The sequence below is a fragment of the Vibrio penaeicida genome, assembly GCF_019977755.1.
GTDB classification, from domain to species: Bacteria; Pseudomonadota; Gammaproteobacteria; order Enterobacterales; family Vibrionaceae; genus Vibrio; species Vibrio penaeicida.
Genome location: NZ_AP025145.1, coordinates 2,076,176 through 2,133,846 on the forward strand (window position 1 = coordinate 2,076,176; position 57,671 = coordinate 2,133,846).

The following is a 57,671-nucleotide window of genomic DNA, read 5'->3' on the forward strand; positions in this document are numbered from 1 at the left end:
AACATGCAGCCCTTTGGCGAGAAAAACAGCATCGCTGAGTGATGGGCAAAGCGCTTTCGCCTGCGAGGATAAATATTGAACTGGCGTACAACTTTGTATTTGCGCCATAGCTTTAAGTTCTGTGAAAGCTGGATGCGACTGAATCAAATGATCCATCGCGGCACCTGCAGCAGACTGCCCTGCCTCATTCAGCCACATTCCGGGGATCATCGCAGAAAAATACGGTCCCCAAACGCCTGATACCAAGGTTTTGGTTGTAGACGTGGTCATGGTGCAAGCCGATGTGCCAAAAACATACGCAAGGCTAGCCGTTGGATCAGAAATACCGTGTTCATTAACCGCACCGACCGAACCAACGCCTCCAGCGTGGGCATCAATCAACCCTGCCGCAACGGAAACCCCGACGGGTAACCCCAAGTGCGCAGCAGCATCTTGCGTTAAACCTTGTGCAAGCGAAGTCCCCGGAGCAACAACAGTGGTCCCTATTTTGGCGAAGTTGTCACTGGTCAGTTCATTTAACCCGAATTGGTTGAAATACGTCTCGTCCCAGCGGTTTTCGTGTGCTAGGTAAGTCCATTTGCATACTGTGGTACATATAGAGCGTGAGAGCGACCCGCTAGATTTCCATGTCAGAAAGTCCGTCAGGTCAAAGAAGTGCTTTGCGTTTGAATACGTTTCTGGCAGGTTTTCTTTCAGCCACAACAACTTTGGCGTTTCCATTTCTGGCGAAATTCGATTGCCGACATAGTCAAGAACCGAGTGACCTTTTTCATTGATGCGCTTGGCTTGTGGCGTGGCGCGTTGATCCATCCAAACAATCACGTTTCGGTCTGATTGATTGTGGGCACCGACAGGCAGGGGCTGGTCGTAATCGCCAATCACAACCAAAGAACATGTCGCATCAAATGAAATACCAATCACGTGGTGTTTATCAATGCGCGCCTTACTCACCGCTGCGCGAACGCAATTGCCCACAGCATCCCAAATTTGATCGGATGATTGCTCGTATCTTGCGTTTTCATCGCTGAACATCAGCACATCGCACTTTGCTGTACTGATCTCTTTTCCTTGGAGATCATACACACCTGCACGAGCGCTTCCTGTTCCTACGTCCACGCCAATCACGTATTTATCGGTACTTTGCACTTTGCTTGCTCCCATTTACTACTCTCCGTTTATCACACATCGCTCGGTGCGATCCGCTTAGAGCTCTACGCTATTGGGTAGAATAACCAAATCTCGAACCGTCACCCCTGACGACCGCGTCAGCATAAAGACAATGGAGTCCGCCACCTCCTCAGCTTGCATTAAACTGCCGTTTGCTAACGCTTCTTCCATCTTGTCTTTTGGCCAGTCATCCAGAAGGGCAGTTACAACGGGCCCAGGAGCCACCGCTCCTACGCGTATAGAGTGAGGGATCAGTTGGCGTCGTAGCGAATGCACAAAAGCCTGAATGGCGTGTTTCGACGCGGTGTAAATAGGTTCGTAAACCACAGGAATAAACCCAGCTATCGAACTGGTCACAACAATATCACCACATTTTTGCTCGATTAAATGCGGCAGCACCGCTTTAACAGATCGAAATACTGCGTTGATATTGAGATTCAACATGCGATCCCATTCATCCGGATCCCCTTCGGCAAAGATTCCCCCAACATACGAACCCGCATTGGCATGAAACCCATCGAGCTGTCCATTGGTCAGCGCTAAAATGCCGTCGAGCATGCCCGAAACTTGATGCGAATCCATCAGATCCACCTCCAATGGCAGAGCCAACGTACCCAAATCTTCGCAGGCTTTTTCTAAACCATCTTTGCTTCTATCAATCAGAACAACGGTTGCTCCCTCGTCAATCAACGCTTTTGCGCAAGCTAATCCAATTCCTGATGCCGCACCTGTAATCGCGTAAACCTTTCCTTCAATGTTCATTTTCATAGGTTCTATTCCTTATTCATCGTTACCAGTTTTCATAAGTACCGGTTTGGAGGCGTTACGCTTTACCGTGAGAAACACGGCTTCGGCGGGCAAGGCTATCGATAATCACTGCGATAGCGAGAACGGCACCGGTGATCATGTAGCGATGCGCCGATGAGAGATTAAGCAGCGTTAAACCGCTCGCGATAGATTGAATGACGATAATGCCAAGCAGCGCCGACCACGCCGAACCACGGCCACCAAATAGGCTGGTTCCGCCAATCACAGCCGCAGCAATGGCATTGAGATTCACATCGCCCGTTCCTGCCTGTTGGCTTGAAGAGGCCAAACGTGCTGCCGCAAGTACACCCCCTAACGTCGCCAACGTAGAACAGGTTACAAAGGCGCTAATGTAGATGGCTTTCACGTTGATACCGGCACGGCGAGCGGCTTCTGCGTTTCCGCCAACCGCCAGCATGTATCGCCCCCATTTGGTGCGAGTTAGCGCGTAGTTAAGTGCGACCACGAGAAAAATAAACAAACCAAACATCCATGGAATGCCGCGCCCCTGATTTAAGTAGGCACTCACTGCGAGTAACAATACCGTGACCACCAACGCTTTCACCCAAATGAACTTGGCGCTTTTGGCTGAAAGGTTTGCCGACTTGCGTTTGCGCCTAAGTGTCCATTCAGAAAAAGCAATAACGCCACCAGCGAATACAGACAGTGAGTAGGAAACCCAATCTGGCATCACCATTAATTGCCCAAAATTCACCATTGAAGAACCGTACGGCAAGTTGATAGAGCCAGTGGAACCCAGCAAATAGAGTTGTAAACCAAGCAACGCGAGCAATCCTGCAAGGGTTGAAACAAAACTCGGCATACCGAAACTGTTTCTTAAAGATGCGTATGCAAAGCCCACCATTGCACCAAAACATAAGCTTATTCCGATCGCGATGCCCAAAGGCACACCTTGGTTTACCCAAAGCACACCCAAAATCGCTGATCCGACACCACTCATGGAGCCAACAGATAGGTCGATTTCACCGAGCATCAAAACGCAAACAATACCAAGGGCGATAATTCCGACCGTCGAACTGTCGAAAAGTAAATTAACGAGGTTATTGGGCGATAAAAATATCGGATTGATGAAGGTAAAGATCCCCCAAATAAGGATCAACCCCACCACCACGGGTAACGAGCCTAAATCTCCAGATTTTATCTGGTCGATGAATTTGCGAATGTATCCGCTCAAGCCAGCCGCGTGAGTAACGCGGGTATCACTTCTATCCAGTAATTGGTTTCGAGTCGGCGTAACATTAGAGGAATGATTCATACCTTTTCCTCCACTGCGGTTGACGCGTTATCCATTCGATTCGCGCGCTCCATCGCTGCGTTATCGGTTGCGCCCGTTATTGCTCCTATCAACTCTTCATTGGATGCATCTGCTCTAAATACCCCATTGTTCTGCCCTAACCGTAGCACCACAACTATATCGGCTACGGCACGCACATCCTGCATGTTGTGGGAAATCATGATCACTCCTAGCCCTTTGGCTTTTATTCGCTCGACCAAGTTCAAAACCTCAGCTGTTTGCGCTACTCCCAATGCCGCCGTGGGCTCATCCAACATCACAATTTTAGGGTCGAGAAGTAACGAACGAGCAATCGCCACAGTTTGACGCTGTCCGCCAGACAAAGAGGCAACCACGTCTCTCACGCTGGGTATTCGAGCGGCTAATTCATTGAGTAATTGCCAAGACCTGACTTCCATTTCCGTCTCATCAAGATTCAGGCTGTTTCTCTCTTGTCCCAAAAATATATTGGCAACCACATCGAGGTTTTCACACAAGGCTAAATCTTGGAAAACAGTCGCAATTCCAAGCTCTAGCGCATCGCTTGGTTTCTTGAATTCCACGTCTTTACCTTCAAACGCAATCGCGCCTGAGCTTAGTGCATGCGCACCGGCAAGGATCTTAATCAGGGTCGATTTTCCCGCCCCGTTGTCCCCAACCAGCGCCACCACTTCACCAGGGTAAACATCAAGGTCGATGTTGGTTAATGCGGCGACCGCACCAAAATTCTTGGACACATTACGCAGGCTTAAAATCGGCTGAATGCCTTCTTTGGAATCCAATTCTGTTTGGTTTGATTGCTTTTGGACTTGTTCTTGAGGTGAACCATCCGACGCCATAAAACTCACTCCAGTCAAAGCGTTTTTTATTCAACACTTTTCGTTTAACGTTGTTCGTTTATCGCTTTCCACCGATACGCAGATTCTTATCTCGAGCATTAGGCAGTAAAGCGCTCGCCATTAACGCTTTGAGTTCAGACCTTAAAACATAATGAAAAGTCTGATAAAAGAGTGCCACGCCACCAAAAGGCTGGTGGCACTCATGCTCAAACTGGTTCAAGAGACCAGTTTGAGGGCAAAGCGTTACTTAATTCCCAATTCTTTACAGCCCGCTAGGTAGCGACCAGTACAAACGTCATCAGCAGAGGCAATACCGGAATCAAAAATGATCTTTTTGATGTTGCCGCGTGTGACCACTTCAGGGACAAATAGCTCAGATGGCGTGTTGTAGAGTGTTGTTTTGGCTTTCGGTGTTTCGCCGTTCAACATGGATACCGCGACTTTTGCTGCCGCTGCCGCCACAATTTCAGAAGGTTTGGAGATGGTGTTGTATTGATCGCCAGAAATGATCAATTGAAGCGCTGCCAATGTCGCGTCGTTCCCCGTAACAGGTGGTACAGGATCGACCCCCGCTGCTTTAAACGCGGCTATCGCACCGCCTCCGGTGCCGTCATTCGCCGCAACAACACCAATGATTTTCGAACCAAAACGGTTAATTTGACCACTTGCCCAAGACTGCGCTTTTGGTGGTGCCCAATTTGGTGTCGCGTATTCAGCTAACGTGCTGTATTCACTGCCGTCTAGCCCTTGATCGATCCCATCTCGGATAAGACCCGCTGCAGCATCCGTCGGTGAGCCATTAATTTGCAATATACCGCCTGAATCTTTCGACACTTTATTGATTCGTAAATGCTCAACCAAGCTATCGGCAATGGCTTTACCTATGCCTTGATTGTCGAACGAAACATAGTAGTCCGCGGCTCTATCTGGGATTGGTCTATCATACGCAATGACCTTTATTCCTTGGCTTTGCGCCAACCCAACTAATGATGCAGCGGCGCTTGAGTCCACCGGATCCAATACAATCACTTTTGCATCTTGGGTAATCACAGAGTTGAACTGCTGCTGTTGCAACGCAACATCCGCATTCGCATTTTGGTAGATCACTTTACAATCTGAACAGAGCTCGCTCATCGCCGCCTTAAAGCCGGGATAATCATGCTCTTCATAGCGAGTTGAGGCTTGGTCGGGCATAAGAAATGCAACCAGAGGGGCAGCAATACTTTGCGCAGATACCGCACCTAAAGAGACAAACAACGCGGCTGAAACACTCAGTTTGCTTGCCGATTTCAGCTTGCTCGCTAACAGTTTCGTGGCTAAGGATTTCATAGTTAATACTCCATTTAAGATATGTCAGGTACAGCTGTACCCTCAGCAGCCGTCCGACAGCCGCTGTTCCTTTATCCCTCCACCGTATTGCTTTTAAAACTTGGGTATACTAAAGTGCAAAAGTCTTCTGTTTGCTGCAACAAACAAAGACTTTAGAACTGTCCTAAGTTCTAACAACCAGCGAAAGTGTAGGGTCGATTTTCTTTGGTAAAGTCTATTTCCATGTAAGTTTGTTCTACATTTTCGTTCCTTCTTTCTGCTTTTATTTGATCATTACTACTCATTTAAATTACTCAGATTCGCTTTAAATACCCGAGATTTGCGTTAAATCACCGAGATTCACTTTAAATACCAGTGTATTTAGGTGGCACATTCGATCATTTTTCTGTCGTAAAATTCAATACCGACGCTCGCTCTATCAATTCAGCTTCTAATACCGTTGATAGCTTCACGTTTTGCTCGGCATCTCCGTTGATTCTCAACATCAACCTATCCCACGCGTGTTTGGCGATTGCTTCAACAGGCTGACGCACCGCCGTTAAACTTACGCTTCTTGCCGACATCCAAGCATAATCATCGAATACCAGTAGCGAAATATCCTCTCCTACCTTGATGTTGCGTTCTGCCAAGGCAGTGAGCGTACTGAGGGTAGTCACGTTGGTGAGAGAAAAAATGGCAGTTGGGTGAGAGTTTGCGTCTAACCACTCCCCGACTTTTACGGCTCCGGCATCAAGGTCGGCGCCAATTTCAATAACATCATGAGTCGCGCTATTTGTATTTTCTAGCAGAGCCGCAACAGCTTGTTTTCCACCTTCAACACGTTCATTTATTGGAGGAAAAGACAGATCGGATGCGATGGTCAGAATTTTCTCATGCCCTGCCTCTAGTAAGTAACGACACGCCATTTCACCAGAGTCTCGATTATTAATGGTGATGGAATCGAGTGCCGATTCATCTACTGCGACACGGTCTACCAGCACAACGGGGCAAGCATCGGCTTTATCGATCAATATTTGTGGAAGGTTTCCCGAGCATGGGACCACAATCATCCCCGCTGGGTGCCAGCTCAACAATGTCCGAATACGCGATTGTTCAATATCCGTTTGGTCATGAGCACTTGCGACAATCACGTCGTAGCCTTGCTCGTAAGCGAAACTTTCCAATAAGGTCACTATGGTGGCAAAAAATGTATCGGTAATGTTCGGAACCAGTACAGTAACCACTTTGTTGTGCTGGGAGCGTAACTGAGATGCCACTCGGTTTACTTGATACCCCAGCGACTCCGCAGCGTTTTGAACACGCTCTTTAAGATCCTTGTTAACGGGTTTCTTTCCAGAAAACACGTTAGAGACTGTCGCTGTAGAGACTCCCGCCAGTTTTGCCACTTCTCGAATTGAAGGTTTCTTCATGCAACTACAGCCCTTATTTACTAATCGAAGCCTTTATTTATCTACTGTAAAACGTTTAACTCAAATTACGTTACTGAATAAATGGTCAATAATCAAGCGCGTTGTTGATAATTTGTTCAGTAAGATTTAAAGGATTGTTAAAAGAGACATGACGTACTCAAGTCTTGAGCTCAAAAGAAAGAAAACACTTACTTTGCCCACCAGCAAATCGATTGCATTCCCGCTTTCAACAGATTTCGTTATCAACATTCCATTTTTGAGAAAATTTAGGATTTTTTGTGACAAAGCTCTCAAGGGATGACTACTCGCAGGGCTAGTATTGCTGTCAAGAAGTAACCCCTGTTCAACAGATTTGGTAATTGTTTTCGCATCAATTCCTGCGAATTACCAAAACTCACTTTGGAGAGTATCACTATGGCAACCCCACACATCAACGCACAAGCAGGCGATTTCGCAGAAACGGTTCTAATGCCGGGCGACCCGTTACGCGCTAAGTTCATTGCTGAAAACTTCCTAGAAGATGCAAAGCAAGTTTGTGATGTACGAAACATGTTTGGTTTTACTGGTACTTATAAAGGTAAAAAAGTATCGGTAATGGGCCATGGAATGGGTATTCCTTCTGCTTGTATCTACACCCACGAGTTGATTTCTGAATACGGTGTGAAAAACATTATCCGTATCGGTAGCTGCGGTGCAGTAAAAGATGATGTGAACCTAATGGACGTGGTTATCGGTATGGGCGCTTCTACCGACTCAAAAGTAAACCGCATTCGTTTTGCAAACCACGACTTTGCAGCCGTTGCTGACTACGGACTATTGGAAGAAGCGGTTAAACAAGCGCGCGCGAACAATGTTCCAGTAAAAGTGGGTAACGTATTTTCTGCCGACCTTTTCTACACACCAGAAGCCGATATTTTCGAAAAAATGGAAAAGCTAGGCATCTTAGGCGTGGATATGGAAGCGGCGGGAATTTATGGTGTCGCGGCGGAGCTTGGTGCTAAAGCGCTGACCATATTAACCGTATCTGACCACATCATTCGCGGTGAGAAGCTTTCAGCAGAAGATCGTCAGAAGTCGTTCAACGACATGATGACCGTTGCGCTAGAAACAGCAATTAACCTGTAATTTATTGCTGCCAGTTTTGCTGGTAGCCCAGTTTATTCCCGAGGGGGCGATCGTGTCAGACGGCAAACTGCCAAAGGATGCAGATGGGTTGCAACTCAACTTTTGTAAAACATTGGCGTGTGACAACTTTGGATTGAGTGATGCAAATCGGTATGTTTTGCAGCATGCAAACCCTAAACGTCCAGCGATGGTGTGCCGTGAGTGTGGTGCTTTCCCCCCCTTACTTAATAATCGCGAGGTTCTTAACGAACTGAGCAGGCTTAGAGCCGTGCATAGTGACGGTTTGCCGGCGTGTCGTAACCCCAATTGTGAAAATGCTGGCAAAACCGTCCATACCCACAAACACCTATACCATGCCTTCGGTTACAGCGGTGATAGGCAACGCTATCGTTGCAAATGTTGTCAATCGACGTTCGTGGATAAATGGTCTGGCAGCAATGCCAAGATTGAATTCCAAGAGCACTTACTCGGGTATTTGTTCACTGGCTATTCGGTACGTGAAATCTGCCGTAAGCTCGAAATCAACCCTAAAACGTTCTACGATCACGTGGATCAAATCGCAAGCCGATGCCGACGTAAGTTAGCGATGTTTGATGCTCGCTGGATGAATCATGCCGAGCAATACCATCTCTCTTCACATTACACAGTACTTCAGCCACACAGCCAAAATGGCGTATTTTGGATAGTCACCACTGATGCTGACTCAGGCTATGTGCTGTCACAACACGTCAACTACTCGTTTGATGAAGAGCCGCAAGGCAATATTGATCACAACCCCTATCAAGTCCCTGCTAGGTTTGTTTCTAAAGAATACCAACCAGAGTCTTTTGAGGCCGTCACTCGCCGCGCAAGCTCACTACGTGAAAAAATCGACAACAAGTACCAAGAAATTTTAGCGCGCGGTAACGTAGAAGACCCGATGGGAAATCTACTGAAATTCAATTATCCGTCGAAAGGCGCATTGATTCGCCCTCCTTACACCTCGTATGCACACTACCTGCACGTTTTAAATATGTGTGAGGATGAAAAACGCGTGTCGATATTTATGCCGCAAGACCCAATTTTGCGCTCAGCAGCGTTGTCGGTTTGTCTACCGAGAATACAGCGCCATAATATTGACTTGATGTACGTAGAAGAAGACAGCAGCGAACAAGAAGGCACGATTGCTCAAAAAATTGACATCGTCCATATGGGATGGTGGCGCGATCGGTGGGCAATTCAAAATAACGACAGTCGCGCAAAAGGCATTTGTTATCTAGCCGGCGATAATGCCGATCACCAACACTGGCTAAACCTTGCTACCACTACGCAAACGCAATATTACCAGCAACGTTTTCAACTATTATTTGAAAGCTTCATTAACGAACCTCGCCGCAAATTACGCCCAGGTGGTTTGCTTCCTTTGTTGGACATTTTCCGTGCTTGGCACAATTTGTGCTACCAAGACAAGAACGGTATGACGCCAGCACAGCTTCTTAGACTGGCAGACAAACCTCTTACATTACGAACTTTGTTGTCCTGATTTGGATAATCAGTGAAAATCTGACACATTTATCAGTGAGATAAACGGTAAACTGCCACAAATGTTGTACTTCATTGAGAAAATGTGGCTATTATCATTGTATTGGTAGTGCCATTCTTATTGAGCGCACAATATAATAACAAAGTTGAAACTAAGACACGTAACTGCTTGGACTAAACATTGGATAAAGCCCAGATATTAATTGAGAATGAGCTAGAGCAACTACGCGCTCGAATTGAAAGTGAACCCGAAGGGGTATTGCTGCAGGCGAAACAATGTTTGGCTCGTGCAGAGCAAATCCTCTATCACGAAGGGGTTATCCAAGCGTACATCGTGATTTCACGTTGCCACTGGAGCTTAATGAGCTACCAGAAAGGCATGAAGGCAATCAAAGAAGCGCTAACGGGTCAAAACCGATTAGACAACGATAACTATCTCCCTGAAATTCTCCACATTCATGCCCTACAATTTTGGGGGCAAGCCAAATATTATTCCGCCCAGCAATATTGGATCAACGCACTAGAGCAGTCAGCCTTAGTTGGTGAATCCACTATTGAAATTGAATCTCTTATCGGATTAGGCAATGTCTGGCGAATTACTGAAGACATTCATCTCGCAAAATCAACCCATGAACTGGCCGTTAAAGTGGCGAACAACGCTCGTATTGACTGGCTGGAAGGAAAAGCGAGAATCTTGCTGGCATGGGATTACTACCTACTGAACAATTACGTTGAAATGCTCTCGGTATTGGATGGCGCAGAAGAGGCTCTAAAATACCACCAAGACCCAACTTGGCGGGCCGAAATATGCGATTTCCGTGGGTTGGCGCTGATTGGTTTAGAACGTTTAGAAGACGCCGAAAGCTCAACAATGGAAGCGCACACGCTTGCCGTAAAGCACGACTTGACTTGGATGAAAGCGCACTCATTTATTAGCCGCGCCAGGTTAGAGCTGATACGTAAAGACTTCAAAATTGCAGGGGAGCTTTTACAGCAAGCTGAAGAAGCCGCGAAACCATTCGATAATGGCGAATTGCTGTCTCAAATATGTTTTCAGCAATCGGTCGTCGCTGAAGAAAGCGCTGATTTTGAGCAAGCCCTTCAAGCATTTAAAAAATACCGTCGCTATTCCATTCATATGCTAAAAGAGCAAACGAATCGACTGGGTATGGACAAAGCGCGAGGCTCGAAAAGGCAGCTCGAACAACGTGCACGTAAATTAATTAATCGCATTCGTGGGCAAATCGAATTTAACCGCGAAAAACGCTTTTCTAATGTCGTGTCTGAAACCTACTGGTGGGAACAAATGGTTCTGTTTAAGTCAGAGCTGAAAAAGTCCAATCACGCGGTCATTATGATTCAGCACGAAGACAGTAATTACTTAGAAATCTGTATTGAGCTTGCCCATTGTTTATGTGGAAGGAGTGACTTGATTTCTCAACTCGATGAATCTCGTGTTGGCATGCTAATTTCTGAGAAAGGTGATGAAGCCAATAAGCTGTTTGATGTCGTCAGCCAGATGATTTCTATGTACCCATGGGATCGTCGGGGCTTAAAAGGCGAATCACCAAAAACGTCACTGCATGATATTTTGACGTTCCCATTCACGCTCGATCAACTGGTCGAAAAATCCACTGAAACGGAGCATGCTAATGGAAGCGTTACTAAGCAAAGTCTCTGAGGCTGGGTTGGATCCGGCTTCCGTTACGGGTGAAGATGCCATCATTTTTTGGGATCACGTTCGTCAGCACATCGCGACAACAAACCTTGAACGCTCGCATTGCTTTTTGATCAGCTCCGAGTATAGAGCGAAGCTAAACCAACCCAAAGCCAGTTTGGATGAACTCCGTGAGGCAGTTGCCTTACTGTCACTTCCTCGAGATGTCGAAGACATTCTTACCATTAAAGCCGCTTTGTCTGATCGCCTTTATGAAAATGGGGACTACGCCCTCTCTTTGAAAGAGTGTGTGGAATTATCGAATATTTCCGTCGAGTTTGGTCATATTGATTACTATGTAATTGCCGTACTCGGCATGGGTAATTTGTGTGACGCCTACGGCGACCATGCTCGGGCGCTCAAGTATTACCAAAAAATCAATGGCATAGACCACGCCATCAGTAGCCGTTCGCTGCGTTTAAGATGCAAGCTGTATACGGTATCTTGCCTAATCTCATTAGGTCGTGTTGCGAATGCCAACGAACTGCTTAAAGAATGTGAAGAACTCAGTATTCTGGTTTCTGACAAGGTACTGGCCGGGCAAATCATTCTTTACCAAGCACGAATTCTTCGGAAACAGAAGCTGTACCACGAAGCGTTAGAAGTTTTGGCCAAGGCGCGTTATTCGTTAAACAACGTTAGTGCTTACTGGCTTTCAAATATGATGCGTCTGGAGCTGGCCAGAAGCTTGAACGCTATCGGAAGAACAGATCTTGCAGAATACACACTCAATTCTGCGGTCAAGCGCATCAAACTGAATAACTCCCCCGTATTGCTGAAAAGCTTGTATGAATCACTCAGCGATGTGTTTGCGTCGCAAAAAGATTTCAAGCAAGCCCTCGCCTTCGAAAAGAAAGCGTTCAGAATTGGGACGGATTTGGTCAAAAATATCCCAATCAGTGACTTGGCAGGTTTCCAGCTTCGTCGCTTATCTCGCTTTGAACTCCAGCTTAAATTGATTCTTTCAGAGCAAGAAAACAAAGAATTAAAAGAGACCACTGAAACTCAGAAAGACAAAGTGGCGCAATTGCAGCAAGACGTCTTTACCGATCCATTAACCAGCTTGCACAACCGACGCTGGCTCGATGTGAAGCTCAAAGATCTCCTGCTGCATGAAACCCCATTCACTTTGATGGTCATCGATATTGATCACTTTAAATCGATCAATGATGAACTTAGCCACTTAGTCGGCGACAAAGCCATTGTGAATGTATCTCATGAATTGGCTGCGCACTTCCGATTCCGCGGCGCGTCTTGTGTACGATTTGGGGGTGAAGAATTCTTGGTGATCCTTGAAAATACCAATGTCGACCAAGCCGTGTTGCATGCCGAGCACTATCGAGAGCGTATTTTCCAGTTCGGCTGGCACGATATATTGGGTGAACGTGGGCTAACAGTGAGCGTAGGCGTCACCAACCACAGAGAAGGTGAAAACACACAACGTACCTTCTACCGCGCGGATAAAGCGCTGTATCGAGCCAAAGCGAAAGGTCGAAACCAAGTCTGCTACGAGGTTTAATTTCCCAATCAATCTCAGTCACTGAAAAGCCATCCTCTATTGATTAGGATGGCTTTTTTACATGACCCTATCAGCGCAACGTTGTTTACCCCGATTCATTGAGTCATTAAAAATGAATTATAGGAAAAACAATGAAACCCCGCCGACGGCTGCCAACGTACCTATCACGCTGGTAGAAGATACACGCTCGCCATTCCATGCATAAATAAACAATATAAACAGCGGGCTGGTTGCAATCAGTGTTTGGGCAATGGCTGGGTTAGCGTTCTTCAGCGCGATTTGTTGAAGCCAAAGTGCTAAGAATGTTCCAACAAAAATGGCAAGAAGTAACTTTGTGTGCTGCTTACCATTCATCCCTTTCCAATGACGTTTAATGCCAGAGAAAGGTTGAGGTTCCAATAGTCGAATCACCATAGCGACAGCTGCAACACCAATGCTCAATCGGATAAGGGCTCCCCATAGTGGTGGTATATCCCCTGCGACTAAGGCGTAGTGGGAAATAACCACACCACTTGCTTGGCATACGCTCGCCAAAAGCCCAAAACCAATCCCAGCCATTGATGCTTTTTGGTCTGCACTAGAAGGGTTAATAACAACAAAAGTGACCGCCGCCGTGGTCACAACCACGCCTAGCCAGCTTTGCATACTCAGCTCTGATCCGAGAGCCACTAACGCAAGAACACCCGACAACGGTGGAGCAAGCGACTCTAACAGTAGAGTCTTGTTTGCCCCGATGCGTTTAAGTGCAGCAAAATAAGCACTGTCACCTATTGCAATACCTACAACACCGGATACCGCCAAAATAACAAAGTGTCCCGTTTCCATTGACCATCCATCATCAGGCATCGGCATAAACGGGATCACCACCAACATCATGGCAGACGCAATCACACCTTTAACAATATTCAATTGCATGGCAGAAAACTGATGGCTGAACTGACCATATATCCATGTTGCTATTGCCCAAACAATTGCAGCCCCAATCGCTGAAGCCTCACCAATGTAATCCACTTCACATCCTTATTTGTGACGTTCAAACAAAATGGTCGCACATTCCACGCGCTAACACCATTTGGCTCACACCTCTCTTGATGCGCTTCAATTATACTTGGTCTGCATATGAATCTAACGATATATTAGAGTCTGTTACGTCATATCATTATGCTGCGCTCACATCACTATTCGCTTTTCTCTTCTTTAAAGAAACCAGAAGGACAAGGTTTTATGTTTCTTGATTATTTCGCCTTAGGACTGCTTATATTTGTCGCCCTAGTCATTTTTTACGGGATCATTGTCATTCACGACATTCCTTACGAAATCGCCAAAGAGCGAGACCACCCTCACCAAGACGCCATTCATGTTTCTGGTTGGGTCAGTTTATTTACATTACATGCGATTTGGCCTTTCTTATGGATTTGGGCAACGCTTTGGCGTAAAGAACGTGGTTGGGGATTCCATAAACTTGAGGAGGAGCAACAGGATATCCACCACAGAGTCGATGTTCTTATCGATCAGGTAGCGGAACTGCAAAAAGAACTCGCAGAGCTCAAGGTGACGAAGGCTGCTCCCCAAAATCAAGAAGCACAGAAGGGAGACGCGTAATGGATTTACTATTGATAATGACATACGCCGCTCTGTGTATCGCCATCTTTAAAATTTTCAAGATTCCATTAAACAAGTGGACGGTTCCAACGGCTGTTCTCGGTGGCGTTTTACTCATTGGCACCTTGATTCTTCTCATGAATTACAATCACCCATTCACTCAATACGGTGGCCAGTACTACACCACTACACCGGTCGTTCCTAGTGTTCAAGGAAAAGTAGTGGAAGTGTCTGCCAAGGCAAATACACCACTGAAAAAGGGTGATCCACTGTTTAAGATTGACCCGACATTGTTCGAAGCAGAAGTCGTGCGGCGGCAATCTGCTCTTGCGGAAGCAGAACAAACCGTTTTGCAACTAGCCTCTGTTTTCAAAGAATCTCAAGCCGCTTCCATAAAAGCACTGGCTGACAAAGACAAAGCAGAAAGAGAATTCCAAAGATACAACAAAGGGTTCAAAAAAGGCGCATTTACTGAGCAACAACTCGATACGCGTCGCCAGTCCTTTAAAGCAGCAACGGCCAGTTATGAAGCCTCTCTGGCAAAAGTAAAACAGGCAGAATTAGCCTACAAATCGGAGATAGATGGCGAGAACACTCTCATTGCTCGTGTGAAAGCCGAGTTAGCTCAAGCACAGTTCAATTTGGATGAAACCATTGTCAGAGCCCCGACAGACGGCTATGTCACGCAGTTAGCTCTTCGCCCTGGCATGATGGCGGTACCGCTACCCTAGCGACCTGTCATGACATTTGTTCACACTGAAGATGAGTTTTACGTAGGTGCGTTCAGGCAAAATTCCTTGCAACGCTTACAAGCTGGCTTCGAGGCAGAGTTTTTATTCCGAGCATTACCCGGAAAAGTTTTTCGAGGTGAGGTAGTCGAAGTGATCCCTGCGATTGGTGAAGGGCAGGTACAAGCCTCTGGTTCGCTGCTTAATTCAAGCGCGCTGAAAAACAACGGACGCGCGTTAGTGAAGCTCAAAATCACAGACGATCTTTCTGCCTATCACCTTCCAATGGGGAGCAATGCAGAGATAGCCGTTTACTCAGACAGCTTTACTCACGTTTCAGTAATGCGCAAAGTTCTTATCCGAATGAAGAGCTGGCAAAGTTACTTGTATCTGGATCACTAATCATCACTAACCGTGCGGCCATCAAAACAAAGCTCACAGAGAAGAAGAAAAGGAAAATAGACCCCATATCGAAGCGTGATATGGGGTTAACCTAAGAGGGGGAACCAATCCTCACTGCCTTTAATTTGAAATTAAACCAAACAGGAATTGGTCAGGTTTATTTACAAGTTACAGCAATAGCTAGAATGTAAAAACAGCAATAAACCATGAGGTTCATTTCCTCTTTTATTGCAAAGCACAACAATTTCGTCTCAGGTCTGAGTCAGGTCTAGCTAAGTGAATCAGAACACATATAACCTAAAGACATATACAATAAGTACTACAGATCGATACATCCGATAAAACATAAAAATGCAGCTCTAAATATCAACAAAGAAGAAGTTAACAATACAAAAATCCAAGCAATCTTAAGTACTACTGCTTAACCAAACCCTAAACATTTGTATTTGTGGCTCAACCCTCCCATGTAATAGCAAAACTATCAGTTAAAAATCAAACTCGTATAGTACTTAGGTCCGGTATGATCTATCAGTAACTTGGTGAATGACTTAAATTCAGCCTAAATGCATGAATCCAGATCGCTTTCCACCCTAATTCCCCTATCAAACCTAAGGGCAATATAACAAGAAACTCTGATGTCGAAACTTACCCTTTATCCAATTGCTCTCATAGTAGTATTTCTGGCCCTTGGTCTGTCTCACTTTCACTATCAGGCTGAAAATATTCGCCAGACAACGTTGTCCACTTTGGAAGTACGCTCGAACTTGCTACGCCTGTATGTTCGATTGATGTCTGCGAAAAACACAGCCATGAAAAACTCAATTGAATTGGATGTTCAACAGAAATCGATTCTAAAAGCTCGGGCAGATTTGATTAAAGAAATCACTTACTACCCTGAATACAACACCTATGCTCTCTCAGCGTTTGATCAACCAAAATTAGGGAATTGGCTTAAAGGCACCCTAACGATGGATGTACCCATCCAATCATCTACTGACCCCATTGCTGAAGAGATTGCCGCCGTTTTGTCCATCAATGAACAAGCGGGTACCGTTATCGATGACCTAAAAATGACGGTTTGGGCGTATTACTTATCAAAGAATCGTTTTCTGTTCCTTTCACCAAAACTCCCCGTCGAATCCTTCCAGTTCAGTGATATTTTGTATGAAAAGCCTTTTTGGACCAGCTTATTGCCCAAAAGCAACCCTGAACGAAAACAGGTTGTTACTGAGCTGTATGATGATGCCGCAGGGCAAGGAATGATGATAACTATTTCCGATCCTGTGTATCGCGGAGACGAGTTCCTTGGCATTGTTGCGATAGATATTGGAATGGATCTCATGACTTCTTTGCTAAAAGTGGGCAAAGCACCCGGTGATTCCTATTTAGTTGATGAAAATCTACAATTGACGGCGAGCTTAAGTGCATTTTCTCTGGGAGACAAACTGCCCATTTTGGTCTCAGATACTGGGCAAAGCTGGAAAGAATCGAATGAAGGTTGGTTTTACTGCACACCGACAATTAGTAAAGAACTCTTTTTAGTTCATCGTTTGAAAAAGACCACGTTGCTACTAGAAGCAATGAAAGCGTCATCGACAGTTTGGTCTTTATTGATGGTGGGTTGTGTACTGAGTATTTTGTCTTTCTTTACCTATGTCTCCGCGAAGAAAAACAAGCAACTTATGTTGGTTGACCCTTTAACGGGGCTCTATAACCGACGTGGCTTTTATTCTTTCATTCAGCCTATATTCCAGCAATCTCTGCGCAACCAACAGAATTGCGGTTTACTGGTAATCGACATTGACCATTTCAAGAAGATTAACGATAACTTTGGTCACAGTGTCGGCGATGAAGTACTCCGCTCCATTGCCTCTGCTATTAAAAAAGTCGCGAGCCAATCGTCAGTAACCTGTCGCTGGGGTGGTGAAGAGTTTGTGGTGCTTTTGCAAGACACTAGCCTCGACCGTGCACACTGGGTTGCAGAAAAAATTCACCTTGCCATCGCAAAAAATCAACACAGCACCAAATCACTCACGGTAACGGTCAGCATTGGTTTAACTGTTAGTTCCCCTGATGTTCAAGTCGACGATATTATGAAAAATGCCGATATGGCACTTTATGAAGCAAAGAAAATGGGCCGCAACCAAACGGTTATCGCGTAAAGCTGAGTCATTTTGTCAGAAATCAGGGACTAAGATGGAGAAGCTTGCTTGTTTCGGCTAAATTTAGAATAACTCCAAACCCAATATCAAACCATCAGCGGACATCAGTTTAATGAAGAAAAGCTTATACATTCCTGCTCTTTTTTCAGCACTGCTCGCTGTAGTCGGTTTTATTTACTACGAATCTGAAATAGATGAGCTTAGACGCGACTCGGTTAATACGGTAAATGTTCGTGCGGGGCTATTCGAACAATACTTTAAGCTTATTTCTGCTCACAATACTGGACTTAGAAACACCATGATCCATTCTTACCATTTTGCGGAAGAAGGGAAAATTAACCTGCCGCAGTGGATCAACAGTATTGAGTATTTCCCCGAATTCGACATCTATGGTCTGTCGGCTTTTGATCATCCCAACAAGGCGTCAAAACTCAAAGGGACGCTGACAATGTTGGAGCCTTTCAAACCAAGTAACGATAAACAACGCTTTGAAATGACGGCAGTATTGTCTTTGAATGAACAAATCAGCACATTGGTCCGTGAACTTGGTGTCGCTATTTGGTCTTACTACATTTCCGCAAACAAATACCTGTTCCTTTCTCCAGAGCTTCCGGTGGCAGAATTCCAAGTCAGCGAAGCCGATTTTGAACGCCCCTTTTGGTTACAGGCCCTGCCTTCTGTGAACCCATATGGTAAGCAGTTTGTGTCTGATTTGTACAATGATGGAGGCGGTCAGGGGCTCATGGTGACCATCACCGATCCAATCTGGGTACACGATGAATTTATTGGCGTCGTCGCCATAGATGTTGGGATAAGTAGCTTGGTTGATTTACTGCAAGTCAGCAGTTCGGTTGGGCAATCCTTCTTGATTGACGAAAATCGCCACATTGTTTCATCGATGACGGATTTTTCCGTGGGTGATAAGATCGACTTTCCTTCCCCTTCTGATGGTATGAATTGGATCGAAGATAAAAATGGATTTTATTTGTGGCGCACAGTGGTTCCAAATGAACTTGATCTCGTGCATTTCGTCAGTAGAGATCAACTTCGAGACAAGGGCATCAAACACTCTATGACGGTGTGGACGCTTTTACTCATGGGAATGGTTCTCAGTTTTAGTGCTTACTTCCTTTATGTAGCCTTTCGCAGAAATCAGCGACTCATGCGTATTGACCCACTCACAAAAATTCAGAACCGACGCGGTTTTTTCGATGAATTGAACAGCGCCTATCCAGGATATGTGAACAGTAAATGTGACGTTGGACTACTGATCTTAGATATAGATAATTTTAAGCCTGTTAACGATACCTATGGACACTTGGTTGGCGATGATGTGTTGATCTCCATAGTGAACCGAATCAGTAATGTACTGCCTAATATCTCATCCTTGTGTCGATGGGGGGGAGAGGAGTTTATGATTTTTCATCCATCGTGTTCGGTCGAAGAACTCGAAGAACTGGCAGAAAAAATACGCCATCAAATTAAAGCCATGCCACACAGCGACCTTTCACTTCCTATTACCGTTAGTATTGGCGGCTACTTCGGGCAAACGCAATCCAATTTCAATACAATGGTTCGCCACGCAGACCGCTCTCTTTATGCCTCAAAGCATCAAGGAAAAGACCAAGCAACGATTCATTGCAACAACGAAAATGAGTAACTGCGAAGGCGAGTGAAGAGCTGTCCAAAATTGGCGGCAGGCTAGGCTGCTCTAGACCAAAGAAAGGCGGTTATGTATGCGGGAAATTCGGCAGGCAGCATACTGACCTGCGGCGCTTATCTTATGAAACTCGGGGACGACTTAGTTTAAAATCCATACTTTTGAAATAACAAATCCGCAACAAGAAAACGACATTGTGAGTGACATCTCGCCTGTAGTATCCAGCTATTACCTATCCATCTCTTTCATCAGCAATCCTGAATACACGACCTGAACTAAAGACCTCGTATGTTTAATCGAACCGTCTTTTTTCAGCATAGATTTTGTGAGAATAGCTCCTACCAATTAAGAGGAAAATAACATGGCTAAGATACTTCTACTTGCAGGTGATTTCGTTGAAGACTATGAAATCATGGTTCCTTTTCAAGCTCTACAAATGGTTGGTCACACCGTGGATGCCGTTTGCCCTGATAAAGAAGCAGGCGAAACCATCAAAACCGCCATTCACGATTTTGAAGGCGACCAAACATACACCGAAAAACCAGGGCACAACTTTGCGCTAAACGCTTCTTTTGCCGCTTCCGATGCTGCCGATTACGACGCCCTTGTTATTCCAGGTGGTAGAGCGCCTGAATACTTAAGACTGAACCCAGCAGTGCTCTCTCTCATTCAAGCTTTCCACCAGCAAGACAAACCGATTGCCGCAATCTGCCACGGTGCACAGCTTCTTACTGCCGCCAATGTGATTGAAGGTAAAGGTGTGTCGGCTTACCCAGCATGCGCACCTGAAGTAACGGCTGCTGGCGGTCAATACCAAGACATCGGCATGGACGAAGCCTACACAGATGGCAAATTGGTCACTGCACCAGCATGGCCAGCGCACCCTGCATGGCTAGCACAGTTAAACAAGCTTCTGTAGTTCGGAGCTCTGTAATTGGGAGCTACTAACCTTTGATGGTTGTGACTGATTTGGGTCTGTTGATCTTTAGTCAAGAATATAAATCCAATTGATCACAGATATAAATAGCGTGTAAACAAGTGCTGTAATTAATAAAGCGTTGTTATCTCACAAAAATAATCATCAAAAAGGTGGGCTATGCGTTGATTACGCGGCGTACTTAACATTTCAAATCTACAGCCAGGCTTTTTTCTGGCTGTTTTTGCTTTATCATCGGACACACAACGACAGAAATTGGCAGAAGGTCACCTTTGCAGGAAGCTTAGGAACTGGCTTGCTTTGGGAATCTTAAAGATTCTAGCTAGATAACCATCTCACAGACGGGAGACGATCATGTGTGAAATATACTCCGGAGCGGAAGAAGAACTTTTTGAATTAAAAACTCGCTCAATCCGAATTGATGGCGTAGTAACCAGTATTAGACTTGAAGCCATTTTTTGGCAAATCATTGAAGATATTGCCAAAAAATCCGAATTATCTATCGGTGCTTTTGTTACGCAGATTTACAAAGAAGTGTTAGAAAAGCGCGGCGAAATCAAGAATTTTGCGTCTTTGCTCCGTGTAGCCTGTACCACTCACCTAAACAACGGTGAAAGAATGACACTTTTCTCAAATATCGTAGCAAAAAAAGAGTTGGTGTAGCTCATCTATACTCAAACCACCTCAAGATGCTAGGTTCAGTGGTTTGTGTATAACTCCTCTATTGTTATTTTATAACAATTGTCATAGTCTTGGCTGAAATTTAATATAAAACCAAGTCTCATGCTAATGATGAACATCGCGCAGCAAGCGTGTAAATATGCTTGCTGCCTATTCCTGATTTTTCTCTCCACGTCACTCTCGCACGCTCATCCTCATTCTTGGGTCGATATGAAAACGACCGTACTTGGCGAGGGCACCAAAATTTCCGGATTCTCCATGGAGTGGACTTTTGATGCCATGACCACTGCTTATATGTTAGATGGCGAGGACATGTCTGAGCCAGTTCGTGAACAGACACTTAAGCAATTAGCCATGTCTGTTATCGATAACATGCTCTATGAACATTACTTCACCTACTTCTTTGAAGCCGACGAACCCATTCGCTACAAAGAAGTATTAGACGCACATTTCACTCATCATAGAGGGAAGCTGACTCTTCACTTTAAGCTGCCATTAACTCGGGTAAAAGACACGTTAGGCAAGTCATTAAAGCTCATGATTTTTGAGCCCAGTTATTACGTTGACATGAGTTGGAAGGAAAAAAGCGCTATTCAGCTAAGTGCAAATTTAGAACAACAATGCTCGGTTGAACTCGTTGAGCCCTCCCCAACATCGGAACAAATGGCGTATGCACTTTCGCTCCCCGCCGATGCAGACCCTGATAACACGCTTGGACAACTGTTTACCCAGCACACTTACATTCGTTGCGAGGGTTAATTCGATGATGCATTCTCCTTTTAAGTCTTCTCTATCGTCTCTCAAACCTTACGCGCTCGCCATAAAGCCGTATTCGAAGTGGGCCGTACTTGGCTTGATACTTATCGTGAGTTATCAACTGTGGTTAAGCTGGCCAACCCTAGTACTCAAAAGCATCCAAATTCAAAGAGATTTCAACGGTCAACTCAGCGATCTTCTTTATGATATTCAAGAAAAACGAGAAGGCGCTTTGTGGACTTTTTCTGTCGTCAGTTTGGTGTATGGCATTCTTCACTCTTTAGGTCCGGGACACGGAAAAGTCATCGTAACAACGTACCTTGTCGCTAAGCCCACACAAGCAAAAACAAGCTTAATCATCACTATATTGTCTTCGTTACTGCAAGCTTTGGTGGCGATTGCGATGGTTTCAGTCCTGCTTTGGTTATACAAAGCCTCTATGCGTGATGTTCATGCCAAAGCTGAATCTGCGATGATGGTGAGCTACTTCTGCGTATTATTGTTCGGCGTTGTTATGATTTATCGTTCAGTCAAGAAGCTAAGGAAGCCTCATCAGTGCTGCCACCACCACGCCCCAAAGTTTGCAGACAACTGGAAAGAGATCATCAGCTTAATCTTTACAATAGGTATTCGCCCGTGCACTGGGGCTATCATGATTTTATTGTTTGCAAATATGGTGGGTGTTTATTGGGTTGGAGTGCTAAGTGCCCTTTTAATGGCATTCGGTACCTGCTTAACCACCTCAACGATAGCAATGATGACTTTAGGCGGGAAGAAGCTAAGTGGGCGTTTATTTGGTGATAAACACCATCACCATAACCATTCCAAATCCCCCCATTACCTAGCCTTAGCCGGTGGCATCATCCTCGGTTTGTTTGGGCTTTTATTACTCCAATCTGGGGATGTTGCGTTCAGTCGAGTCATTTAAGGCATAAAAAAGGGAAATCATCAGATTTCCCTTTTTGTCGAATGGTCACCACGCCCCGAACAGCGTTTAAACCAGTACCATTTCAACATCAACAAAATTAAATTCCGCATCCAGTGTCGTTTTCAACTGCATCTTAGTATCTGTTACAGAACCCGATGGCTGCCCTGAAAGCTCTTCTAACGCTAAGCCGATAATAACTAAGTAACTGCTACCTGTTTTGCTAATATTCAGACTCTTTGCTGATATTCCCTGCGAGGTCAGTTTTTCGTTAACCAATGATTCGATTCGTTCATGCTGAACCTGATCTTGTAGCTTTCCTCCGGCTAACTCGATAAAGGCCTCCTTAATGATACCGATGGGCTGCTTAATCATCAGTGTCGCCAATACGACGACCAACAATGCATCACCAATATAGAGTAAGAAATCCCAATCGCTGCCCGCGGGGATATAGCCAATAACAATCAAGACTGCGCCAGTCGATACCGATAAAACACCATCAATAAACGATGCTTTTTTATCCACCTTAAGCATGGAACTGGCATTGCCAATCCGCTTATTTTGCACATGGTAAAGCAAGGATAAACCCCAGCAAATACATACCATTGCAATTGCGTAGTAAACAATGGGACCCGTTTTTATGGGTGTAATATCTGCCCCCTGAAGGTAAGCGATAATTTTTGTCCCATTGCCAGAAATGGCCGATATGATTACGCCAATGAGAAGTAAGCCTTTCATCATGGAATACAGCGCTTCGGTAACGTACAAACCAAATGGGAAAACCTCTGAACGAACGCTTTTTATCCGAGATATTTTGAGTGCGAAAATGGACGAAACAAACAAAATAAAAGACATATTTCCATCAAGTAAAAGTGCTTCGGATCCTGATAAATAGTAAGTCCACCAACCGCTGAACGCCATCACGAGATTCGCCGCTATTCCCACTTTAATAGACTGTTGCTCGCGCTTAGAAATTGAGTCTTTCATAGTACCTTACGCTTATGAGTTTCACGGGTGAGATACTATCACACCAACGCATTATGCAAACACTCTCCTTCGTTTACTCAATCAAAGAGATATCTCCACACCAAGCCAGCACTAAGCTCAGTATCAATCAGCGAGCCTTGTCGCAAATAAAATGAACCCACACAAATTCAAACGCCGTACGGTCTGAATTTTGTAGTACATTCCGTCTTTCCCTCAGAGATTTTCTTCAAGGAATCCCATGAAAAATAAGGCGTTCGCAATTGCGGCAGCTGTCGCTATCACCGGCTGTAGTTTGCCTACTGAACCAGAGAATGACACTCCAAAACAGTTTGCTCAACACATCAAAAACATCGCTATAGAATACCCTGTCACCAAGAAAGTGAACGTGGTAGATGAGTATTTTGGCGTAAAGATAAGCGACCCATACCGCTGGCTGGAAGATGACCAAAGCAATGACACCGCTGAATGGGTAAAATCTCAAAATGAGTTAACGTTCGAGTATCTAAATCAAATTCCATATCGACAAAAAATTGAAGACCGTCTCACGGAGCTGATGGACTATGAGAAAGTTGGCAAACCATTTAAAGAAGGGAAATACACGTATTTCTATAAAAACGATGGGCTGCAAAATCAATTTGTTCTCTATCGACAGGTAGACGATAACGAACCAGAAGTCTTCATTGACCCGAACACATTCAGTGACGACGGCACCACATCAATGGCAGGTATCAGCTTCTCTGAAGATGGCTCCCTTGTAGCCTACCAAATTTCAGAGGGTGGCAGCGACTGGCGCAAAGTGATCGTACTGAATACCGAAACCAAAGAAAAAGTGGGTGACACACTCATTGATGTGAAATTCAGTGGTGTATCTTGGTTGGGCAATGAAGGGTTTTATTACTCTAGCTACGACAAACCAAAAGGCAGTGAGCTTTCTGCTAAGACTGACCAACATAAGCTTTATTTCCATAAGCTTGGCACCAAACAGAGTGAAGACTCTCTGATCTTTGGTGGTACCGACGCTGAAAAGCATCGCTATGTGTACGGCTACACTACGCAAGATGATCGTTATCTTGTTGTTTCGGCCAGTGTCTCCACCTCTGGCAATAAGTTGTTCCTAAAGGATCTGTCTAAATCAAATGCTCCTCTGACGGCTATCACAGAGACAGCAGAGTCGGATACCTACGTGATTCACAGCAAAGGCAACAAGCTGTATTTGGTCACAAACCTCAGTGCACCTAACAAGCGCGTTGTTACCGTCAATGCCGAAGCACCTCAACCACAGAATTGGCAGGATGTAATCCCAGAAACAAAGCATGTCCTTCGTGTTTCAACCGCTGGTGATGCTTTGTTCGCGAGCTACATTGCAGATGCCGTGTCTAAGGTGAAGCAATACGATATGCAGGGCAAACTCATCCGTGAGATAGAACTGCCGGGCGTCGGCAGTGCAAGTGGTTTTTCTGGTGACAAAGATGCAACTGAGGTGTACTACACCTTCACCAACTACAAAACACCCGGCTCCATTTACTCCTTGAGCATTGAATCCGGCGAAAGCACACTTTATCGCCGCTCTACCGCTCCGTTCAAATCGGAAGAATACGAATCGCGTCAGGTTTTTTATTTATCGAAAGACGGAACTCAGGTTCCAATGATCATCACTTACAAAAAAGACACGCCAATGGATGGCACGGCTCCGACTATCCTTTATGGCTATGGTGGTTTTAACGTGAGTTTAACACCTAGGTTCAGCCCTGCTCGTGCCGCTTGGCTAGAGATGGGAGGTGTGTACGCAGTAGCCAATATTCGTGGCGGCGGCGAATACGGGAAAGAGTGGCACAAAGCCGGAACGCAATTGCAAAAGCAAAATGTATTTGATGACTTTATTGCAGCAGCCGAGTACCTCATTGAGGAAGACTACACATCAAGCAACAAACTGGCGGTAAACGGTGGCTCGAATGGCGGCCTGTTAGTGGGTGCGGTGATGACACAACGTCCAGAGCTGTTCCAAGTCGCACTGCCTGCCGTTGGGGTTTTAGATATGTTGCGTTACCACACCTTCACCGCAGGAGCTGGCTGGGCATACGACTACGGCACAGCAGACCAAAGTGAAGAAATGTTCCAGTACTTGGAAGCATACTCCCCTGTTCACAATGTGAAACCCGGTACGGAGTACCCAGCAACTATGGTAACAACAGGTGATCACGACGACCGCGTAGTACCTGCGCATTCCTATAAGTTCGCTGCAGAGCTTCAGTCTAAGCAAGCAGGTAACAACCCTACGTTAATCCGAGTAGAGACAAACGCAGGTCATGGTGCAGGCACACCTACGAGTAAAGTCATCGAGCAATACGCCGATGTTTACAGCTTTACGTTGTTTAACATGGGTGTTCAAAAGATCTAATCTGAAGCGTGGTTAAATAATCCCCATTGAGCTCTAGCTCACATAGTATAAACCTAAAGCCTTACGCTACATGAGACTTTATTAATAAAAACGCCACCCTTAATGAAGTGGCGTTTGCTAGTTAGTTCAACATATCAATATTTCCCGCTCGCAGACTGCAATAAGAAATGTGACCGTATGTTGCTCGGATCAATATCGTAACTTTCCACTTTCTTGTCAGATTGAGCTACCCCATCCTGATTTTCTGTGTGGATGTAATAGTTAGGCAAGTACCTATTACGTAACTGGTAATATCCATCGTCTGTTTGCTCAATCAGCCATTGCGCACTCCACCAAGTCCGAGGTGCCTGATCGGATGACGAAAGATTCACGTAACCGTTGTTTTGCTCGATATGGATTACGCGGTTGGTATATCGGTTAGTTATTCGATAATACCCATTCTCAACATGTTCAAAATTCCAGTCTGCCGACCAATAACTTAGTGATTTCGAGTAATGTTCAAGATTAGCGCTACTAAGTTGAGGTAGCTCATCCGTTATCGCCTCATAGCTACCCCTAGTTGCAACTCTCGCCATCCCAGTATAATCAGGGACCAATCTAAGCTTCCAATCTGCTGACCAATAAGTATCAGGAACATCAGTTGCAGCAACAGCTTCTAGCTTGTCTTCACTGTTAAGTTCTACCTGCTGTTTCCAATAGTTAGTCAAGCGAGCATAAGATGCAGGAACCCCCGTTGTATTGGGCTCACTGGTGTTACCTACCGAAAGTAACCACTGAGAACTCCACCACGTATCAGGAACAGATCCAGACTCAAGCTTGCCTGTATTGTTCTCAATATGTAGCGCTTTACCTGTACCTCGATTCACCAAGCGGTAGCGGTTAGTGTTGTTTACTTGCTCGACTTGCCACTGACTAGCATGATGTCCCGGCGACACACCATCTTTAGTAAGGGGACCGTTTGAGGTATCTACTAAGTAGTTTCCGGTATAGCGGTTTTCAATGGTAACGATCAGCTCACCATTTTTGGATTCGCTATTATCCAAGAATTTCGCGTATTTGCTGTACATTTCACGAGCAAGAGATTTGCTATCACCTACTGGTTGTGTCGCAAATGGCGCAACCGATTTCGACCAGTTTAATTCAAACTGATGCCAATTGATCGGCTGTGGGTTTTGACCTTGGATAACTTGCTTCTTGTGTGCTATCCACATCTGCCAACGAGTTTTATAGAACGTGCCCATTAGACCACTCCATTCTCTGTTGGAGTAATCTTTAAGTGATTGGGACGCCTCCCACGCTGTTACTAACAGACGGAAGTTTTTCTCATAAGCGTCAGATTCTTCAACAGTACCACCCGCAGCTCGTGCTTGTTGCAACCAAGTTCCAAGCATAAACTCAGACCTGGAACCCAAAAGCCTATCTAAATCATCGATTAAGACTAAGAACTGTTCAGAAAGCGCACTAAACTTAGCCAGATCACCATCATTGGCTGCTGCGACCATATCGACATGTAGAACACGTGCCACATCACTCATCAGTTGTCGACTTAAATCAACCAAATCAAACCTGAACCCATCACTATTGCTTCGTTGAGACTCAGCGAGTAGTAAACCAAGTGCATTTTTAATATGTGAAGGTCGGAAGTACTTGATCCGTGTTCCCCATGTAGATGCAGTTACGATGTGGTCATTTGGACGTGCCGTAAGCATGGATTCCAATGTACCTAGTGACCCCTTATAAGGATCATAAACATCTCTACGTAAAAGCTGAGCCGCAAGCTGCGAATTTTTGTTAGAGAACCCATATCGGTTTCTTTGATATTGAGTCATCCAATTACCGACGTCCACTTTTTCGCTCTGCCAAATCATCTCAGCTTGTAGGGAATAGAAAATCGGATTGTAATGTGTACCCTCAGGGAAGCTGCCCATACCGATCATATGTTCCGCATTTTTTTGATCGTCAGGTAAAGCATGACTAAGAGATACTAACTTTCCGGAAAAACCGGTTTTACCACCGAAGTTTTCAATTGTCCCTCTTATCCATGGAGTACCGCCAAACTCTCCAGGTCTCCATTGATTGACAGTATCATTGAATAATGAAGCAACAATAGCTTTAGACTTATCTATACTGTGTAACATTTCCTGATGTGGCGTATGAATCCAGTGTTGGAGTACCCACACTGCCTCTGGATTAGCCTCAACCATCGTATTCTGAGTCGCTTTACCCAATTCTGAAATATCCCACCCTGCTGGTGGAGAACCTTCATGAAAAGGATCCGCAGAAATATACTTTGGCAAGTAATCAAATGTCTCGGTGTAGTTATCATAGAAATTTTTTGCTATACGCTGAAAAGCAGGCTCTTCGGCATTTAGCAGCGAAATGGACGGCAACCCAACCCAGTTTCCTTGATGATAGACTCTCGCACCTGAATATTTTTCGCTTAACTTTTTAGGAATGACGCCATAAAAGCCAGGGATTACAGATTTAATACCTAAAGCACTTTGCCTACTGAGGATTTTTTTCTGCAAATCAACTTGTCGATCAAACCAAGTTGAATTGGCCCCATATACTTGACCACCTTGAGAATGGGTATTACCCATAAATTGCCATGGGAGATGCGCTGGGGCATTCAGCCATTGGTGGAAATCGCCTTCACTTAAGCCTTCGTCCATAAAAGTCTGCTTTAAAACAGCTTCAACCCCCACTGGGCTTAAAAGCATATTAAAACCTTCCAGTGCCAAGATATCTATTTCTCTTTGCCAATCATCCCACCCCCAATAAGGGGTTTGATAACCAAAAAATGTGTAATTTTGAGCATATCGATATTTGTATGGCGATTCTACTTGCACTGAGCTATCCATTGGTACGAGTTGAAATCCGCCATCCAAGTTCGTGCCATTTCTAGATACATGCTGGTTTAACTTATTTTTTAGGTACCAGTTAAAACCTGACACCATTGATACCGCATTATTTCCTTTTATTTTCAAACGCCCATTTTCTGTCGACACTTCAAAAGTGTCTAGACCAGAGGCAGAAGGCATGACTTCAAAATCCACGTTAGTAGAATATGTACTGCCAAATACTCGTTCAATAACGCTTTTTGCTTCGCCCGAATAATTGGGCAATTCGTTTGCAAAAACTGTGTGTGCTGGAGCAATAAACAAAACAACAAGTAACAAGTCCCTAGTTACTTTCCTCACATTGTGTTTATCTATTATGTTTTTATTCATTTCGATCCCTCGGAATATACTTCTTGTTTTGTAGAGAAGATAATTTCCTTTAGAAAATAAGCGCTCTACCAAACCAGTAGTAAACCAAAATAATTTTGATTACAAATTGCTCTAATCAAGCACCTTTGTTCAAAGAATCAACATAATCTTTTACTAATAAACTCGATATGCTTTCATAAACATCATGAATTAACTGTATAAAATAAGTTTTCATTCAAGCTCAATTAATTACAAATATTAGAGATAGCTTCATTAGTTACCACTAAAGGCTCGTGCGTCATAAAAAGTTCATATAATATATTTATCAATAGTAACAATAGGTTACCTAACCTCCTATAACTCACCGCTATGGCTTATTGCGTCAGATCACATTTGTAACATTTATAGTGCCAATTAAATTCACGCACTAAATTTATATACCGTTTTAAGTGAGGATAAAGCTCGAGGGGGTGAAAGGGTAACTGTATTTCATTTCTTGGGCAGAGGTAGAAAGCGAACTCCAAAATAGCGTATGAGTGAGAAGCCTGCATGACACCCTTCTAACCACATTATTTGACCTTTCAGGGAAATAGACATTTACCCGATTAAATTCAAAAAACCAATTTCATTAGATTCAAGTTGTAAATAACAAAGAGAAGTTCAAAACTGATTTTTGTTCTCGCTGAATAGAGTTGCCAGACGGTTTAACGAAACCAAATAAAGAGCACTTGTCCCGACTAGAATATTTACTGTCAGTTATATAAACAGCACGTATAATACGCCGCTGCATTACAGGTTGATTCCAAGAATGAATCGTTTCAATTAAAAGGATACACAATGAAGTTACGTGCTTGCACCGCGTTTGTAATTGGCGCACTAGGTACAGCGACACCTGCTATCGCAGCGTCCGAAATAACGGATATTCGTTCAGATTCCACAGTGGAAACCGGCGACATGCTGCAACTCGTGATCCCTCTCAGCGGCTATATGGCTGCATGGATGCACGACGATTGGGAAGGGGCAAAACAGTTGACCTATTCCGTTTTGGCATCGCAAATCATTGTAGACACCACGAAGAAAATCGTTGGCAGACAGCGTCCAAGTGGTACTAGCCCTCGTTCTTATCCTTCTGGTCACGCTGCTGCGGGTTTCTCTGGTGCGCACTTCTTGCAAATGCGATACGGTGCAGAATGGGGGATACCTGCTTACGCTGCTGCTTCTTACGTTGCCTACAGCCGAGTTCATGGTAAACGTCATTTCGTGAGTGATGTAACGGCAAGCGCGGGGATTTCCTTCTTAGTTAACCAATACTTTGTTTCCCCATATGCCAATGACGGGGTTTACCTCAATGCTCAGCAAACCGAAGACGGCATGTCACTGAACGTCACGGTTACAGAAGCGGCATTTAATCAAGAGCGCAGTTCAAAAGATCGCATTCAAACCGTTGCGGCACCACTCAAGAACAAAATTGAAGTAGGGTTGGGTTCTCATCTGAATTTCTTCACTGAAGACCTGATCATGAACCAGAACTTTAGCGATGCGACTCAAGTTGATAAGCTTCAACCCTATACCCGCATTACCTATTCTCGCGAATTGGCTAATAGCAACGCGCTGGATTTCGAATTCATTCCAACAGAACTGCGCGTTACAGGCAAAGCGAAACAAGACTTCAGCTATCAAGATAAAGACTATGCGAAAGGCGAGTCTTTGGTGAGTGAATACCGACACTACATGCTTGGTGGCAATGTATACAAAGGGTATACACCCCTAGAAAACTTTGATGTGAAATTTGGTTTAGGCGTTTATGCTCACCAATTTGGATACCAAGTCGCAAACGCAGATAGCCTAGGGCAACACACAAAGCGTGAGTACCTTCGTATTCTTCCAGCAATGACAGCCAGAGCAACCTACACACTATGGGAAAGTGTTGCTGTAACAGGTGAATATCGCTTCCAAAGCTGGGAAAAGAATAGCCACAACACGGCAAAACTGGGGGTTAACTATCAAATCAATCGTGCATGGGATGTGGGTCTGAACTACTTAGCTTCATCCACCAACCTTCCAGCAAGTGTCGAATTTGACGAAGTGGGCTACGACAACAGCTCGGTAGAGCTGGTTTTCTCGAATCGCTTCTAACCTCATCATAAATGTTGAATTTAAAGCTCCGAAATTCGGAGCTTTTTTGATCTTGGCGGAAGGTTACTCGTACAATGTCTGAAGATACCACTGACGAGAAAGACATGGCACTCACTATTTTCTATGATGGAACATGCCCTTTATGCAAAGCTGAAATGGATCAGCTCAAGCGTTTTGATACCCATCAACGTCTGGTTTTAGAAGATCTTTATCAACCCGACTTCTCACATAAATACCCAAATATCAGTGTTACGGATGCAAATCGGGTTCTTCACGCACTAGACGATAATAACCAACTGCTATTGGGGCTTGATGTAACTCAAGCTGCATGGAACGCCGTAGGCAAAAAGCCATGGGTGAATTGGTTAAGAAAACCGTATATCCGTCCAGTTGCAGATTGGGTTTACCTTAGGTTTGCCAAGCATCGCTACACCATTTCCTGGTTGCTTACTGGTAAGCGACGCAACGATTGCGATCAGTGTCGGCTTCCCTGATCTGAGTATATCGTAATCCAATAAACTTTGACCTAGTTATCAATTTTGTATATCTCGCTACTTGCACGCAACATTGTTGTTACAATACTCCACCCTAAAACCTATTTACCGCCATTTAAACTGAATAATTAAGAATAAAAATTGAATAGTATTGCAGGAATAACTGAAAGCAGTTATTCTTCGCAACATTGAATGAATACTAATGTTTAGTGAATAATTATTTACTAGCGGTAACAAGAGTATAAAAAGATGGATAACGTAAACACGGTTAGCTCTTCTAAGAGCAAAAAGAACTTTTGGGTCTTCTTGATCCCTTCCTTGCTTGGTCTTTTCCTTTTCATGGCACCCATCAGTTTTCAAGGTGAACTGACTATTCCTGTAGCTATTTTGGCTGGCGCACTAAAGGACTTACTGGGTGACTTGATTGTTCCTATCATTACCTTTGTGATTGGCTTTATGTCTGTAGCAACTATTTTGAATAAAGTTGCTAAGCCTGCGTTTGTCGCAAACAACGCCTTTTTAACTGGGTTGTTTGACCCTTCTCCACTTTGGTTTGCTGTACGTACCATTGGTGGTATTGCGGTCTTGATGACGTATTTCCAATTTGGTCCAAAATCCATTTGGGAAGAAAATACGGGGGGTCTTGTACTGGAAGGCTTAATGCCAACACTTTTTGCTGTCTTCATTTTTGCTGGCTTACTGCTTCCGTTACTTCTGAATTTTGGCCTGCTAGAGCTGTTTGGTACATTGCTGAGCAAAATCATGCGCCCACTATTTAACCTTCCGGGTCGTAGCGCGATCGACTGTATGGCTTCGTGGCTTGGTGATGGCAGTGTGGGTATCCTTCTAACCAGCAAACAGTACGAGAAAAAATTCTACACACAGCGCGAAGCCGCAGTAGTTGGTACGACTTTCTCAGCCGTTTCTATCACGTTCAGCCTCGTGGTACTGGCTCAGGTTAACCTGGAGCATATGTTCCTCCCTTTTTACGGTGCCATTTGTTTAGCTGGCTTAGTTGCAGCGGTGATCATTCCGCGTCTGCCTCCTTTGAGCTATAAGAAAGACCTGTACATTGATGGCAGCGCCCCAAAAGCGTCAGACAATGCCATTCCTGAAGGTCACAATAGCTGGTCTTGGGGTCTTAACCTTGCTCTAACAAAAGCAAGCAAAGTGAAGTCGGCGAAAGAGGTGTGTGTTGAAGGGCTAAAAAATGCTGCCGACATGGTGTTTGGTGTACTGCCTGTTGTAATGGCGTTAGGTACAATTGCACTGGTTATCGCAGAATACACGCCGGTATTTTCTATTCTTGGCCAACCATTCGTGCCATTTTTAGAACTGCTGAACATCCCTGAAGCGGCAAAAGCATCTGAAACTATTGTGGTCGGGTTTGCAGACATGTTTATTCCAGCCATTTTGGCGGCTTCTATTGAAAGCGACCTGACTCGCTTCGTTATCGCTGCTATGTCTGTTACTCAGCTTATCTACATGTCTGAAGTGGGCGCTTTGCTATTGGGAAGCCGTATCCCAGTAAACATCGCAGAGTTGTTCATCATCTTTATTTTGCGCACACTCATTACGCTTCCAGTTATTGCGGGTATCGCGCATCTGATTTTTTAAGTACAGATTTCTAAGTGCAGGCTTTCTAAGTATAAAGAGTAAAACACACCTAATGCCCCCTGATATTTCAGGGGGCATTTTTGTAAAATCCAATACTCTCTTACACTTTTTTTGTTTTCAATACGACTACTGAAAAACTGCATAAAATCACTATTATTCATTTGGTTACGCACCAGCATTAATGATTTCATTATCATTGATTTTACCGAACCCTGCTCTACCGCCTTCTCTTGTTTGTTTTTCAAAAAGCTCAAATTAAAATGCAAGCAAACATAAACTGTGACAACGCATTGATATAAACGTATCAACCAATTGAAAGTCACTTTATTTTTGCTATTAGTTATCTCTAAAGTATATGGGCTTATCTTTATTATCTTATTTATCAATAAGAAACCTATTGAGTCTAGTACTATTCAGAATGTACGACGTACGCTTCCTGTTAACAAAATGGAATTAAATAATGGGTTCAAAAGATGGTCGTTTGCCATTAAATGGTGACTTGCTTAAGCAATTAAGGAAGCAAAAAGGGCTGAGCCAAGAAAGGCTAGCCGAGCAATGCGCAGAAAGCCGATTGTATGTCTCTTTATCTTCAATAAAACGTGCCGAATCTGGCAACAGTATTTTGTATCGAACAGCGAAAGAACTGGCTACGTTTTACTCGGTGGAAGTAGAAGATCTCATCCAAAACTCTGCCCCGATACTACAAAAAAAATTGTCGACCATACCGGAACACACTCATCAAGTTTTACGGCTTTCGATAGAGGTTGATGATGAGTCTCTAAAATCCGAAGTAGAAAAGCTAAATGATCGCTCCAATTGCTATTACATAGCAGAGGAAGGGCTTCTTGAGTTTGGTTGGTATTCACGTTCTAGTGATGAATTTGTATTCGAGCGTATTCGTCGGCTATGTGCGATGCTGCAATTTACGCTAAAAAGTCACGTTCGTATGTTTGTTGAAAGCAGCCCAACTAATGAGCAATTCACTGTCCAGAATACTCAGGTTAGCCACCGTGCTAAGCTATTGCTTTCTCAAATCACTTGGGGAGATATCGTTGCATGCCCATGCTTTGTGTCATCCAATTGTGCAAGACCACGGAATGTATTCTTACCCGAACAGCCCGAATTTAAAGATTGGCGTATTGTGTCAATGTGCCAGGTACAAACAGACTATTTTGTAGGGCGTCAATATGAGTTAACTCAGCTAAGCTCTACCCTTTCCCACTTATACGATAACCACACAGGCAGTACAGTCTGCTTAACGGGTATGGCTGGAATCGGTAAGACAAGACTCCTTCACAAATTCATCGAAATACTTGAACATAAAAACTGCGCTCCGGTGCGGGTTCAAATATTAAATTTTGGTGTGGTGAACTCCCTTGTCCCTACGGTTAATTTGATTCGTTCATTGTTTGGGTTCACTCCAGAAGATGACGGCAACCACATAAGACAATCCATCGCTATTTCACCGATTGCATCTTCTCATCACCTTTTCATTTACTGGCTGATGGGTCTAAAACTGTATGAGTCGGAACAACGTCTTTTAGATGTAATGGAACATTCCGCTCGTAACAGAGCAATCTCAGAAAGCATTAATCAGTTGCTTTCACACCGACCAGCCCATCTTACCCAACTCGTGATTACGGTTGAGGATTTACATTGGGCAAATGACCTGCTTCTGTCCATTATTCAGGTTTTATCCTCATTAACGGACAGGTTCCCCGTAATGCTCGTTCTGACATTTCGTTCTGAGCATCATTTGGTTAATACACCGGATTGGTTCCAATCGGCGACAACAATTGCACTCAAACCGCTTAATATGGATGAATCGATACAATTGGCAAACTGGATGGCACCAGGAAACCAAGAGGCCATCCAACGCTGTGTAGAGAAGGCAAGCGGGCACCCGCTCTTCTTAAGGCAGTCCTTACTCTGCTCACGCTTAGGTAGCGATGTACCTGAATCTTTAGAACACCTTGTCGTGGTTCAACTATACAAACTCGATGCCAATAACCTTTCTGCGATAAAAGCGGCTTCCGTATTCGGACAGTGCTTCAACTTGGAACAACTGCAGTTTGTTTTAAATGATGAGCATTACTACCCAAGAACCTTGTTAGAACACGGTTTGATTAAGCATTCTGAACAAGGGTTTATGTTCCATCACGATCTCATTTGTTCAGCGGTACAAAGTCAACTTTCCGATAGTGAAAGGCGGCTGCTGAACGAGCACTGTGCTAAGTGGTTTGAAGAAAGGGACAAGAAGCAGTTTGCACTCCACTCAAAAAGAGCGCAGTGCAAAGATGCCTTTACGATCCTCATTAAAAGTGCCAAAGAATACATCGGCAGTTTTCAGTTTGAGCAAGCTTTGGAATTGATTGAAGAAGCCATTGAAATTGTTCCCAAAAGTGAAACAGCGTACGCGCTAAACTTAAAAGGAAATTGCCTGTATTCAATGGGGAAAGTGAAAGAGTGCATTCACTTTCTGGAATTGGCTGTTAATCAAAACACCGATTCCAACGCCTCCAGCCAATATTTCATTGATTTGGCTAACCCATATCAGGTGGTTGACGCCATCGACAAAGCTTTGTCCATACTGCAAACCGCACAGAACATTTCGGAGCCAACACAGCAATACGCTCAATTGTCTGAAGTGCATTCAATGAGAGGGAATATTCTATTCCCAACAGGAAATATTGAATCCTGTGAGCAAGAGCATCAAAAAGCACTCCACTACAGCATTAAGGCAAATAGCCCTAAAGCAAAAGCAAAAGCCTTGAGTGGGTTGGGAGATTGTGAATACCTTAAAGGTAATATGATTAACGCCCACAACAACTTCAAAGAAAGCTTGAAGATATGTGAAGAAAACCAATATTTGGAAATCGAAGCATCCAATCGATACATGCTTGCGACAACCTTGATTTACCAACTCGACACATCTCAAGCGCTTGCGCAATCTCAGCAATCTGCCACGCTTGCCTACTTAACAGGAAATCGTCGGGCTGAAATTGTTTCCCGACTAACAGCCGCTTGGGTGCTGCTTGATTACAATGCACTGGATCAGGCAGAGAATGAAATCAATATGGCACTAGCCATCGCAAAAGAATTCAATGCAGTCCGCTTCATCGCATGTTTAATGGAAACCAAGGCGCGCCTTAAGTGGTATCAGAATGATGCAATTAAAGCTCGTGAGTACATAGAAATTGGGCTCAATTTGGTTGAAGAAAACAACTTACACGCCTTTATTGGTCCTTGGCTAAGTGCAACTAAAGCCATGGTCAGCACATTCTGGCAAGAGAGTAGAAACGCGTTAGAGCAAGGTGAAAAGTGGCTAAAACAGCCTTGTGCTGGTCACAACGCTTTAAGGTTCTACCAACAAGGTATTCGCACCGCATGGAATTTGAAAGACCGTGCTCTCCTTGAAAAATACCGAGATCTACTGTGTCAGTGTTGCGAGCCTTCACCGTGGTGTGAGTTTTACGTTGAACAAGCAGACGTTATGCTTGGTGTGTTAACACAAGAGAGAACGAAAACAGAGCTTGAAACGTTTAATTCAAAAGCAAGAGAATTACATATGCTCCAGGCTCAAATATCTCTCAATGAATACGATGCAATACCTTCATTCTAGGTAGGTAACAGACTTAAATTCGCCATAAAATCTCCCGATTCTTTGAGCATCCCCCATCGCACTCAAAGAACCGGGAGAAATACACTAAACCGTTTCCAACAATACCGCTTTTAAAATTTTGCCTGTGTCTGCACCAATCTGCACCTGTGTACCCAAGTCGGATACAAAGGTCCAAACAGGTTCTTTTACTTCCGGTGTTAGCACTTTACTCAGTGAGAGCTTGATGAACTTACTTCCCCAATTCCCTGTGTAAAACACTTCTATCGCTTGCTTGTAATCGAACTTATACCCTTCAATAATCGCAAGACCGAGTGGACAGATAACTTGAGTAGCGTGCGTCAGCCCTACGCCTCTTTCCGCTTGATAGTATTGGTAACACTCATTTCCATCGCGCACTAATCGCTCAAACCCTAATACATCCTCAGCTGATTCCCCTGCATTATTGCGAAGGCTTGCTTTCAGGCTGACTAATTCAAATTGATCCACCTTTTGGCTTTCAACCATTTTCGGCTCTTCAATACGCTGGATGTTAGTGATGTAAGGCTTTCCATCTAAAGGCGCAAACATCGAAACCCAAGAAAAGTAATGAAGTGTTGGCTCATCGATCAAGTTTGCTTTACATAGGTAGCGATAATTTACACCAGCTACAACTTGAGATTGCACTTCCATAGGTTCGTAATTCACACCGACAAAACCTTCAAGAGCAGAATTAAAAACCGCTTTATCTTCTAAGTTGAGCTTACGAAAATTGGACCAACCACCGAGCGTAGAACCAAACTGAGACATGAGTATTTCCTTTTACATGGATTGATTGAAATTAGGGTCTGCTGACCTTTCGCAGTTGTTTATTGGCGCACTCATGTTTTCCTTAACGCATTGCATGAACTCAACCAACATCAACAGGTTAAGGAAAATAGTGAATTTGGTCTGGTTCACTTTGGTATCACTTAACAAAAAAACCACCCACTGCTCCAACAAAGAGCAAAGGGTGGTAATGGAAAATCAATGTGTTGTATTGAGTTAATGGACCTGTACGCTTAATGGGAATATGCGTTAACAGGTCTAGACATATCTCACTTTGATTTAAATTGTCTTAAGCAAGCTTTCCACGGCATTACGAGCTTGTTTCCAACACGTTTCCTGCAAACCTACTTCAGCACACCATGAGCCCGCGTAAACAATGGGTGCAAATCCATTTTCACGAACGTTAGTCGGAAGATTTTCATGATATTTGTTGATTTCAGTCTGACTTGTGTGAGCATCGCGGTCGTATACGTTATGTGCAAAATAGAAAATTGCTTTGTTGTCTTCACGCCCTAGCAGGTTCTTTTTATTTGATTGTGCAAGGTGATCCTGAGTCGATTTAGGCAGCTCGGTGAGCTCAGTGCCACATAAGAATTCCAAATTCTTGTTTGAATCCACGGTACGCAATACAAACTTGTCGTTAACTGGGTGAGTCGGATTCAGAGTAACGAAATAGCTCAACTCTGGTGCGTGTTTGACTTTCGGGTTACGCCAATCATTTTGGTGTCTATTCTCTTGGAAGGTAATGCTGTAAGGCAGCATCGTTTCACCATGTCTAATGGACACGTTGAACGTGCGCCAGCTGTTCACATTCGAAGAAATCACACTATTGTCTGTATGAACAATGCCAATGCTTTGCGTATATTTCACCCGACCTAGAATTGGTTCAAGCGTATTACCTTGCTCAGAATGCTTGGCATTAAACGCAACCTGCATAAGCGCGTGGTTAGCGTGAATGGTGCTCACCATGGCGTCGAAGTTAATTTGTGAAAGTTTGTTGTGCTCTTCTTTCTTATCAACGAGCGGCGAGACCACACTTTCAATAGTAAACCCAGTGTCCGTCGTGCGGAATTTTGCATCTACATTAGTATGAATAGACAACTTTAGATTTTCAGAATCGTTGTTGTAGCCATTAATCAAGTAAGCAGTTAGGTGCTCAATCCATTTCTTTGTTCCGCCAACAAAGTAGCGTCTGTCTGGGAACTTCTCGCCCTTCTTTTTGCCTTCTTGATAGCGGAAATAACCAAAAGGTGACGCTAATGGAAGGTGCTGCGGTCCTTTGTCTGTCGTAAAGAACATTGCCGCCACTCTTGGATAAAACAGGTTGTCACGCATTTCAACAATAAGTTTAGCCAACTCGGCACCCGATAAATCAGCCAACGATGGCTGTTGACGAATGGCGTTGTAAGCCTCAACACATATTTCAAATTCTGGTGAGGCTTTTAAAGCCTCAGGATACCCTTCAGCCAACGCAATCAACGCAGTAAAGAAAGTATGCAGTTCGATATTCCAAGCTGTACTTTGCTTGGCGGAGTCCTCACTCATTTCAGTGCCGTATGCCACTAATGCGGTGAAAACGGTACCAAGATCAGTGTCGGTCAGGCTGAACCGACGTTCCATTGGACGGTTGATAGGTAAGTGTTCATCGTCAGTATAGAGGTAGTGATTGTCTTCCGAGAAAAAACACGCCGTATCTTCAATAGGCTTCAGGTTTTCATCACTGTAATAGTCGGTTTTTTCCATCACTTCTTTTAATGTGCTGTACATACTTAGGTTGATGTCGTTAACACCCATGTCTGCCCAGCGAGCCAACGTTTTTGGTTCTATTTTGTTTCCTTCGCTGTCTACACTGCTCGTCTCACCAAGACCCAAAACGACCGTGTGCGCGTTACCACCCAGCTCAGCGGCTTTTTCAATCAAATGGACGTGGTACTGACCTTGATGATTATCTGAATTCTTTTGACCCAATTTTTGAAGCAGGTAATAACATGTCGCGAGGCCCGATGTCCCGCCACCGACTACTGCGATATTTGTAACGTTTCCGCATTCATGTTGCATGGTTAACTTTCCCTATTATCGATTCGAAGCCAATTTTTGCTGTTAGCGTTTCATCAATAGGGTATCGGTTCAGTGAAAAGTAAACAGTGTCAGTTTAGTCTCAGATGAATACTTAAACACCGTTCTAAATACAAGAAAGCCACCTCGTTTTTTGAGGTGGCTGAAACATGGGGAGGTTATACTCGGAACTGGGCGACCATGCCTTCGAGCTCTTTCACTTTATTGTAAAGATTCCTTGTTGATTCAGAGCTTTGTTGCGTTTTTTCCACTGAAGAGTATGCGATTTGGCTAACTTGAGCGATGTCGTGTGCCATCTCTTGAGTGGCTGTCGATTGCTCTTCTCCTGCGGTGGCAATCGAATGAATCATGTTGTTCACGTCATTGGCGCGTTCAACAATTTGTTCCAGCGCATCACCGGCTGAATTCGACAATTGCACCCCTTCCGTAACCAGTTGAGTACCCTCGCCCATTCTTTCTACCGCAGTACGAGTTTCACTTTGAATTGAGGTTATAAGGCTACTGACTTCCTCTGTGGCTTTAGAGGTTCGCTCTGCCAAGCCTCGAACTTCATCCGCGACCACAGCAAAGCCTCTACCAAGCTCTCCAGCGCGTGCCGCTTCAATCGCAGCATTCAGCGCAAGGAGGTTGGTTTGCTCAGCAATGTCGTTGATGACTTTAATCACGTCACCAATCTCTTCCCCTTTCCTGCCTAAGCTATCAACCGTAGCAGCGGATTCGTTAACCACATCCGCAATTCTTTGCATTCCATGTACCGTCTCCTGCATTAACTTGCCCCCTTCGCTGGCAACATTGCCTGCTTCTTGAGAACTTTGCGCTGCATCTGACGACTGCATGGCGACTTCGCGCACGGTGCCACTCATTTCCTCAACGGCGCTGGCAATTAATGCCGCTTTATCCGCTTGCAATTGGATATCGCTGGCTACCTGGTTGCTGATGCTATCCACTTGTTTGGTGTTGGATGTTACTTCGCTTGCCACACCCGAGATGCCTGAAACTAAGTCCTTTAGCGAGGCTTGCATACCATCAATCGATTTTGCGAGTAAACCGATTTCATCTTCGATGGTTTCGTTGATCGCTGGAGAGGTGAGATTCCCGTCGGCAATTTGATTCGCTTTCTCCGAGATAGCGTGAATACGTCGGTTAATAACACGGGTAATCATGACCGCAACCGTGATGCCCACGGTCACCACAACTAACGCATTAACCGAAAGCCACATCACAATCTGGTTCATCTTGTCATTCACCGAAGCAATATCTTGGGTTACATCACTTTTTTCTTCTTTCGAAGAGCGATCCAAGATTTCTTCTAATGGCAGTACCACGGAGTCTTCAAGCTCATCGACAAGCGCAATAGCAGCCTTTTTAGCGGCAGGATCATAGCTTGAAAATACTTTGTTGGCTGTTTTTAGAAGCTCATCATAGTAGGTTTCAATTTGCGATATGGCTTTTACCTCTTCAGCACGCCTCTCCAAAGGCTTCAGTTTATCGAGGTAACTATTGAACGATTTTGAGCCTCCTTCAAATGACTCCCGTGCTGTAAGATCTCCCATGATATACGCATTGAGAGAAGCGACCATATCTCCCGATGCATCGATCATTTCAAGGTAGTATCGAACGCCTGGGAGATCATCATTCAAAGACTCATTGAGGTTCGTCGTGTTGAATGCATCAGCGTATTCTTCCTCTTTCATTTTATCGAGAAGATCTTCAAGCGGGTTACCGACATTTCGCGTTAAATTTTGAACCCAAAGCCTCGCTTCCTGCTCCGTCGCTGGCGAGTATTTAGCAAAGACCTCGCTCTCAATTGAACGAATGTATTGATCAGCTAACTTTCTGATCTTCGCCATTTTGTCTTTTTCAGCTTGAGTGGTTGATTCTAGCGAATAGAGTATTCTGTAATTATTCTCAAAATTCTTCACGCTCTTCCTAAAGCTATTGGCTTCGTCTTGCTCTCCATTTAGGTATTCCAACGCATAAGTCTGCATATCTGCCACTTTGTCGTTGACGTTCAAATACGCGAGTACGCCAGGCACATTATCAGATTCGATTTTTTCTGCAAGTTTCGCTGAGTCTTGGACTGCCGACCAAACGATATAGGTAAGCACAAGCGTAGTGAGAAGTATGAAGGAGAACCCCGCATACAGCATTTGAGTGAGTTTTAAGTTCATGTTGATACCAAAGTACTTCTTTTGGGATGGTGATAAATCTTGGGTTGTTGATAAAAGAAACGGTAAACCGCAGGCGAGTATGGACTCGACTTGAAGGGTTTCAATGAACAAAAATTTAAGAATGAACAAACATCTCAAAATAATGAGAGGTTTGCATGCTATCTCTAATATGAAAATGCTTTTTTACAAACTCAATACTCAGCTTGTAAAAGACTCATGTCATTTCTGTTTCTCCTTTTATTCTCATAGCTCCTCGCATTGCTTCCTAAAAAATTTTTCGCGACTGTGCATCCAAATCCATTTTCCGATCGTCTCCTATCTACAAACAAGGAAATAAGACTCTATTGGGCAGCATTTGTGGCTCCTTATTACTGGGTTATCGTTTATTGATGTAGAGCGATACACCGAATAAGTGCAGCCTTGAATAAAGTGCCGCAAATTGCTGAAAAAATCATCTCGAAAGGTCAACAGACCCTAATAAGGATTACTATGATGAAAACATTACTGCTTACTGCACTTGCGTTCGTTCCTATTGGCTGTGCTACTGCATCAAAAACGACAATGAACACCGAATTAGGAAACGTATACGTCGATAGCACGGGTATGAGTTTGTACACCTTTTCCAAGGATCCAGAAGGTCAGTCGGTATGTAATGGTGGATGCGCTGGAAAGTGGCCACCATTATTGGCTGAGGGAAGTGAAAAGTCGCTCTTCTATGGTCAAGAAGGGTTTAGCACCATTGCACGAAATGATGGCAAAAAGCAGTGGGCTTTAAATGGGAAGCCTCTATATCGTTGGTTTAAAGACAGTAAGTCGGGTGATATTAACGGCGCTGGAATAAAAGGTGTTTGGCCTTTGGCAAGAGCAGACCAAGTCTCGGTAAAGCTATACAACGATGGCAGTCGTCGTTATTTGGTCGATAGTAACAACCTTGCTTTGTATACTTTTGACAAAGATAAGCCCAACAAGTCTGTGTGCTACAACGAGTGCCAAACTAAATGGCCACCCGCGTATGTAGATCCTATGCTGATAAAAGAGGGGATAGGAAATCTCACTCTGTCAGGCGGGTTTGGGGTGACACAACGTAAAGACAACAGCTATCAATGGACATTTAAAGATAAGCCACTATATCGCTGGTTTAAAGACCAACAACCCGGTGATACCAGTGGCGATGGCGTGAAACAAGTCTGGCATTTGATCATTCAATGAGGAAACAGTGAGTATTGATAAACAACAGGTAGGTTTACTGCTCTCTAAGATAGCGCTTCGGGATCAAAACGCGTTCGAAGCGCTCTATCAATTAGCCAGTGTTCGGCTCTTTGCTGTCATTTATTCCGTCGTTAAAGACGAGCAAATTGCCGCGGATCTTCTTCAAGAGGGCTTCGTTAAGCTGTGGTATAGCGACAATCGTTACCCTGTCGACTACCCGTGGGCATGGCTCTGCCAAAGCATGAGAAACCTCGCGATTGATGAAGTTCGAAAACGTGGAAGGCGAAAGGAAGAACCGTTAGACACATCGTATGATGATTTAGGCGCTGGCGTGGGATTCGATATCAATCACGGCCTATCCCAATGCTTAAAGCAGCTCAACGAAGATAAACGAAGTGCCATCGTCCTCGCGTATCAACACGGATTGAGCCATCAAGAAATAATGCGACACATGAAAGCCCCCTTAGGGACAGTGAAATCCCAAATTCGTCGCGGATTGCAGGAGTTAAAACGATGCCTAGTCGAGTAACAAGAGGTCGCCGCTACCAAAACTCCGATCTACGCAATAAGCTGGCAAGCGAATACGTTCTGGGAACACAAACACTTCGTGTTCGGCGTCGATTGGAAACCCTGATTCAATCGGATCCAAGTTGGTGGGAACATATCGAGCAGTGGCAAAACCATCTTTCAGGTCTAAACCCCACCAGCGATCTCTCTATGGATACGACGTATTTAAGACAGCCACCCAAACGCGTTTGGCGACAAATAGCCAACGGCACGTTTAATCTCACTCAACAAAGAAAAGGTCTGCGTTGGTGGTGGTTGCCAATGGGAATGGCGATGTCTCTCGTGGTAGGTGTTCTTATACAGCCTGTGCTTGTCCCCATTCATCAGCCCTTAGGTGTTGCTCAAATTCGTCCAGTTAATTACCTGGCCATGATGTCATCCGAATTACAGCAGAACCATTTCGCTCTTGTTGCATATCAAGGCAACAAACCGGGTCAATCCAGTATTCGATTGCAACTTAATCTAGGTATGGAAGAGGTAGAGTTTGGTAAAGCAGTGGTTTGGATGAGAGACAAAACGACGGGAGAATTAGCATTAATAGACAGCCTACAAAACATCAGTAACATTCGCTATATGTCACCAACAGAGTGGAAGTTGTTAAAAAACAGCTCCGAGTTATTGGTTACTGCAAATCTAGACCCAAACAGCACACTCTTGTATCGCGGTGATTGCATAGAGCTTGGTCATAATGTTTTGATGTAAAAAAAAGACCTCCTAGGAGGTCTTTCAAAAACAGTCTGGGGCTACAGTTTTGGTTCAAATGCCATATGGTGGAAGCTAAATGCATACATATCGGCATACAAATCCAATACCTTGCTCATAGGCATACCAGCACCATGACCTGCATTAGTATCCACTCGGATCAATACAGGGTTCTCGCCTTCATGTTTCGCTTGAAGCTCGGCAATAAACTTAAACGAGTGCGCAGGCACAACACGGTCATCGTGGTCAGCCGTAGTCACTAGTGTCGCTGGGTAATGCGTCCCTTCTGTTACGTTATGAACAGGAGAGTATTGTTTCAAGTAGCTGAACATTTCTTCATTTTGCTCAGACGTGCCGTAGTCGTAAGCCCAACCTTCACCAGAAGTGAACGTGTGGTAACGCAACATATCCAATACGCCAACTGCAGGAATCGCCACTTTAAACAGTTCTGGACGTTGTGTCATACAAGCGCCAACCAACAAGCCACCGTTTGAGCCACCATGAATCGCGAGCTTTTCTGGTGATGTGTACCCTTCTTCAATCAGGTATTCTGCCGCTGAAATAAAGTCATCGAACACATTTTGCTTTTGCAGTTTGGTTCCGGCAATGTGCCACGCTTTACCGTATTCACCACCACCACGCAGGTTCGCAACAGCATAAACACCCCCCATTTCAATCCACGTAGCAACAAGCGGGCTGAATCTTGGTTCTAGGCTAACGTTAAAGCCACCGTAGCCATACAGCATAGTGGGGTTGTTTCCATTCAGTTCCAAGCCCTTGCGGTAGCAGATCGTTACAGGAACGCGCGTGCCATCTTTGGAGGTATAAAACACCTGCTTAGATTCCAGTAGATCGCTGTCGATCTGGCATTGAGAGCGGTGATGCAATTCCGTTACACCCGTCTCAGGGTCGAATCGATACCCTGAAGACGCCACAATAAGGTTTGTGAAGCTGTAATAAAGTTCTTTTGAATCGAAACGCCCGCCAAAACCAGACACACAACCTAACCCCGGAAGCTCAACATCACGAACTTTTTCACCGTTATAGCGGTACTGAACCACTTTGGTGTTCACATCCACTAGGTACGAGGCAAACAAATAGCCTGCACCTGTTTCAATGTCTAATTGCTGTTCCTGCTCTGGAATCAGATCGACCCAATTATCATCCGACGGCTGCTGTGCATTCACTTTTACGACACGACCTAATGGCGCATCCAAGTTGGTGTAAATCAGCAAATCGCCTTCGCTGTGCTCGACAACGTAGCTGTCGGCTTGGCTTTTATCCGTTACAAGCGTTAACGGCGCGTCTTGTTGGCGTAAATCACGTACATAAAGCTCATTACCCGATGTGGATTGAGCACCAGATACGACAAGGAAAGCATCGTCTTCCGTTGTATAACCTGATACATATCGGTATTTTTCCGAATCTGAACCACCAAATACCAATACGTCTTCGCTTTGCGGTGTGTTCAATCGGTGGAAGTACAACTTGTGTTGCTCAGTACGAGCCGATAGCTCGCTGCCTTCAGGTTTGTCGTAACTGGCGTAATAGAAGCCTTCGTCGCCAAACCACGAAATCCCGGTAAATTTGGCGTTTAGAATTGGGGCTTCAAGCTCTTCACCGGTTTCAGCATCAATCACATAAATGGTGCGCCAGTCGCTGCCTCCTTCCGATACAGAATACGCAATAACCGTATCTGATTTAGAAAAAGACACACTGTCTAGCGAGGTCGTGCCTTCTTCGCTAAACGTATTCGGATCAAGGAAAATTTGCGCTTCGCCTAGTTCTTTTTGGTCGTTTTCTTTCTGACGATAGAGAACCGCTTGGTTTTGAATACCATCATTTTTGTAGAAATACGTGTAATCGCCATGCTTAAAAGGCAGAGAGACTTTTTCGAAATTATTGGCAGTTTCGAGTTTCTTTCGAATGGCGTCACGAAAAGCGATTTGATTGAGGTGTGCAAAGGTTACGTCGTTCTGGCGAGTTACCCAGTCCGCGGTTTCTTCGCTGCGATCGTCTTCTAACCAGCGATACGGATCGGACACTTCCGTAGAAAAGTAGGTATCAACAACATCCGATTGTTTTGTTTCTGGGTATTTATGCACTTTGCACTCCTTACTTAATTTTTACGTCTGCCCACAATTAGCTTCGGTTTGAAGCCAATTGGGCACAGGTATCATCGCACAAATTCATTAAGTAAGGAGTATAGTTACACAATGCTCATCTTATAGACCTGTCTCTACCAGATCTTGATACTTTAAAAGACAATCTGGTTTATCCAGCGTGTTCAATTAGCCATTATCAAAATGGTTAGAACGAAAGCGAGACAAACGTTCCTTCATTGAGGTTATCCGATCTCGGTGCGTTTCTTCTTTTTTCAGCGACACGCTCGTAGCAAGAATATCCACGACCACCAGCGCTGCGATTCGAGAAATCGTAGGGGTATAGCGATCGGTGTTTTCCAAGGTCTCGACAACAAGGCTTAAATCGCACTCTTTGCTGAGTGAACAGCCGCGCCGCCCCGTTATCGCTATCACAGTCGCGCCGTGGTTTTTGGCTTCTCTGACCGTTTCAATGAGATCGATGGTTTCACCATTATTAGAAATCGCGACAACCACATTGCCTTCACTCATCATGGACGACGCAATAAATTGTTGATGCGCGTCTGTGTGTGCATTACAGGGCACACCAAACAGAGGGAATTTCTGCTGCGCATCCAGCGCCACAATGCCAGAGGCACCAAACCCATAAAAATCGATTTGTCGGGCGTGGGAAAGTACATCCACTGCCGCATCCATCTTTTCAATATCGGCATGCTGACGAGCCCAATCCAAGCTGGTTAAAGTAAAATCAAACAACTTACGAGAAATAACCTGAGTGCTATCGCCATCTTGAAGGGCAGCGTGGGTTGGCGTAACCCCTAACGCAATACTTTGTGCCAAACGAATTTTTAAGTCTTGAAAGCCACTGCAACCCACCGCAGTCGAAAAACGCATAACGGTAGGTTCACTGACACCAGCCGCCTTTGCCGTTTCCACCAATGTACTGTTGATTGCTTTTTGAGGGTCGGACAATACCCATTCCGCGACCTTTCGGTCAGACTTACGGAGCTTATCCAGTGAACGGGTGATCATCTCAATGACATTAGGTTGCTTCTGTTGCAATGCTAACTCCTTAACCTCAAACGATATTCGACATTTAGCTGTGCCGGGAAGAGAGAAATACTATCAGCGTTTTGCAGAGCCGCTAGAAGAATTTTTTGCGGATCGATGGTATTGAACTCAAATAAATCAAAATGGTGTGCAATCAGATTCTTAATTCCAACCTGCTTACACAAAGACAGCGCTTCTTCTAAATGAAAATTCCCCGGAATACCCTGACTGGATCGGCGTTCATCCCGTCCATTGACTGGCAACAATGCCAGATCAGGCTGGTGCCGTTTCAGAGTATCAATTAACCCTTCAAAAGGAACGCAATCACCAGAATGCCAAATGGTGAGCGTATCCTTCTTTTCATCGGTGTTCTCGTGCTTTACTTGAGTATTTTCATTCACGCTTATTTTAAGAATATACCCCAGAAAGCGGCTGTTTCCTTGATTATCACGTTCAATACTCTCGTGTGCTGCGAGTGTCGAGTGAACAGAAAGCGAACCCGAAAGTACAAGCTCTTCACCATCCGAGATCCAATGAATTCGATCTGAAGGCAATCCGCTTCGAGTCAGCGCTTCTTTTTTTTCAGCGCGTGGAGCCAGCATGAAAGCTCGCTTGCCTAAATAGCGTTGGAACAGCGGAATCAGTGTTCCGGCATCCATATGATCAGTGTGCTTATGAGTACAAAGAACACCATCCACATTCGTGAGGTCTTGAACCCTAATTGGCGCTGGCATCATACGAATATGTGGGTAGTGCTTGCCTTTATACTTCTCGGCAAGTGAATCCGACAAATAAGGGTCGATGAGCCAACTTGCCTGTTTTGTTCGAATCAAAAAGCCAGCCTGCCCCAGCCAGTAAAGCAACACTTCATCACTTGGTGGTGACAGCGATGAAATTCGCTGGGCTAACTGACCTTCGAATTCGGCACGGGTTAGGCAAGAACTTGGCAATATTGGGCTTTTTGAAGAACTGTTCATTAGGCGTTGTCGTCCTCTAGCACCGACAGCAAGTTACTGACGGCGGCAATGGTTGCTTTATCAACACTTTCTTGGGTGTATCCGCCAATATGGCTGGTCGCAATGCATCGCTCATGTTGCCAAAGCGGGTGGCTGGCAGGAGGCTCTGTGTCATACACATCCACCGCATACACAGAAATTTTTCCACTGCACAAACCATCGTAGATCACATCGTGATTCACCAGCGATGCTCGGGCTGTATTGATGATAACAACGCCGTCTTTCATTGATTCGAGTGTACTTGCGCTGATTATCGGCTTACCATCCAACGGAGCCGGACAATGAAACGTAATAATGTCTGCCAGCTTGAGCAGTTGGCTAACTTCGGTAAATTTAAATTCGTCGTTCAGGACCAGTTGACCTTTTAGTATCGGGTCAAAAGCGATCACCTGAGTGCCTAACCCCAAAGCCATTTGCGCCACTTGCCTACCGATTGCGCCCATACCAATAACGCCCACTAACTTCCCTTGAATTTCTTGGCCTAAAGCACGAGTCCACTGACCAGATTTTAGCCCTTCTGCTGTTTCTGGTATATGACGCAGCCCAGACAGCATCATGGCAATGGCCAATTCAGCGACACCACGAGCATTCGCCCCTTCCGCCCGACACACCTCGATGCCCGCTTTCTCAATACTGGCTAAAGGCAAGTTGTCGACCCCCGTACCATTTCGGCTGATCACTTTAAGCTGTTTGGCAGAACCAATCACCTTTTCAGATACAGGTTCTACACCAGCAATCCACCCTACGCATTCGGGTATAACAGCAAGCAGTTCCTCTTCTGTTGGCGACTTTCCGGGCTGACAAAACACCATTTCATACCCCAGCTTTTTAAGAGATTCAAAAGCAGGATGCCCATTTAAAGACAAGGAACGAGGCGTCACTAAAATCTTACCTTTATTCATAACATTAACTCTCATGGCTTAACTGCTTGCCAGAACGGGCGGCAATACGTGAAATCTCTTCAAAGCGTTCACCATTCACCGGAATGTCTACATCGAATACTTCCGCAATCACTCTTGTCCAGCCATAGATAAAATACACCCAGCCATCATGAATCGATAGATGAGCGGACGACTCTTGCGTCTCTGCTTGTCGATAAAACTCCAGCTCCCCTCGATAATTGAGTTCCCACACGATGCCATGCACTGGAAATTGCGCGTTGTTCGATAATGGCGAACCGGGGCCATCTTTTCCTAACCCTGTTGCGTTTATCACCAGCGAATAAGGTGGCAGTGAAGCCAATACTTCATCATTGGTGGTACCCGATTCAACCAATACGTACTCGCAGTCGACATTTATCCCGTATATTTTGAGTACTTGGTCCAACTCATCCAGCCGATGCTGAGAAACATCTGAAACCACAATCTTAGTTGGGCGATCGTATTGTTTTGCCGCTTGAGTTAAATACCAAACAATGGCCGTCGCGCTGCCACCCGCTCCCATAACAAACACATTGCCTCGGTGCGTCGCAAAAAAACGGGGAGGCAATATGTATTCCAGAGCAAACCCAGAGGTAATCGGATCTTTCGCACTGCAACAGAATGTTGATTGCCTTTTATAAAGACAGCTGGTTTCGTTCATTTTTGTTGCATGTGGATCAATCTCATCAAACATTTCAATACACGCTTGGTAAAGATTGATTTTGTGCGTGGTGACGAGCGCACCAAGCGAGAGGGGATCGTGTTTAATAAATGACGTTACCTGCTGATACTGTTCATTTGGCGCATTGAGCGGTAAATCGATTCCACGAATTTGAACGTCCCCCAACCCCAGAAACTCAGCCCAAGCAGGGAAAACTTTCATGATCGAGCTTTGCAACGTAGACACACCAATAAAGTAAAACGTCGGCTTTTTGGCTGGTACAAGGTTCATTCCGACTCCCCTTCATATAGACGATTAACGTCCGCTTGGCTACGAGGTTGGTAATGCGCATTTTCTTCAAGTTTCCAGCCACCTTTTCCTTCAGCCAGAACGCGATAACGCATACCACCAGAACGCTTAATGATGCCGTAATCTTGCCCACTGTCTCCGGGGTAGCAAAAGAACATAACAAACTCTTCATCCCCCGTGTTTACGCTTCGGTGGATCCAGAAAGGAGGGACATAACATACCGTGTTAGGGGTGATTTCCACCACTTTGGTTTCCCCCTCAGGTGACTCAAGTAACATCAGTCCATTACCTTTCTTCCCGATGTAAACTTCTGGTCGATCGGCTATCGCATGGATATGCCCTCGAGTCATGAAATACTCGCTACCAACCTTACCGGGCCGCATTTTGGTCACACCAAAAATCATATCCTGAACCCGATTCCCTGGGTGATAGTCCGTTACTTCATAAACGACTTCTTCTCCCATTTCTTTGTTTAGCGCTTCAAATGCGTCCGTGTCCAAGTACAGCCCATTCAAATCATCAAAGCGTTTTTCGTAATGTCGGCTTGTCCCTGCCAGGCTGCCTGATAACACATCAATCTCGCAGCTCACTGGATCCATAAGTGACATAGTTGTTCCCTCACTATCCATTTAGATTGCCTACTCTTTGTTCAGAGCACTCCAGTTTTTAGCCTGTCGAATGTGACTTAAACGGTAGTGTGTGACTTAAAGAATCGGTGCTTTTAGTATTAATACTACATAAAAATAAAAGATCAAATGGTTTTGGTTCGAAAAAGGCGCTATTTTAATCAAATTAAGTTAATAAACTGTGAAATTTTAGATTGACATTGTAGTTTTATGTATTAAAAATACATTTATGCCTACTTCAAGAAGAAGAATTGGAAAGTAAAACTACCAAATGGCAGTTTCATACAAAGGAGTTGTGAATGTCGATAGGTACACTAAATCCAAAACAGACAGATTCCATCAAATATTTATTTGTCTGGCCTGCATTATTCGTAGTGCTGCTGGTGACGCTGTTTCCACTGATTTATGCGCTAACGGTCAGCTTTCAATCCGTGCGCTTAATACCGCCTTTGCCTGTAAAATTTGTTGGCTTCGACAACTACCAAACCCTGCTAGAGTCGTCTCGCTTTTGGCAGTCTGTCTTTACGACTATTTTTATCGTTTTTACTTCGGTGTTTATTCAATACGTTGTGGGCTTTTTGCTTGCAATGGCGCTGTACATAAAAGTACCTGGCGAGAAACTGTTTCGGGTGATCTTTCTACTGCCGATGTTTATGGCTCCGATTGCGGTCGCTCTCGTTGCACGAATGATGTTTCACTCGGCACTCGGCCCTGTGAATGATTTCTTTAGTATGCTCGGATTTGAAAATCTGCCTTTTCTAACGGAAACCTCTTGGGCGCTGGGCGTATTAGTCACTGTAGAAGTTTGGCAATGGACGCCTTTTGTCACGCTTTTGATGCTAGCAGGTTTGCAGGGTTTGCCCAGAGACGTGTATGAAGCGGCGTCTCTTGAAAATGTGCCACCTTGGCGACAATTTTGGGACATCACCTTTCCAATGTTATTACCACTCTCGGTTGTCGTGGTGTTCATTCGCATCGTTGAAGGTTTCAAAATTATTGATACCGTCTACATTTTAACGGGAGGAGGCCCCGGTACTTCTACCGAAACCCTCACCCTGTTTGCCTACAACCAAGGGTTTAAAACTTTTAACTTAGGGGAAGCTTCTGCACTGAGTTTTTTATTCCTAATCGTGATTGTGGTTCTTGGTAGCGTTTACCTTGCTGCTGTTAAGCCTGTAGTGGAGAAACGATCATGAGCGATTTTGCTACCGATAAATTATCCGCATCCACTACGCAAGCGAGCCGTACCATGCAAAAGCCAAGCATCAACAGTAATGCGCAATCAGGCAAACAGCACCTAGCCAAACAGCGCCGTTCACTGTCGACGGGTCAATGGGTAGCCATTATTGGGTGTTTCACTTGGTTGCTGTTTTTGCTCGCCCCTTTTTACTGGGTAACGGTAACCGCATTCAAACCGCCTCAAGCGGTAAATGGCGGGGCTACGTATTTACCCTTTATCGATTTTGCGCCTACGTTGGATGCATTTAGAGAGGTTATGTCTGGCATTCGCGGTGATTTCGTCGGACCTTTCTGGCACTCATCTTTGATCGCATTGGTTTCCACCGCTTTATCGGTGTTGCTAGGTTCAATGGCTGCTTATGGCATTGCTCGGTTTGAGTTTCGTATCCGATTACTCTCTGGATTTACTTTTGCTGTTGTCGGAATTGGTGGGTTCTTATTGCTGAATGAGGTCATGGGGCTTGCGATTCCTCAATCCATTATTATCTCGCTAGTGTCAGCATTTACCTCGTCATTCTTAATTAACAAACTGCCTCTACCCGGTCCCGTACTGGGGAACGACGACGTTACTTTTTGGTTTGTTTCTCAGCGCATGTTTCCACCTATCGTGTCTGCGTTTGCCCTATACCTGTTTTACGCAGAGCTTGGAAAACAAGGTGTACAATTGCTCGATAGCTTTTCTGGCATGGTTGTCGCCTATACCGCATTTGGGCTACCGCTCGCCGTATGGTTGATGCGCGATTTCTTCCGGACCATTCCTGTCGAAGTTGAAGAAGCAGCAATGGTTGAGAATGTGCCAAGACTTCGCATCTTTTTCGATATCGTTCTACCTATGTCCAAACCGGGGCTGATCGCGACATCGATGATCACATTGTCGTTCATATGGAATGAATTTCTTTTTGCACTTTTACTTACGTCTTCACGTTGGCAAACCTTGCCTGTTGTATTAGCAGGACAAAATTCAAGCCGAGGCGATGAGTGGTGGGCGATATCCGTCGCGACATTGATATCCATTATACCAATGATCATCGTTGTCACTCTGCTCGGTCGGCTGATGAGATCCGGACTGCTCTCTGGATCGATTAAATAGTACCAATGAAAATTAAGAACTGTTGACGACTCTTTAGGTCTTTTAACGACACTTAAGACCTTTTGACTCTACCCATGGATGCCCAGCCTTTGTGCTAGGGCAAAATTAGAAGGAATTAAACATGGAAAGGAAAATACGCACCTCCGCGCTGGCTGTCGCACTTTGTTTAGGCGCAACCGCGATGTCGACTAATGCACTGGCAGCATGCGAACCCGATTACTCCGGTGTCACCGTGACCGTCGGCTCGCAAAACGGCCCTTTTATTGCCTCGGCACTTCGCACTGCAGGCACCGCTTGGGAAGCTCAGACTTGCGGTAAAGTAAAGATTGTGGAATTCCCATTTGGGGAACTTTTCCCTAAGTTTTTGACGGGGATGCAAACAGGATCAAGTGAAATCGATGTTATTTCTTATATCCCTGCGTGGTTACCCGACTTTAATATCTTCTTGTCGGAAATGCCGAAAAGCATGCAGGAAGGAGAATACTGGAATGACATTCACCCTGTATACCGCGAACGCTTGATGTTATGGGATGGCAAAGTGAAATCCGCCACCATGGATGGCGACATGCATATGCTGAATTACCGTGCCGACCTCTTCAATGACCCGAAAGAGCAAGCGGCGTTCAAAACGAAGTATGGCTACGCTTTGGCAGCTCCTGTTACATGGGATCAGTACTACGATATTGCCGAATTCTTCAACCGCCCAGACCAAGGGTTATACGGAACGGCTGAAGCCTACAAGCGCGGTGGGCAGCAATTCTGGTACTTCTTCTCTCACGCAGCCAGCTACACCAACGATCCGAAAAACCCAGGCTCAATGTTCTTTGACCCCGACACCATGAATGCACAAATTAACAATGCAGGCTGGTTAAAAGCACTGAAAGACTACAAACGAGGCTTGGACTATAACCCACCGGGCGCGTTAAACAACGGTTCTGGTGACGTAAGACCTTTATACGCAGGGGGTAAAGTCGCGATGAATATCGACTGGGCAGACTCCGGCGTATTAGGGGCAAACCCGAAAGAATCGCGCATCGTCGGCAATGTTCGTACTGCGATGCTACCGGGGTCTAAATCCATGTGGAACGCCAAAGAAGGCAAATGGAATGAATACAATGAAGTGGTCGCGTCACCTTTCCTAGCCTTTGGTGGCTGGCAGCTTGCGGTTCCACAGTCTTCCAGAAACAAGGCGGCTGCGTGGAACTTTGTTCAAACCGTTACCAGTCAAGAACATTCATCAAAAGCCATTGTTACGGCAAATACTGGGGTAAACCCATATCGATTAAGCCACTACGACAACATCGATAACTGGTTGGCGATTTTCTCTAAACCCGAGGCGGAATCTTACCTAGCAGCGCAACGCGCATCACTAGACGCGCCAAATGTGGCACTGGATTTACGTATTCCGGGTTTCTTCGCTTACACCGAAATTCTTGAAATAGAGCTTTCTCGCGCCTTAGCAGGAAAAGTGACCGAACAAGAAGCATTGGACAGCATTGCTAAACAATGGAACCAATTAACGGATGATTTCGGACGTGAATCTCAGCTTAAAGCCTATCGCAGTGCAATGGGGTTACCTGAGAAAAAATAGAGGCCAAATAGCGCTTTACAAGCTGCCAGCTTAACCGCTGGCAGCGTGTTCCCAAACAGACAGGGAGTCGTAACAGTGACACACGTTAGCTTAACCAACATCAGTAAATCTTATGGCGAGATCAGTGTGATACCCGATCTGAATCTCGACATTGAGCAAGGCGAGTTTGTCGTTCTTGTAGGTCCATCCGGATGTGGAAAAACCACCACATTGCGAATGATCGCAGGTTTAGAGTCTGTCACAGATGGGCAGATCGCCATTTCAGAGCGAGACGTAACCTACGAACAACCCGGCACACGCAACTGTGCAATGGTGTTTCAAAACTACGCGTTATACCCACACATGACGGTGTACGACAACATCGCGTATGGCATGAAAGTGAGAAAAGAACCTCAAGATGTCATCAAAAAAAGAGTCTCCGATGCAAGCGAATTGCTTGGCATCAATGCTCTGTTAGAGAGAAAGCCGCGCCACCTTTCGGGTGGTCAACGCCAACGGGTCGCCATAGGGCGCGCCATCGTTAGGCACCCCGATCTCTTTTTATTCGATGAACCATTATCCAATTTGGACGCAAAGCTGCGTGTGGAAATGCGTACCGAAATCAAACAATTGCAACGCAAGCTTGGTACAACTGCGGTGTATGTTACGCATGACCAAGTAGAAGCCATGACCATGGCCGATCGCGTTGTCGTGATGCAAAATGGGCACATTGAGCAATTTGCATCACCAATAGAGATCTACGAAAAGCCCGCGAACCGCTTTGTGGCAGAGTTCATCGGCACCCCAAGCATGAATTTCACGAAAGTTACGGTGGGAGCCGACGCAACGTATGTCACCTTAGAAACGGGCGAAACTCTTGAAACTTCGGCTGCTCACCAAGCTGCGCTTACCCCGTACCGTGGATCTAAAGTGGTATTGGGTATCCGCCCAGAACACACTCAGGATTCCGACACTCAAAATGTAAGCAACATCGTCAGCATTCACCCACGGGCGATAGAACCACTTGGGTCGCATACGTTGGTGATTTCCGACTTAGGGGGCTCGCCATTTACGGCGCAAATAGACAGTCACTTTCCAGCAGGGCTAGACCAGTTGTGCTGCATTCAAATTGACATGTCTAAAGCGCACTATTTTGATATCAACAGTGAATTGCGAATAGAAAACTAAGTTGGTCTAAGTGCTGATTAATTAGGCACTGACAAGCAACCTACTGATAACTAAGGTTAATGCAAACAAAACAGTTACAAACAAGGCTCTTACAATTAAGGCAGAGAGGTCATTATGGCAACCCCCATATTTTTGGTTATAGATGTAGGAACAGGCTCGGTGAGAGCGGCTGCCGTGAGCAAAAACGGGGAAATGCTCGCTTTTTCTGCCAAAGAGCACGATCAGCATGTTCCAAAATATGGCTGGTGCGAACAACGCCCGATAGACTGGTGGCAAGGTGCATGTGAATCCATTAACGCAGTTATCCATCAAATTGGGCAGCGAAAATCGGATATCGTTGCCGTATCGTGCTGTGGCCAAATGCATGGCACCGTTCTAATTGACGAGTCAGGGCAACCCACTCGTGAATATGTACCGTTATGGAATGATAAGCGAACCATAAACCATGTAAATCAATACCAAGATAACTTCGGGCTGGAAAGCTGTTTAACCCATACCGCTAACCCACCAACACCTGCTTGGCCAGGGTTCAAACTTCAATGGTTTGCAGACAACGAACCAGAACTGTTGGATAAAAGTTGGAAAGTATTGATGCCGAAAGATTTCATTAATTTTCGGCTAACCGGCAATATTGCCTTTGATACAACAGAAGCGTCCGCCAGCTTTTTAATGGACGCAGACACCAAAGAATGGTCGCAAACCATGCTGTCACAATTGGGAGTGCCTCGTCGTTTACTGCCTCCATTGCGTGACCCGTTAGATGTACTTGGCTCCATTTCATTTAAAGCGGCTCAAGAGACCGGATTGCCAGAGGGGCTTCCCGTCGTGGTCGGTGGGGGTGATTTCCCCGTAACTTTGGTTGGCTCGGGCGTTACCGAGCCCGGAATGGGTTCCGATGTGACGGGTACTTCTTCAATCATCACTATCGCAAATAGCGAGCCAGTGAGGCACGAAGAAGTCTGCAATGTATTGATTCCCGGTAATCATTGGGGTGCGTTTTCATTGTTGGATGCCGGAGGCGATGCGGTGCGCTGGGCTAGGCGAGCAATGAACGAAAATACGCTTTCATACGAAGCCGCGACAACAAAAGCCGCCGAGTCTCCCGCAGGCAGCCGACACCTTTTCTTTTTACCTTACCTGACCGGAGAGCGGCTCGGAACAACCCGCAACTCGCGAGCGCAATTCTTTGGGTTAAATAGTCGCCATGGCCTTGCCGATCTGCACCGCAGTGTATTAGAGGGGGTCGCGTTTGCTGTTCGCAGACAAATCGAACAGATGAGCGGCTCAGATACCAAGAGTGCTTTTGATACCAAGAACAGTGCTAAAGT

At 44.9% G+C, this 57,671-nt stretch carries 43 protein-coding genes and 1 pseudogene (2 of these 44 running past the window's edge); 25 read left to right on the top strand and 19 right to left on the bottom strand.

What is annotated here, in order from left to right; translation table 11 throughout:
- The 6 genes from LDO37_RS27535 to LDO37_RS27560 all read right to left on the bottom strand — a co-directional run.
- Positions 1-1,161, bottom strand: the 5' portion of a protein-coding gene (locus LDO37_RS27535) for an FGGY-family carbohydrate kinase (protein WP_126609692.1). It extends 483 nt beyond the left edge of the window; 1,161 of the gene's 1,644 nt are visible here — the first part of the coding sequence; its start codon is at positions 1,159-1,161; its stop codon lies beyond the left edge, outside the window.
- Between the two features lie 42 nt (positions 1,162-1,203).
- Positions 1,204-1,935, bottom strand: a complete 732-nt coding sequence (locus LDO37_RS27540; protein ID WP_126609691.1) for an SDR family oxidoreductase — start codon at positions 1,933-1,935, stop codon at positions 1,204-1,206.
- A gap of 55 nt (positions 1,936-1,990) precedes the next feature.
- The gene (locus tag LDO37_RS27545) at positions 1,991-3,250 is read right to left on the bottom strand and encodes a sugar ABC transporter permease (protein ID WP_126609690.1); all 1,260 of its coding nucleotides are present in this window, start codon (positions 3,248-3,250) and stop codon (positions 1,991-1,993) included.
- Positions 3,247-4,107 (bottom strand): ATP-binding cassette domain-containing protein, encoded by an 861-nt coding sequence (locus tag LDO37_RS27550; RefSeq protein ID WP_126609689.1) that lies wholly within the window; start codon positions 4,105-4,107, stop codon positions 3,247-3,249. The genes LDO37_RS27545 and LDO37_RS27550 overlap by 4 nt, the downstream gene beginning before the upstream one ends.
- 243 nt (positions 4,108-4,350) lie before the next feature.
- Entirely contained in the window at positions 4,351-5,436 is a 1,086-nt protein-coding gene (locus LDO37_RS27555; RefSeq protein ID WP_126609688.1) for an ABC transporter substrate-binding protein, read from the bottom strand.
- Between the two features lie 377 nt (positions 5,437-5,813).
- Positions 5,814-6,845 (bottom strand): LacI family DNA-binding transcriptional regulator, encoded by a 1,032-nt coding sequence (locus tag LDO37_RS27560; protein WP_126609687.1) that lies wholly within the window; start codon positions 6,843-6,845, stop codon positions 5,814-5,816.
- Between the two features lie 414 nt (positions 6,846-7,259).
- Between LDO37_RS27560 and deoD the strand changes: the two genes are divergently transcribed.
- From deoD to LDO37_RS27580, 4 genes are all read left to right on the top strand, one after another.
- Positions 7,260-7,970, top strand: coding sequence for a purine-nucleoside phosphorylase (deoD, locus tag LDO37_RS27565; RefSeq protein WP_126609686.1), 711 nt, complete (start codon positions 7,260-7,262; stop codon positions 7,968-7,970).
- 52 nt (positions 7,971-8,022) lie between these two features.
- A complete protein-coding gene (locus tag LDO37_RS27570) occupies positions 8,023-9,492 on the top strand; it encodes an IS1 family transposase (protein WP_126609685.1) in 1,470 nt (489 codons plus the stop codon).
- Positions 9,493-9,672: 180 nt separating this feature from the next.
- The gene (locus tag LDO37_RS27575) at positions 9,673-11,172 is read left to right on the top strand and encodes a hypothetical protein (RefSeq protein WP_126609684.1); all 1,500 of its coding nucleotides are present in this window, start codon (positions 9,673-9,675) and stop codon (positions 11,170-11,172) included.
- Complete coding sequence (locus LDO37_RS27580; protein ID WP_101111654.1) at positions 11,144-12,727, top strand: GGDEF domain-containing protein; 1,584 nt, start codon at positions 11,144-11,146, stop codon at positions 12,725-12,727. The genes LDO37_RS27575 and LDO37_RS27580 overlap by 29 nt, the downstream gene beginning before the upstream one ends.
- Positions 12,728-12,844: 117 nt before the next feature.
- On the opposite strand, the gene LDO37_RS27585 is transcribed toward LDO37_RS27580, so the two are convergent.
- Positions 12,845-13,738 (bottom strand): DMT family transporter, encoded by an 894-nt coding sequence (locus tag LDO37_RS27585; protein WP_126609683.1) that lies wholly within the window; start codon positions 13,736-13,738, stop codon positions 12,845-12,847.
- 213 nt (positions 13,739-13,951) lie between these two features.
- Here LDO37_RS27585 and LDO37_RS27590 point away from each other — a divergent pair, with 213 nt between their 5' ends.
- From LDO37_RS27590 to LDO37_RS27625, 8 genes and pseudogenes are all read left to right on the top strand, one after another.
- Positions 13,952-14,329, top strand: a complete 378-nt coding sequence (locus tag LDO37_RS27590) for a DUF3302 domain-containing protein (protein WP_126609682.1) — start codon at positions 13,952-13,954, stop codon at positions 14,327-14,329.
- Positions 14,329-15,459: pseudogene (locus LDO37_RS27595) on the top strand (HlyD family secretion protein). Before LDO37_RS27590 ends, LDO37_RS27595 begins: the two are co-directional and overlap by 1 nt.
- Positions 15,460-16,094: 635 nt before the next feature.
- Positions 16,095-17,621 carry a sensor domain-containing diguanylate cyclase gene (locus LDO37_RS27600; protein ID WP_126609681.1) on the top strand — a complete coding sequence of 509 codons (1,527 nt, stop codon included), beginning with the start codon at positions 16,095-16,097 and terminating at the stop codon, positions 17,619-17,621.
- A gap of 112 nt (positions 17,622-17,733) precedes the next feature.
- Positions 17,734-19,281: a sensor domain-containing diguanylate cyclase gene (locus LDO37_RS27605; RefSeq protein WP_126609680.1), complete on the top strand. Its 1,548-nt coding sequence runs from the start codon at positions 17,734-17,736 to the stop codon at positions 19,279-19,281.
- 361 nt (positions 19,282-19,642) lie between these two features.
- Complete coding sequence (locus LDO37_RS27610; protein ID WP_126609679.1) at positions 19,643-20,200, top strand: DJ-1/PfpI family protein; 558 nt, start codon at positions 19,643-19,645, stop codon at positions 20,198-20,200.
- Between the two features lie 372 nt (positions 20,201-20,572).
- The gene (locus LDO37_RS27615; protein WP_101111662.1) at positions 20,573-20,881 is read left to right on the top strand and encodes a ribbon-helix-helix domain-containing protein; all 309 of its coding nucleotides are present in this window, start codon (positions 20,573-20,575) and stop codon (positions 20,879-20,881) included.
- A gap of 129 nt (positions 20,882-21,010) precedes the next feature.
- On the top strand, positions 21,011-21,658 hold the full coding sequence (locus LDO37_RS27620; protein WP_126609694.1) for a DUF1007 family protein: 648 nt from the start codon (positions 21,011-21,013) through the stop codon (positions 21,656-21,658).
- A gap of 4 nt (positions 21,659-21,662) precedes the next feature.
- Positions 21,663-22,583 carry a nickel/cobalt transporter gene (locus LDO37_RS27625; protein ID WP_224055642.1) on the top strand — a complete coding sequence of 307 codons (921 nt, stop codon included), beginning with the start codon at positions 21,663-21,665 and terminating at the stop codon, positions 22,581-22,583.
- 66 nt (positions 22,584-22,649) lie between these two features.
- Here LDO37_RS27625 and LDO37_RS27630 read toward each other — a convergent pair whose 3' ends face one another.
- Positions 22,650-23,567, bottom strand: a complete 918-nt coding sequence (locus tag LDO37_RS27630; protein WP_126609678.1) for a cation transporter — start codon at positions 23,565-23,567, stop codon at positions 22,650-22,652.
- Positions 23,568-23,805: 238 nt separating this feature from the next.
- Between LDO37_RS27630 and LDO37_RS27635 the strand changes: the two genes are divergently transcribed.
- Complete coding sequence (locus LDO37_RS27635; protein WP_126609677.1) at positions 23,806-25,965, top strand: prolyl oligopeptidase family serine peptidase; 2,160 nt, start codon at positions 23,806-23,808, stop codon at positions 25,963-25,965.
- 134 nt (positions 25,966-26,099) lie between these two features.
- Here the strand turns inward: LDO37_RS27635 and LDO37_RS27640 are convergent, their stop codons facing one another.
- The gene (locus LDO37_RS27640) at positions 26,100-29,195 is read right to left on the bottom strand and encodes an alpha-N-acetylglucosaminidase TIM-barrel domain-containing protein (RefSeq protein ID WP_224055643.1); all 3,096 of its coding nucleotides are present in this window, start codon (positions 29,193-29,195) and stop codon (positions 26,100-26,102) included.
- A gap of 816 nt (positions 29,196-30,011) precedes the next feature.
- On the opposite strand from LDO37_RS27640, the gene LDO37_RS27645 reads away from it, so the two are divergent.
- The 3 genes from LDO37_RS27645 (at position 30,012) to LDO37_RS27655 (ending at position 33,421) form a co-directional block, all read left to right on the top strand.
- Positions 30,012-31,310 carry a phosphatase PAP2 family protein gene (locus tag LDO37_RS27645; RefSeq protein WP_221768538.1) on the top strand — a complete coding sequence of 433 codons (1,299 nt, stop codon included), beginning with the start codon at positions 30,012-30,014 and terminating at the stop codon, positions 31,308-31,310.
- A gap of 74 nt (positions 31,311-31,384) precedes the next feature.
- Positions 31,385-31,804 (top strand): thiol-disulfide oxidoreductase DCC family protein, encoded by a 420-nt coding sequence (locus LDO37_RS27650; protein WP_126607953.1) that lies wholly within the window; start codon positions 31,385-31,387, stop codon positions 31,802-31,804.
- A gap of 249 nt (positions 31,805-32,053) precedes the next feature.
- A complete protein-coding gene (locus LDO37_RS27655) occupies positions 32,054-33,421 on the top strand; it encodes a YjiH family protein (RefSeq protein WP_126607952.1) in 1,368 nt (455 codons plus the stop codon).
- On the opposite strand, the gene LDO37_RS27660 is transcribed toward LDO37_RS27655, so the two are convergent.
- Positions 33,418-33,666: a hypothetical protein gene (locus tag LDO37_RS27660; protein WP_126607951.1), complete on the bottom strand. Its 249-nt coding sequence runs from the start codon at positions 33,664-33,666 to the stop codon at positions 33,418-33,420. The genes LDO37_RS27655 and LDO37_RS27660 overlap by 4 nt on opposite strands.
- 215 nt (positions 33,667-33,881) lie before the next feature.
- Between LDO37_RS27660 and LDO37_RS27665 the strand changes: the two genes are divergently transcribed.
- Positions 33,882-37,043 carry a helix-turn-helix domain-containing protein gene (locus LDO37_RS27665; RefSeq protein WP_126609665.1) on the top strand — a complete coding sequence of 1,054 codons (3,162 nt, stop codon included), beginning with the start codon at positions 33,882-33,884 and terminating at the stop codon, positions 37,041-37,043.
- Positions 37,044-37,127: 84 nt separating this feature from the next.
- Here LDO37_RS27665 and LDO37_RS27670 read toward each other — a convergent pair whose 3' ends face one another.
- The 3 genes from LDO37_RS27670 to LDO37_RS27680 all read right to left on the bottom strand — a co-directional run bounded on the left by LDO37_RS27670 (position 37,128) and on the right by LDO37_RS27680 (position 42,094).
- Positions 37,128-37,829, bottom strand: coding sequence for a hypothetical protein (locus tag LDO37_RS27670; RefSeq protein WP_224055644.1), 702 nt, complete (start codon positions 37,827-37,829; stop codon positions 37,128-37,130).
- 297 nt (positions 37,830-38,126) lie between these two features.
- Positions 38,127-39,905 (bottom strand): NAD(P)-binding protein, encoded by a 1,779-nt coding sequence (locus LDO37_RS27675; RefSeq protein WP_126609664.1) that lies wholly within the window; start codon positions 39,903-39,905, stop codon positions 38,127-38,129.
- 176 nt (positions 39,906-40,081) lie between these two features.
- A complete protein-coding gene (locus tag LDO37_RS27680) occupies positions 40,082-42,094 on the bottom strand; it encodes a methyl-accepting chemotaxis protein (RefSeq protein ID WP_126609663.1) in 2,013 nt (670 codons plus the stop codon).
- Between the two features lie 492 nt (positions 42,095-42,586).
- Between LDO37_RS27680 and LDO37_RS27685 the strand changes: the two genes are divergently transcribed.
- From LDO37_RS27685 to LDO37_RS27695, 3 genes are read left to right on the top strand one after another with little or no spacing between them, the layout of a single operon-like run.
- Positions 42,587-43,303 (top strand): hypothetical protein, encoded by a 717-nt coding sequence (locus tag LDO37_RS27685; RefSeq protein ID WP_126609666.1) that lies wholly within the window; start codon positions 42,587-42,589, stop codon positions 43,301-43,303.
- 7 nt (positions 43,304-43,310) lie between these two features.
- Positions 43,311-43,832 carry an RNA polymerase sigma factor gene (locus LDO37_RS27690; protein WP_126609662.1) on the top strand — a complete coding sequence of 174 codons (522 nt, stop codon included), beginning with the start codon at positions 43,311-43,313 and terminating at the stop codon, positions 43,830-43,832.
- Entirely contained in the window at positions 43,817-44,572 is a 756-nt protein-coding gene (locus tag LDO37_RS27695; RefSeq protein ID WP_126609661.1) for a hypothetical protein, read from the top strand. Before LDO37_RS27690 ends, LDO37_RS27695 begins: the two co-directional genes overlap by 16 nt.
- Before the next feature lie 41 nt (positions 44,573-44,613).
- On the opposite strand, the gene LDO37_RS27700 is transcribed toward LDO37_RS27695, so the two are convergent.
- The 6 genes from LDO37_RS27700 to LDO37_RS27725 all read right to left on the bottom strand — a co-directional run bounded on the left by LDO37_RS27700 (position 44,614) and on the right by LDO37_RS27725 (position 51,238).
- Positions 44,614-46,677 (bottom strand): prolyl oligopeptidase family serine peptidase, encoded by a 2,064-nt coding sequence (locus LDO37_RS27700; protein WP_126609660.1) that lies wholly within the window; start codon positions 46,675-46,677, stop codon positions 44,614-44,616.
- Between the two features lie 186 nt (positions 46,678-46,863).
- On the bottom strand, positions 46,864-47,736 hold the full coding sequence (locus LDO37_RS27705) for an SIS domain-containing protein (protein WP_126609659.1): 873 nt from the start codon (positions 47,734-47,736) through the stop codon (positions 46,864-46,866).
- Positions 47,737-47,738: 2 nt separating this feature from the next.
- On the bottom strand, positions 47,739-48,701 hold the full coding sequence (locus LDO37_RS27710) for an MBL fold metallo-hydrolase (RefSeq protein ID WP_126609658.1): 963 nt from the start codon (positions 48,699-48,701) through the stop codon (positions 47,739-47,741).
- Positions 48,701-49,642 carry a phosphoglycerate dehydrogenase gene (locus tag LDO37_RS27715; protein WP_126609657.1) on the bottom strand — a complete coding sequence of 314 codons (942 nt, stop codon included), beginning with the start codon at positions 49,640-49,642 and terminating at the stop codon, positions 48,701-48,703. The genes LDO37_RS27710 and LDO37_RS27715 overlap by 1 nt, the downstream gene beginning before the upstream one ends.
- Before the next feature lie 4 nt (positions 49,643-49,646).
- On the bottom strand, positions 49,647-50,612 hold the full coding sequence (locus tag LDO37_RS27720; RefSeq protein WP_126609656.1) for a shikimate dehydrogenase family protein: 966 nt from the start codon (positions 50,610-50,612) through the stop codon (positions 49,647-49,649).
- Positions 50,609-51,238, bottom strand: a complete 630-nt coding sequence (locus LDO37_RS27725) for a glucose-6-phosphate isomerase (protein WP_126609655.1) — start codon at positions 51,236-51,238, stop codon at positions 50,609-50,611. The genes LDO37_RS27720 and LDO37_RS27725 overlap by 4 nt, the downstream gene beginning before the upstream one ends.
- A gap of 317 nt (positions 51,239-51,555) precedes the next feature.
- On the opposite strand from LDO37_RS27725, the gene LDO37_RS27730 reads away from it, so the two are divergent.
- From LDO37_RS27730 to LDO37_RS27750, 5 genes are all read left to right on the top strand, one after another.
- Positions 51,556-52,452 carry a carbohydrate ABC transporter permease gene (locus tag LDO37_RS27730; protein ID WP_126606523.1) on the top strand — a complete coding sequence of 299 codons (897 nt, stop codon included), beginning with the start codon at positions 51,556-51,558 and terminating at the stop codon, positions 52,450-52,452.
- A complete protein-coding gene (locus tag LDO37_RS27735) occupies positions 52,449-53,585 on the top strand; it encodes a carbohydrate ABC transporter permease (protein ID WP_126606524.1) in 1,137 nt (378 codons plus the stop codon). Before LDO37_RS27730 ends, LDO37_RS27735 begins: the two co-directional genes overlap by 4 nt.
- A gap of 121 nt (positions 53,586-53,706) precedes the next feature.
- Complete coding sequence (locus LDO37_RS27740) at positions 53,707-55,176, top strand: extracellular solute-binding protein (RefSeq protein WP_221768504.1); 1,470 nt, start codon at positions 53,707-53,709, stop codon at positions 55,174-55,176.
- Between the two features lie 75 nt (positions 55,177-55,251).
- A complete protein-coding gene (locus LDO37_RS27745) occupies positions 55,252-56,343 on the top strand; it encodes an ABC transporter ATP-binding protein (protein WP_126606525.1) in 1,092 nt (363 codons plus the stop codon).
- Positions 56,344-56,457: 114 nt separating this feature from the next.
- Positions 56,458-57,671 carry the 5' portion of a xylulokinase gene (locus LDO37_RS27750; RefSeq protein ID WP_126606526.1) on the top strand. 322 nt of this gene lie beyond the right edge of the window, so only the first 1,214 of its 1,536 coding nucleotides appear in the window; it begins with the start codon at positions 56,458-56,460; the stop codon falls past the right edge of the window.

Coding starts and splice junctions, on each gene's coding strand:
- LDO37_RS27545 (WP_126609690.1), bottom strand. CDS start 3,250: ATGAATCATTCCTCTAATGTTACGCCGACTCGAAACCAATTACTGGAT.
- LDO37_RS27710 (WP_126609658.1), bottom strand. CDS start 48,701: ATGAACAGTTCTTCAAAAAGCCCAATATTGCCAAGTTCTTGCCTAACC.
- LDO37_RS27645 (WP_221768538.1), top strand. CDS start 30,012: ATGAAGTTACGTGCTTGCACCGCGTTTGTAATTGGCGCACTAGGTACA.
- LDO37_RS27540 (WP_126609691.1), bottom strand. CDS start 1,935: ATGAAAATGAACATTGAAGGAAAGGTTTACGCGATTACAGGTGCGGCA.
- LDO37_RS27590 (WP_126609682.1), top strand. CDS start 13,952: ATGTTTCTTGATTATTTCGCCTTAGGACTGCTTATATTTGTCGCCCTA.
- LDO37_RS27615 (WP_101111662.1), top strand. CDS start 20,573: ATGTGTGAAATATACTCCGGAGCGGAAGAAGAACTTTTTGAATTAAAA.
- LDO37_RS27600 (WP_126609681.1), top strand. CDS start 16,095: ATGTCGAAACTTACCCTTTATCCAATTGCTCTCATAGTAGTATTTCTG.
- LDO37_RS27640 (WP_224055643.1), bottom strand. CDS start 29,195: ATGAATAAAAACATAATAGATAAACACAATGTGAGGAAAGTAACTAGG.
- LDO37_RS27550 (WP_126609689.1), bottom strand. CDS start 4,107: ATGGCGTCGGATGGTTCACCTCAAGAACAAGTCCAAAAGCAATCAAAC.
- LDO37_RS27630 (WP_126609678.1), bottom strand. CDS start 23,567: ATGAAAGACTCAATTTCTAAGCGCGAGCAACAGTCTATTAAAGTGGGA.
- LDO37_RS27620 (WP_126609694.1), top strand. CDS start 21,011: ATGAACATCGCGCAGCAAGCGTGTAAATATGCTTGCTGCCTATTCCTG.
- LDO37_RS27715 (WP_126609657.1), bottom strand. CDS start 49,642: ATGAATAAAGGTAAGATTTTAGTGACGCCTCGTTCCTTGTCTTTAAAT.
- LDO37_RS27555 (WP_126609688.1), bottom strand. CDS start 5,436: ATGAAATCCTTAGCCACGAAACTGTTAGCGAGCAAGCTGAAATCGGCA.
- LDO37_RS27740 (WP_221768504.1), top strand. CDS start 53,707: ATGGAAAGGAAAATACGCACCTCCGCGCTGGCTGTCGCACTTTGTTTA.
- LDO37_RS27680 (WP_126609663.1), bottom strand. CDS start 42,094: ATGAACTTAAAACTCACTCAAATGCTGTATGCGGGGTTCTCCTTCATA.
- LDO37_RS27720 (WP_126609656.1), bottom strand. CDS start 50,612: ATGAACCTTGTACCAGCCAAAAAGCCGACGTTTTACTTTATTGGTGTG.
- LDO37_RS27695 (WP_126609661.1), top strand. CDS start 43,817: ATGCCTAGTCGAGTAACAAGAGGTCGCCGCTACCAAAACTCCGATCTA.
- LDO37_RS27735 (WP_126606524.1), top strand. CDS start 52,449: ATGAGCGATTTTGCTACCGATAAATTATCCGCATCCACTACGCAAGCG.
- LDO37_RS27625 (WP_224055642.1), top strand. CDS start 21,663: ATGATGCATTCTCCTTTTAAGTCTTCTCTATCGTCTCTCAAACCTTAC.
- LDO37_RS27580 (WP_101111654.1), top strand. CDS start 11,144: ATGGAAGCGTTACTAAGCAAAGTCTCTGAGGCTGGGTTGGATCCGGCT.
- LDO37_RS27725 (WP_126609655.1), bottom strand. CDS start 51,238: ATGTCACTTATGGATCCAGTGAGCTGCGAGATTGATGTGTTATCAGGC.
- LDO37_RS27560 (WP_126609687.1), bottom strand. CDS start 6,845: ATGAAGAAACCTTCAATTCGAGAAGTGGCAAAACTGGCGGGAGTCTCT.
- LDO37_RS27685 (WP_126609666.1), top strand. CDS start 42,587: ATGAAAACATTACTGCTTACTGCACTTGCGTTCGTTCCTATTGGCTGT.
- deoD (WP_126609686.1), top strand. CDS start 7,260: ATGGCAACCCCACACATCAACGCACAAGCAGGCGATTTCGCAGAAACG.
- LDO37_RS27730 (WP_126606523.1), top strand. CDS start 51,556: ATGTCGATAGGTACACTAAATCCAAAACAGACAGATTCCATCAAATAT.
- LDO37_RS27650 (WP_126607953.1), top strand. CDS start 31,385: ATGTCTGAAGATACCACTGACGAGAAAGACATGGCACTCACTATTTTC.
- LDO37_RS27610 (WP_126609679.1), top strand. CDS start 19,643: ATGGCTAAGATACTTCTACTTGCAGGTGATTTCGTTGAAGACTATGAA.
- LDO37_RS27635 (WP_126609677.1), top strand. CDS start 23,806: ATGAAAAATAAGGCGTTCGCAATTGCGGCAGCTGTCGCTATCACCGGC.
- LDO37_RS27675 (WP_126609664.1), bottom strand. CDS start 39,905: ATGCAACATGAATGCGGAAACGTTACAAATATCGCAGTAGTCGGTGGC.
- LDO37_RS27605 (WP_126609680.1), top strand. CDS start 17,734: ATGAAGAAAAGCTTATACATTCCTGCTCTTTTTTCAGCACTGCTCGCT.
- LDO37_RS27670 (WP_224055644.1), bottom strand. CDS start 37,829: ATGTCTCAGTTTGGTTCTACGCTCGGTGGTTGGTCCAATTTTCGTAAG.
- LDO37_RS27665 (WP_126609665.1), top strand. CDS start 33,882: ATGGGTTCAAAAGATGGTCGTTTGCCATTAAATGGTGACTTGCTTAAG.
- LDO37_RS27655 (WP_126607952.1), top strand. CDS start 32,054: ATGGATAACGTAAACACGGTTAGCTCTTCTAAGAGCAAAAAGAACTTT.